The 57,671-nt window shown below is 57.2% G+C and carries 41 protein-coding genes (2 of these 41 running past the window's edge); 24 read left to right on the forward strand and 17 right to left on the reverse strand.

Annotated elements, in window-relative coordinates; genetic code table 11:
* Positions 1 to 55, forward strand: partial view of an MSEP-CTERM sorting domain-containing protein gene (locus BXP70_RS16490; protein ID WP_086595202.1) — the 3' portion only. Its footprint begins 2,804 nt before the window's first position; 55 of the gene's 2,859 nt are visible here — the last part of the coding sequence; its start codon lies beyond the left edge, outside the window; the stop codon is at positions 53 to 55.
* Here BXP70_RS16490 and BXP70_RS16495 read toward each other — a convergent pair.
* Positions 52 to 1,848 carry an ABC transporter ATP-binding protein gene (locus BXP70_RS16495; RefSeq protein WP_086595203.1) on the reverse strand — a complete coding sequence of 599 codons (1,797 nt, stop codon included), beginning with the start codon at positions 1,846 to 1,848 and terminating at the stop codon, positions 52 to 54. The genes BXP70_RS16490 and BXP70_RS16495 overlap by 4 nt on opposite strands.
* 211 nt (positions 1,849 to 2,059) lie before the next feature.
* Between BXP70_RS16495 and BXP70_RS16500 the strand changes: the two genes are divergently transcribed.
* Positions 2,060 to 2,731, forward strand: a complete 672-nt coding sequence (locus BXP70_RS16500; RefSeq protein ID WP_218779807.1) for an outer membrane beta-barrel protein — start codon at positions 2,060 to 2,062, stop codon at positions 2,729 to 2,731.
* Between the two features lie 15 nt (positions 2,732 to 2,746).
* Here the strand turns inward: BXP70_RS16500 and BXP70_RS16505 are convergent, their stop codons facing one another.
* From BXP70_RS16505 to BXP70_RS16515, 3 genes are all read right to left on the reverse strand, one after another.
* Positions 2,747 to 4,240: an efflux transporter outer membrane subunit gene (locus BXP70_RS16505; protein WP_086595205.1), complete on the reverse strand. Its 1,494-nt coding sequence runs from the start codon at positions 4,238 to 4,240 to the stop codon at positions 2,747 to 2,749.
* 191 nt (positions 4,241 to 4,431) lie between these two features.
* Positions 4,432 to 5,652 carry an efflux RND transporter periplasmic adaptor subunit gene (locus BXP70_RS16510; protein WP_086595206.1) on the reverse strand — a complete coding sequence of 407 codons (1,221 nt, stop codon included), beginning with the start codon at positions 5,650 to 5,652 and terminating at the stop codon, positions 4,432 to 4,434.
* Positions 5,653 to 5,749: 97 nt separating this feature from the next.
* Positions 5,750 to 9,106, reverse strand: a complete 3,357-nt coding sequence (locus BXP70_RS16515; protein WP_086595207.1) for an efflux RND transporter permease subunit — start codon at positions 9,104 to 9,106, stop codon at positions 5,750 to 5,752.
* A 383-nt stretch (positions 9,107 to 9,489) separates the two neighbouring features.
* Here BXP70_RS16515 and BXP70_RS16520 point away from each other — a divergent pair, with 383 nt between their 5' ends.
* Together BXP70_RS16520 and BXP70_RS16525 are read left to right on the forward strand one after the other, a co-directional pair.
* Positions 9,490 to 10,446 carry a bifunctional helix-turn-helix transcriptional regulator/GNAT family N-acetyltransferase gene (locus tag BXP70_RS16520; protein WP_086595208.1) on the forward strand — a complete coding sequence of 319 codons (957 nt, stop codon included), beginning with the start codon at positions 9,490 to 9,492 and terminating at the stop codon, positions 10,444 to 10,446.
* Positions 10,447 to 10,456: 10 nt separating this feature from the next.
* A complete protein-coding gene (locus BXP70_RS16525) occupies positions 10,457 to 10,867 on the forward strand; it encodes a DUF2000 domain-containing protein (protein WP_086595209.1) in 411 nt (136 codons plus the stop codon).
* Positions 10,868 to 11,124: 257 nt separating this feature from the next.
* On the opposite strand, the gene BXP70_RS16530 is transcribed toward BXP70_RS16525, so the two are convergent.
* A complete protein-coding gene (locus BXP70_RS16530; protein ID WP_086595210.1) occupies positions 11,125 to 11,424 on the reverse strand; it encodes an anti-sigma factor antagonist in 300 nt (99 codons plus the stop codon).
* 343 nt (positions 11,425 to 11,767) lie between these two features.
* Between BXP70_RS16530 and BXP70_RS16535 the strand changes: the two genes are divergently transcribed.
* A complete protein-coding gene (locus BXP70_RS16535) occupies positions 11,768 to 12,142 on the forward strand; it encodes a spore germination protein GerW family protein (RefSeq protein WP_086595211.1) in 375 nt (124 codons plus the stop codon).
* Between the two features lie 25 nt (positions 12,143 to 12,167).
* Here BXP70_RS16535 and BXP70_RS16540 read toward each other — a convergent pair whose 3' ends face one another.
* The 3 genes from BXP70_RS16540 to BXP70_RS16550 all read right to left on the reverse strand — a co-directional run bounded on the left by BXP70_RS16540 (position 12,168) and on the right by BXP70_RS16550 (position 16,408).
* Positions 12,168 to 13,838 carry an MFS transporter gene (locus BXP70_RS16540; protein WP_086595212.1) on the reverse strand — a complete coding sequence of 557 codons (1,671 nt, stop codon included), beginning with the start codon at positions 13,836 to 13,838 and terminating at the stop codon, positions 12,168 to 12,170.
* A 316-nt stretch (positions 13,839 to 14,154) separates the two neighbouring features.
* On the reverse strand, positions 14,155 to 14,913 hold the full coding sequence (locus BXP70_RS16545; protein WP_086595213.1) for an OBAP family protein: 759 nt from the start codon (positions 14,911 to 14,913) through the stop codon (positions 14,155 to 14,157).
* Positions 14,914 to 15,391: 478 nt separating this feature from the next.
* A complete protein-coding gene (locus BXP70_RS16550) occupies positions 15,392 to 16,408 on the reverse strand; it encodes a chemotaxis protein CheB (protein WP_086595214.1) in 1,017 nt (338 codons plus the stop codon).
* 244 nt (positions 16,409 to 16,652) lie between these two features.
* Here BXP70_RS16550 and BXP70_RS16555 point away from each other — a divergent pair, with 244 nt between their 5' ends.
* The 3 genes from BXP70_RS16555 (at position 16,653) to BXP70_RS16565 (ending at position 22,393) form a co-directional block, all read left to right on the forward strand.
* Complete coding sequence (locus tag BXP70_RS16555) at positions 16,653 to 19,721, forward strand: CheR family methyltransferase (RefSeq protein ID WP_086595215.1); 3,069 nt, start codon at positions 16,653 to 16,655, stop codon at positions 19,719 to 19,721.
* Positions 19,722 to 19,905: 184 nt separating this feature from the next.
* A complete protein-coding gene (locus tag BXP70_RS16560) occupies positions 19,906 to 21,912 on the forward strand; it encodes a sensor histidine kinase (protein ID WP_086595216.1) in 2,007 nt (668 codons plus the stop codon).
* A gap of 94 nt (positions 21,913 to 22,006) precedes the next feature.
* On the forward strand, positions 22,007 to 22,393 hold the full coding sequence (locus BXP70_RS16565) for a GxxExxY protein (protein ID WP_086595217.1): 387 nt from the start codon (positions 22,007 to 22,009) through the stop codon (positions 22,391 to 22,393).
* A gap of 89 nt (positions 22,394 to 22,482) precedes the next feature.
* Here the strand turns inward: BXP70_RS16565 and BXP70_RS16570 are convergent, their stop codons facing one another.
* Entirely contained in the window at positions 22,483 to 24,669 is a 2,187-nt protein-coding gene (locus tag BXP70_RS16570; protein WP_086595218.1) for a hypothetical protein, read from the reverse strand.
* Positions 24,670 to 25,027: 358 nt separating this feature from the next.
* On the opposite strand from BXP70_RS16570, the gene BXP70_RS16575 reads away from it, so the two are divergent.
* Positions 25,028 to 26,809 carry a glycoside hydrolase family 15 protein gene (locus tag BXP70_RS16575; protein ID WP_086595219.1) on the forward strand — a complete coding sequence of 594 codons (1,782 nt, stop codon included), beginning with the start codon at positions 25,028 to 25,030 and terminating at the stop codon, positions 26,807 to 26,809.
* 84 nt (positions 26,810 to 26,893) lie between these two features.
* On the opposite strand, the gene BXP70_RS16580 is transcribed toward BXP70_RS16575, so the two are convergent.
* A complete protein-coding gene (locus BXP70_RS16580; protein WP_086595220.1) occupies positions 26,894 to 29,071 on the reverse strand; it encodes a bifunctional alpha,alpha-trehalose-phosphate synthase (UDP-forming)/trehalose-phosphatase in 2,178 nt (725 codons plus the stop codon).
* 692 nt (positions 29,072 to 29,763) lie between these two features.
* Here BXP70_RS16580 and BXP70_RS16585 point away from each other — a divergent pair.
* Positions 29,764 to 31,539 (forward strand): FG-GAP-like repeat-containing protein, encoded by a 1,776-nt coding sequence (locus BXP70_RS16585; RefSeq protein ID WP_143436539.1) that lies wholly within the window; start codon positions 29,764 to 29,766, stop codon positions 31,537 to 31,539.
* Positions 31,540 to 31,608: 69 nt separating this feature from the next.
* Here the strand turns inward: BXP70_RS16585 and BXP70_RS16590 are convergent, their stop codons facing one another.
* The 3 genes from BXP70_RS16590 to recQ all read right to left on the reverse strand — a co-directional run bounded on the left by BXP70_RS16590 (position 31,609) and on the right by recQ (position 35,936).
* Positions 31,609 to 32,328: a pirin family protein gene (locus BXP70_RS16590; protein WP_086595222.1), complete on the reverse strand. Its 720-nt coding sequence runs from the start codon at positions 32,326 to 32,328 to the stop codon at positions 31,609 to 31,611.
* 180 nt (positions 32,329 to 32,508) lie between these two features.
* Positions 32,509 to 33,312: a LexA family transcriptional regulator gene (locus tag BXP70_RS16595; RefSeq protein ID WP_086595223.1), complete on the reverse strand. Its 804-nt coding sequence runs from the start codon at positions 33,310 to 33,312 to the stop codon at positions 32,509 to 32,511.
* A 389-nt stretch (positions 33,313 to 33,701) separates the two neighbouring features.
* On the reverse strand, positions 33,702 to 35,936 hold the full coding sequence (recQ, locus tag BXP70_RS16600; protein WP_086595224.1) for a DNA helicase RecQ: 2,235 nt from the start codon (positions 35,934 to 35,936) through the stop codon (positions 33,702 to 33,704).
* Positions 35,937 to 36,085: 149 nt separating this feature from the next.
* On the opposite strand from recQ, the gene BXP70_RS16605 reads away from it, so the two are divergent.
* From BXP70_RS16605 to BXP70_RS16620, 4 genes are all read left to right on the forward strand, one after another.
* A complete protein-coding gene (locus tag BXP70_RS16605; RefSeq protein WP_086595225.1) occupies positions 36,086 to 36,436 on the forward strand; it encodes a four-helix bundle copper-binding protein in 351 nt (116 codons plus the stop codon).
* 104 nt (positions 36,437 to 36,540) lie between these two features.
* On the forward strand, positions 36,541 to 37,860 hold the full coding sequence (locus BXP70_RS16610; RefSeq protein ID WP_086595226.1) for a helix-turn-helix domain-containing protein: 1,320 nt from the start codon (positions 36,541 to 36,543) through the stop codon (positions 37,858 to 37,860).
* Positions 37,861 to 37,948: 88 nt separating this feature from the next.
* On the forward strand, positions 37,949 to 38,335 hold the full coding sequence (locus BXP70_RS16615) for a hypothetical protein (protein ID WP_086595227.1): 387 nt from the start codon (positions 37,949 to 37,951) through the stop codon (positions 38,333 to 38,335).
* Positions 38,336 to 38,361: 26 nt separating this feature from the next.
* A complete protein-coding gene (locus BXP70_RS16620) occupies positions 38,362 to 39,087 on the forward strand; it encodes a hypothetical protein (RefSeq protein WP_086595228.1) in 726 nt (241 codons plus the stop codon).
* Here BXP70_RS16620 and BXP70_RS16625 read toward each other — a convergent pair.
* On the reverse strand, positions 39,078 to 40,034 hold the full coding sequence (locus BXP70_RS16625; RefSeq protein WP_086595266.1) for an ADP-ribosylglycohydrolase family protein: 957 nt from the start codon (positions 40,032 to 40,034) through the stop codon (positions 39,078 to 39,080). The two genes, BXP70_RS16620 and BXP70_RS16625, sit on opposite strands and share 10 nt — an antisense overlap.
* A gap of 72 nt (positions 40,035 to 40,106) precedes the next feature.
* Positions 40,107 to 41,303, reverse strand: coding sequence for a THUMP domain-containing class I SAM-dependent RNA methyltransferase (locus tag BXP70_RS16630; RefSeq protein ID WP_086595229.1), 1,197 nt, complete (start codon positions 41,301 to 41,303; stop codon positions 40,107 to 40,109).
* A 222-nt stretch (positions 41,304 to 41,525) separates the two neighbouring features.
* Between BXP70_RS16630 and BXP70_RS16635 the strand changes: the two genes are divergently transcribed.
* The 4 genes from BXP70_RS16635 (at position 41,526) to murB (ending at position 45,941) form a co-directional block, all read left to right on the forward strand.
* Entirely contained in the window at positions 41,526 to 42,263 is a 738-nt protein-coding gene (locus BXP70_RS16635) for a methyltransferase domain-containing protein (RefSeq protein ID WP_086595230.1), read from the forward strand.
* 141 nt (positions 42,264 to 42,404) lie between these two features.
* Positions 42,405 to 43,814 carry a sugar MFS transporter gene (locus BXP70_RS16640; protein WP_086595231.1) on the forward strand — a complete coding sequence of 470 codons (1,410 nt, stop codon included), beginning with the start codon at positions 42,405 to 42,407 and terminating at the stop codon, positions 43,812 to 43,814.
* A gap of 104 nt (positions 43,815 to 43,918) precedes the next feature.
* Positions 43,919 to 44,893, forward strand: coding sequence for a hypothetical protein (locus BXP70_RS16645; protein ID WP_143436540.1), 975 nt, complete (start codon positions 43,919 to 43,921; stop codon positions 44,891 to 44,893).
* Between the two features lie 19 nt (positions 44,894 to 44,912).
* Positions 44,913 to 45,941, forward strand: a complete 1,029-nt coding sequence (gene murB, locus BXP70_RS16650; RefSeq protein ID WP_086595233.1) for a UDP-N-acetylmuramate dehydrogenase — start codon at positions 44,913 to 44,915, stop codon at positions 45,939 to 45,941.
* A gap of 364 nt (positions 45,942 to 46,305) precedes the next feature.
* Here the strand turns inward: murB and BXP70_RS29940 are convergent, their stop codons facing one another.
* Positions 46,306 to 46,461, reverse strand: coding sequence for a hypothetical protein (locus tag BXP70_RS29940; RefSeq protein ID WP_179197719.1), 156 nt, complete (start codon positions 46,459 to 46,461; stop codon positions 46,306 to 46,308).
* An 832-nt stretch (positions 46,462 to 47,293) separates the two neighbouring features.
* On the opposite strand from BXP70_RS29940, the gene BXP70_RS16655 reads away from it, so the two are divergent.
* The 5 genes from BXP70_RS16655 to BXP70_RS16675 all read left to right on the forward strand — a co-directional run bounded on the left by BXP70_RS16655 (position 47,294) and on the right by BXP70_RS16675 (position 55,531).
* On the forward strand, positions 47,294 to 49,024 hold the full coding sequence (locus tag BXP70_RS16655; protein WP_086595267.1) for a ribulokinase: 1,731 nt from the start codon (positions 47,294 to 47,296) through the stop codon (positions 49,022 to 49,024).
* A 3-nt stretch (positions 49,025 to 49,027) separates the two neighbouring features.
* Complete coding sequence (locus BXP70_RS16660) at positions 49,028 to 49,729, forward strand: L-ribulose-5-phosphate 4-epimerase (RefSeq protein ID WP_086595234.1); 702 nt, start codon at positions 49,028 to 49,030, stop codon at positions 49,727 to 49,729.
* Between the two features lie 105 nt (positions 49,730 to 49,834).
* Entirely contained in the window at positions 49,835 to 51,328 is a 1,494-nt protein-coding gene (araA, locus tag BXP70_RS16665; protein ID WP_086595235.1) for an L-arabinose isomerase, read from the forward strand.
* 213 nt (positions 51,329 to 51,541) lie between these two features.
* A complete protein-coding gene (locus tag BXP70_RS16670; protein WP_086595236.1) occupies positions 51,542 to 53,599 on the forward strand; it encodes an alpha-L-arabinofuranosidase C-terminal domain-containing protein in 2,058 nt (685 codons plus the stop codon).
* Between the two features lie 180 nt (positions 53,600 to 53,779).
* A complete protein-coding gene (locus BXP70_RS16675) occupies positions 53,780 to 55,531 on the forward strand; it encodes a family 43 glycosylhydrolase (protein WP_179197720.1) in 1,752 nt (583 codons plus the stop codon).
* A gap of 72 nt (positions 55,532 to 55,603) precedes the next feature.
* On the opposite strand, the gene BXP70_RS16680 is transcribed toward BXP70_RS16675, so the two are convergent.
* Positions 55,604 to 56,590, reverse strand: coding sequence for an arabinan endo-1,5-alpha-L-arabinosidase (locus tag BXP70_RS16680; protein ID WP_086595238.1), 987 nt, complete (start codon positions 56,588 to 56,590; stop codon positions 55,604 to 55,606).
* 410 nt (positions 56,591 to 57,000) lie between these two features.
* Here BXP70_RS16680 and BXP70_RS16685 point away from each other — a divergent pair, with 410 nt between their 5' ends.
* Positions 57,001 to 57,671, forward strand: partial view of a LacI family DNA-binding transcriptional regulator gene (locus BXP70_RS16685; RefSeq protein WP_086595239.1) — the 5' portion only. Its footprint extends 433 nt past the window's final position; 671 of the gene's 1,104 nt are visible here — the first part of the coding sequence; it begins with the start codon at positions 57,001 to 57,003; its stop codon lies beyond the right edge, outside the window.

The following is a 57,671-nucleotide window of genomic DNA, read 5'->3' on the forward strand; positions in this document are numbered from 1 at the left end:
GGGGCTGCTAATGCGGTGGGGCCGCACTAGGTACCGCCTAGGTAAGCCAGTCTAGCTAACGGGTTGCACCAACTGTGGGGCAATGGCAGCGGCGGGCCGCTCGCCGATCTGCTGGCGCCACATGGCGTAGTAGAGCCCTTTCTGCTCCAACAGTTCCTCGTGGCGTCCTTGCTCGGCAATGTGGCCGCGCTCCAGCACGAAGATGCGGTCGGCGTGCAGGATGGTGCTCAGGCGGTGGGCGATGAGGATGGTGACGTGCTGGCGCGAGCCCGATAACTCCCGCACCGTCCGCCCAATTTCTTCTTCCGTGAGCGAGTCGAGGGCCGAAGTGGCTTCGTCGAACACCAGCAGGGTAGGTTTGCGTAGGAGCGCGCGGGCGATGCTCAAACGTTGCTTCTCCCCACCCGATACTTTTACGCCGCCTTCCCCAATGATGGTATCAAGACCTAGGGGGGCGCGGGCCAGGAGCGTATCGGCGGCAGCTTGGTGCAGGGCGCGCAGGCATTCCTCGTCGGTGGCTTGCGGCGCCACGAAGCGCAGGTTTTCACGGATAGTGCCGGCAAAGAGCTGCGTGTCCTGGGTTACGAAGCCGATTTGCTCCCGCAACGTATCGAGGTCTAGTTGAGCCCCGGGGATGCCGTTGTAGAGAATCTGGCCGCTGGCGGGCGGGTAGAGGCCCACCAGGAGCTTAACCAGCGTGGTCTTGCCCGAGCCCGACGGCCCGACGAAGGCAATGGTTTCGCCGAGCTTGGTAGTGAACGTGATGCCGGCCAAGGCGGGCACGCTGGCCGAAAGGTGCTGGAAGCGAACCTGCTCGAAAGCGAGGGTCTGAATCTTATCGATGTGCTGCGGATGTGCGGGCTTTATTTCCTTTGGCGTTTCAAGAATCTGCTGGTAGTTGGCCAGCGAAGCTTCTGTTTCGCGGTACACGTTAATGATGGTACCCATTTCCTGCAACGGCCCGAAGATGGCGAAGGAGTAGATGAAGAACGAGAAGAACTCGCCCACGGAAATAATCTTCTGCACTACCAAGAACAGCAGCATTAGCAGAATGATGTTGCGCATCAGGTTCACGAAGGTGCCCTGCACGAATGACAACGAGCGCAAGTAGCGCACCTTCTTTAGCTCCAGCTTCAGAATCTTGTCGGTGGTGTTGTTCAGGCGGAGCGTTTCCTGCTGGGCTAGGCCTAGGCTTTTAATCAGCTCAATGTTGCGTAGGCTTTCGGTGGTAGAACCTGCTAAGGCCGTGGTTTCGGCTACGATGGTTTTTTGGATAACCTTGATGCGCTTACTCAACACCAAACTCAGCGACCCGAGCAACGGGATGGTCAGGAAGTACACCATCGCAATGGGCCAGTATACGCTGACGGCGTACCAGGTCACGAAGATGATGGCCACCAGCGAAATAAACAGCACGTTGACGAAGCTCTGAATCAGCTTCTCCACATCGGTGCGGACCTTCTGGAGCTTGCCCAGAGTCTCGCCCGAGCGCTGATCCTCAAACACTTGGTAAGGCAATTCTAGCGAGTGGCGCAAGCCATCGGAATACAACTGCGCACCTAGGCGCTGGGTGATGACGTTGGTGTAGTAGTCCTGAAAGTTCTTGGCAATGCGCGACACCATCGCCACACCCATCGCCTTGAGAATCAGGATGCCTGCTCCGGTAGCCAGAAATTGCCAGAAGCTAGGTCGCACGGTGCTGCCTAGGGTCGGCGTGACGTAGCGGTCAATAATTTGCCGCAGAATGTAGGGGTCGAGGAGAGAAAATATCTGGTTGATGGCCGCCAGCAACAAGGCTAGGGCCAACAGGCCCCAGTAGTTGCGGAGGTAGCTGTAGAGAAGTTTCATGAGAGGGAAAGGGCAATACTATAGAGATAAGTGTCGAGCCTAGGTAGAAGTTTTAGCGCGTACTATTTCTCGACAGACAAAAGATATTGTGTCTAACGACCTAGCAACTGAAAGGCGTGTTATAACTTAAAGAGCAGAGTAAATGGAGATTTGTAACGATTTGTATATTAGCCATAAGAAAGTTATTTATATTATTTTAGTTGTATTCTGCATGCGCTTATTCCTTGTTGCTTCTGTACTTGTGCTTCATGCTAGCTTTAGCTCAGCTCAACAAACGCCTATTCCGCGCTTCTACGGGGGGGTACAAGCCTTTGTCAGCAGCTTCCCTATCTTCTATCCTGGTGCTACTAATTCCTATCTAACTTATTCCGGACCAGTTGAGCTACTTGCAGGCTACCGCTTTGCTCCGCGCTGGGCTATGCAAGTCGGTTGGATTGGAACTCGGAAGGTCTATCACGATGGAAACCACTATGTGGATCCCACCACTGGTGGCGATGTAGTGAATATGAGTCGGGAAGACCGCCGCAATACGGCCATTCCAGTGTTAATGCGCTACTCTTTGACGCGCAAGATGGCGCATCGAGTGCAGTTTGACGTGCTAGCTGGAGTGACCCTCGTGCACGCTTCCTATGAGAGGCGCGCCACACGGTTGGTAGATGAGCAACTTGTTTTTGATGATCGTAAAGTCAACAAAGCCACGAATATAGCGCTTTGTATTGGGCCGAGCATCCGCTATTCTTTAGGGTCACATTTAGGATTGATAGCTCATTATGGGCACAATGGAACTCTCAATCCACGTCATAAGGCAGGTTCTCCTATTTTGGCCACTGGCTTCGCCAATACCTTCACAGGAGGGATACACTACCGATTTGGTTATAAGTAAGGGAATAAATACACTTTACTCCCAGCCGCCCCCGAGCGCTTTGATAAGATTAACGGAGTAGCGAAGCTGGTCAGCTTGCGTTTGCACCACGAGGCGAGCCGCCTCCAGGGTCTGGCGGTCGGCATCCACTACCTCGAAGTAGGTGGTAAGGCCGCGGTTGTACCGTTCGCGGGTGAGCAGTCCGGCCAAGCGGGCGGCTCGCAAAGCACGCTGTTGGGCTTCGAGTTGAGCGGCACTTTGCTGCACGTCGGCCAACGAGGTTTCTACCTCCTGAAACGCCGTGAGGGCCGACTGCTGGTAGCTAGCCGTGGCTGTGTTGAAGCGAGCTTCGGCTAGTTGTTGGTTGGAGCGCAAGCGGCCACCGTTGAAAATTGGGATACCGAGCGTGCCCCCTAGGTAGTACGTATAACTCTCATTGAGCCGCGCTATTTCGCTGAACTGGGCGCTCTGCGGACCAATGTAGCCGTTGAGCAGCACGGTGGGCCGGCGCGCTAGGCGGGCCGCGTCGATGCGGGCGTCGGCGGCGGCGAGTTGGCGCTCGGCGCGCTGCAAGTCGGGGCGGCGGGCTAGCAGAGTTGTTGGCACGTTCGTCGGTACGGAAGGAGCGGCTAGCACCGTTGGGCGCGGCGCTACGGTGAAGCTGCTGGCCGGCTGGCCGCACACCGTAGCGAGGGCAGCCACGTAGCCCGCCCGTTGGCGCTGCACTTCTATGCGGCTGGCGTCTACGTTGGCTAGCTCAGTTTCGGCGCGGCGTACGCCAATCTCGTTGTCCACGCCGGCTTTGAAGCGGGACTGCACGAGCTGTAGGTTTTGCACTCGGGCTTCGCGGGTGCTATCGAGCACCCCTAGGTCGGCGTCGAGGCCACGGATGGTGAAATAGTAGCTAGCTGCATCCGTAGTGAGCGTGAGCTGCACCACGCGCACATCGGCTTCGGCTGCTTGCTGGTCCGTTTCGGCGGCGCGCACGTTGCTGCGAATCCGGCCCCACACGTCCACCTCGTAGTTTACGTTGATGGGGATGTAAAACTGCTGTTGGCTGATACCAATCACGGTGGCGTTCGGGAACTGCACCGGTCGCAACGCCGACAAATGGCTCTTGTACACCGAGGGGTTGAGCGTTACTTCGGGCGTGCGGTAGGAAGTAGCATTGCGCACCGTGGCCCGTGCCTCCTCCACCCGCGACACGGCCGCGCGGGCGTTGAAGTTGTTGGCTAATGCCTGCTGCTCCAGTGTGTTTAGGTCGGGGTCGTTGTAGAGCGTCCACCAAGAGGGCGCCTGCGGCGCCTGGTTGAGGGGAGCGGGCGTCGTGGGCACCGGGGTCGGACTGGCTGGCTGCGGCGGAGTCGCAGGGTTTGTAATAGGAGCAGAACTATTGTTTTGCCACTGCGTTGGTGTCGCTACATCAGGCGCTTTGTAGTGCGAGGTAGTAGCGCAACCCGCCAGCCACAGCCAGCCGATACCAAAGCTCAAACGACGAAAGAGAGAACAGGGACTATTCAAAAACTTCATTGCGAAGTGGTGAAAGCTAGGTAAGAGGGAGATAAGGATAGTTGATAATAAGATAGTTGTAATTGCTAGGATAGAAGTAAGACCATCATGCTGCGCTGGCCGAAGCCTCTCGCTTGTGGTCGTTGTAAGAGGAATCAGCCGTCAGCACGCGAGTCTTTGGCAAGCTCAGCATGACGGCCAAGCACGTTCCGTTAATGTCCTGCATCGGCCACCGGCGACGATACGCGCGGACGGTCGGGGTCGTAGGGGCGTTCGGGCGCGGTCGGTTTGGCGGGGCCTTCGGGCTTCTTCGGCGCCTCGGCTACTTTGGTCTGCACGATCTGTCCTTCTTCCAGCGTTTCGGCGGGGTTGATGACCAGCAGTTCGTGGCCTTGTAGGCCTTTCGTTACTTCCAGCTGCGCGCCAAAGTCGCGGCCGGGAACGATGGGTTGGTAGTGCACTTTCTTGTCCTGAATTACCACCACTTGGGGGTTCGTGCCGCCGGGCACCAGCGAGTTAGCCGAGATGATAACGCTAGGAGCCGTGCGAATCAGCTTAAAGCGCACCTGGGCAAACATGCCCGGCAACAGCTTCTGGTCGCGGTTCGGAATCTTTACCTCCGTGCGCATGGTGCGGGTCGAGGTGTTCAGGGCACCCGCCGTGCGCGATACAATGCCTTCGAACTTGCGGTCGGGATACTCAGGTACCAGCACGTCGGTGTGCATCCCCACCTTGATGCTCGGTACGAAGTTCTGCGGCACTTCCACGAAGGCACGGATGGTATCGGTTTGCTCGATCTTGAACAGCTGCGCGCCCTCGGCCGTGTTGGGCGACACCAGCGAGCCGACTTCCACGTTACGCTGCGTCACGATGCCGCTGAACGGGGCCACCACCTGGCGAAAACCCTGCTGGGCAATCAGGCGCTGCACGCCGGCGCGCTGTGCCGCGTACTGGGCCTGGCTTACATCGAGTTCTTGCTTGGAAATAGCGCCGGGCAGCTCCACGCTTTGCAGACGGTTGTAGCTGGTTTGGGCCAGACCTAGGTTGGCGCGGGCCTCCGCAATTTGCTGGTCAAGCTCGGGGGTAGAAATCACCGCCATCAGTTGGCCTCGCCGCACCCGCGTGCCGATGTCGGTGCGCCAGGTTTTTACAAAGCCATTGGCTTGGGCAAACACGAAGGTTTCGCGGTTCGAGCGGGTGTCGGCGGGGAGCTGCACCTGCGTGGTATCCGGCGAGGGATTCGCGGCTTGCACCGTCACGATGGGGGCCGCCGAGGCTTCCGTGCGCGCATCGGCTTTCAGTTCCTTGTCGTGGCGCAAGCGCGGTAGCAGACCTACTAGGAGCAGACCGCCAAAAACGAGAAGCACAAGGAGAATGGTAATCCAAAAACGGCGTTTGCTGCGGGGCGCGTTGTAGTCAGCAGAATTGTCCATAATTCTATTTTCGAGTTTCTCGCGGAGGCTTGTAGAGGGAAGGCGCTGAGGCCTACCGAGGTCGACTTCTGCAAACCCCCGCGAGAAATTAATATTACTAGTGTACGAGCTCAGGCTCGGCAGGCTGCTCTTCAACGGGCCTTTCTTCCTGCTTCTTCAGGTAGCTGAACATGATGGGAACGAAGAACAAGGTAGTCACCGTGGCTAGCATGATACCGCCAATCACGGCGCGGCCGAGCGGGGCGTTTTGTTCGCCACCTTCCCCTAGGCCCAGCGACATCGGCAGCAGACCAATCGTCATGGCCAAAGCCGTCATCAACACGGGGCGCAGACGGGTGTAGCCGGCATCCAGCGCCGCGTCGAGGGGCGACAAAGTAGGCTCTTCCTCGCGGCGCTCGTTGGCGAAAGTCACCAGCAAGATACTGTTGGCCGTCGCCACGCCGATGCACATAATGGCACCCATGAGCGAGGGCACGCTGAAGGTGGTTTGGGTCACAAACAGCATCCACAAAATGCCCGACATAGCGCCCGGCAAGGCAGTGATGATGATGAAGGGGTCGAGCCACGATTGGAAGTTGACCACCATGAGCATGTAAACCAGTACGATAGCGCCAATCAGTCCGATGCCTAGGCCAATAAACGACGTGCGCATGCTGTCTATCTGCCCACGAACTGTAATGGTAGTGCCTTTCGGCAGGTTCTTCTCCGTTTCAGCAATGATCTTGCGAATGTCGGTGCTGACGCTACCTAGGTCGCGGCCTTCCACGCTGGCGTACACATCCAGCACGCGCTGAATGTTGTAGTTACTGGCGACGGCCGTTGTTTTGGTGCGGCGCACCACGGCGAAGTTGCTCAGCAGCTGCGTTGCATTCTGCGTGGCGCTGGTCACGCCAATGTTTTGCAACTCATCCAGCGTACCTAGCTCCCTGGTAGGTGTTTGCACGGCCACGGTGTAGTTCACGCCGTTTTGTGGGTTCAGCCACTGGTTGGGGTTGGTCTGGGTGCTGGAGCTGAGGTTCACGAGCACGTTGTTAGCAATATCGCGCTGCGACAAGCCCGCTTGCTGGGCCCGCAAACGGTCCACATCCAAGCGGATCTGCGGCTGGTCGAAGGCTTGGTACACAAAGGCATCCACCACGCCTTCCACGTCGGCAATCTGCTCTTTCAGCTTGGTGGCAATCTTCTGATTGGCTTCCTTGTTACGGCCCACTACCTGAATATCAATCGGGGCGGGCAGACCGAAGTTCAGGGTCTGATTCACAATGTCGGCGGCTTGGAAGAACACGCTCAGGTCGGGGTGCTCTTTTCTCAACCGGCGACGAATCTCGGTGATGTACTCGGCCGTGGGGCCATGCTCTTCCTTCATCGACACCAGAATCTCGCCGTCACCGGCACCGATAGTGGGGTTGTCGCTCAGAATCAAGTTGATCGGTACTACTGGCAGGCCAATGTTATCGAGCACCAGGTCTAGCTCATCGGCCGGAATAACATCGCGAATTACCTTCTCTACTTGGGCAAAGCGGCGTTCTGTTTCCTCCACCCGCGTGCCCGTAGGAACCCGAATGTGCAAGCGCAGTTGACCCGCGTCAACCTTGGGAAAGAAGTTTTGCCCAATGAACGGGTACAAGCAGCCCGAGCACACAAACAGCACGGCGAAGCACGTCACCACGGTGCGGCGGTGGTGCAGGGACCAAGCGAGGGCACCCCGGTAGCTTTCGCGGAACTTCTCGAAGCCATGGTCGAATGCCTTGTGCACGCGCCAGACCCAGCTACGCTCGATGCCTTCGGAGGCACGGCGCTCGGCGTCGGTGATGGGCAACTCGTCGTCTTCCTCGGGCGATAGGCTGGCGTGCTGCTTCTCGTAATTCTCGCGCAGCAACTGCTCTAAGCGAGCTTCCTGAGTACTTACCGGGTGGTCGTCACGCACTTCCGAGCTAGGTAAGTGGGCGCCGCCTTCCTTGTGGTAAATCGGCAGCTCCTTGCGCAGCAGGTACATTACCATCGTCGGTACCAGCGTCCGGGAGAGCAGGTAAGAAGCTAGCATGGCGAAGATGACGGCCATGGCCAGCGGGGCGAAAATGGACGAGGCCGCACCTGCCAGGAAGAACACCGGCACGAACACAATACAGATAGCCAGCGTGGCTACCAAAGCCGGCGTAGCAATCTGCTGGGCGCCATCGAGGATCGAGCGTTTCAGCCCTTTCTTCATGCCCATGTTGCGGTGAATGTTCTCGATTTCCACCGTCGCGTCGTCTACCAGGATACCTACGGCCAGTGACAGGCCGCTCAGGGTCATAATGTTAAGCGTCTGGCCGAGCAGCTTCATCACAATGATGCTGACCAGAATCGACAGCGGAATCGACAGGGCAATGATGAGCGTAGAACGCCACGAACCAAGGAACAGCAGGATCATCAAGCCTGTAAGAGCCGCCGCAATACATGCCTCCGTGACTACCCCTTTAATAGAGGCCTTCACAAAGAAAGACTGGTCGAACAGCAGCTTGATGTTCAGGCCGGCTGGGGCCGAGGCTTCAATCTTGGGTAGCTGCTGCTTCACCCGATCAATGATGTCGAGCGTACTGGCGGCGCCGGTCTTCAGGATCGGGATGATGGCGGTGCGGCGGCCGTTCTGACGCACGATGTTCTGCTGCACCGCGAAGCCTTCATGTACGAAGGCCACGTCGCGAATGTAGATCGTGCGGCCGTCTACTTGCTTGATGGGCAAGTCGTTGAGGGTGGCAATAGCTTCGGGGCTACTGTTGAGGCGTACGTCGTACTCGCGGCTGCCGATCTTGGCCGAGCCGGCCGGCAGTGTGAGGTTCTGGGACGTAAGGGCATTCACTACGTCGTTGGCCGACAAGCCGCGGCCAGCCAGCGCCTCCGGGTTCAGGTCTACCATGATCTGCTTGGGCTTACCGCCGTTGGGCTGCAATACCGAAGCGCCCTGCACTACCGCGAGACCCGGACGAATGAATGCGTTACCCGCGTCGTATAAGTCCGACTCACCTAAGTTGTTGGAACTCAAGCTGGTTTGTGCAATCGGCACGTTGGAAGCCGAGTAGCGGATGATGAGGGGCGGCGTGATGCCAGGGGGCAACACACGCAGCAGCGTCTGAGTAATAGCGGTGAGCTGAGCCACGCCGGCTTCCACGTTGGTGCCGGGCTGGAAAAACACCTTAATCAAGCCCACACCCTTGAGTGACTGCGACTCGATGTGCTCGATGTTGCTAACGGTGGTGGTGAACGCCCGCTCGTTGATAATGACGATCCGCTGGTTCATTTCCTCCGGGCTGATGCCGGCGTACGTCCACACCACGCCCACCACGGGAATGTTGATTTCCGGAAAAATATCGACCGCCATGTTGCGGATGGTCATGATGCCGCCCAGCAAGATCAGCAAGGACATGACCACGAAAGTATACGGGCGCGAAAGCGCCAATCGAACTATCCACATAAACTAGAAAACAAAAGTGGCTTCGACCAAAGGTCCGCCGCGGCGGATGAGGGAAGTATGAAATAGGGGCCTTCTTGCCACTGGGTAGCAGGGATAAGCGCTAGGTAGTGCTAAAACCTTTCAGTGTATAGACATTCCTCTGCGCAAAAAGGACGCATCCAACGTCGAAAAAAACAGAAGCGTAGGGGCACAGAACTACGAGGAACACTTCTAACTGCTTCGTTTGGCTATTGTTATAGTCGTCATCTGATTTCAAGAAAGAAAGTAGCTAGGTCGGCCGTGAGGCAGCGAGATGTTGACAGCAGTACGGCTCATTTCTAAACCCGGCTGTAAAAATAAGATATAATTGTGTAAGTGCTTACGTAATTATTTAAATTTGTTCTATGAATCTCTTTGATGAACTAGGACCTGCCATATTAGGAAGCCGATTGCGTCGTTTGAACGAGGTGATGACCGGCCAAGCGGCAGAGGTGTACGCCCTCTACCAGGAGGTGCCGTTTGAGCCCCGGTGGTTTCCCGTTTTCTATACGGTGGCCTCACAGCCTGGCTTGCACGTGGGCGACGTAGCCGAGCGGATAGGGCAGACGCACGCCGCCGTGAGTCAAGTAGTGAAAGACCTTGTGAAGCACGAACTGGTAAGCGTGCAGCGCGGAGAAGCAGACCAGCGCCGCAGCATCATTACGCTCGCCGATAAGGGCACGAAGCTATGGCCGATCTTGCAGCAGCAAGTTGCTGATGTGCGACGCGCCAACGAGGCCCTGCTCGCCGAAACTCGCCACAACCTTTTGCTAGCCATAGAAGAAATGGAGTATGCCCTGTCGCGCCAGAGCCTAGCCGCGCGGGCCAAGGCGGTGCGCGATGCCCGCATCGCCGACGAGATCCGGCTGCTGGAGTATCAGCCCCAGTACCAACCCGACTTCAAGCGCCTGAATGTTGAGTGGATTGAGCAGTACTTCCGGGTGGAAGAAGCGGATCTGAAAGCCCTCGACCACCCCAACGAGTATATCTTGCAACGCGGCGGCCATATTCTGCTGGCCGAATACCAGGGCCAGATTGTGGGCACGTGCGCCCTGCTCAAGATGGAGGCCGACACGTACGAGCTAGCCAAGATGGCCGTGTCGCCCACCACGCAGGGGCTCGGCATTGGCTTCCGGCTAGGGCAGGCAGCCATCGACAAGGCCCGAAACCTGGGCGCGAAGCGGCTGTACCTAGAAAGTAACACGAAGCTGACGCCAGCCATCAACCTTTACCACAAGCTAGGTTTCGAGAAAACGGTGGACTGCCTACCATCGCCCTACGAGCGGTGCAACATTCAGATGGAATTACTGCTCACCGCCTAGACTCACCCGCATGTACGACCACAAAATTGCCATTGTGCTGAGCCGCGACTTACTCGACTGGCAGAAGCTCAACGTGACGGCCTTTCTGGCTAGTGCTGTTGCCATTCAGTTTCCCGCTACGCACGGGCAGCCCTTGGTGTCGGCGTCTGGTACGCCCTATCTGCCCTTTCTGAAGCACCCGATTTTGGTGTACGGCGCCAATTCGCCGGCCGAGGTGCGCAGGGCTTTCGAGCGCGCCCGTGAGCGGAACGTGCAGCTAGGAGTGTATCCGCGCACTTTATTTGCCACCAAAAACGAGGAAGAAAACTTGCAAGTAGTAGCTCAGCAGGCCGATGAGGAGCTAGAGCTAGTAGGCATCATTCTGTACGGCGAAAACAAGCAAGTTGATAAAGCGCTGCAAGGCTTGAAGTTTCACCCGTAAGCGGCGCTCTTGGCCCGCCAACACGACAAGCTAGCCAGGGAAGCGAGACTTATATACAGTAGCGTCGGATTCCGTTCTGCGACAAGCTGGCGGCGAACAAGGTCCGCGGGTGCAAAGCCCACGAACTTCTGCACTACGGGCCTAGCTACTTACCTAGGTGGGGCTGCAAGGAACGCAACCGGCGGTCAATCCTGCCAGCACCTAGGCTAGCTTAGGTGCCGGCAAGATTGACCGCCGGAATGCATTTTAGAAACTACCTAGGAAATTAGGAACACTGAGTCGAGCCCAAGCAAGTGCAAGCAGCGCCGCAAGACGGGGTCAACTTTGCGAAGCCAGATGCTGGCGCCGCTTTGGCGCAACAATAGCAGCTGCGACACAACGTGGCTGACGCCTAGGGTCCGTTGGCAGCGTAAGTTGTCGCAGTCGATCAGGAGCTGCGGCCGGGGTTGTTGCGCCAAGGCATGAACTAGCTGCGCAGTTTCTACGGCATCTAGGTCTACGGTGAAAATGGAAACAACAGGTTCTGGTTTTGCTGATGCAGGTAGAAATGCGGACATAAGAATAGTGGTATGATGGGTGCAGCGCGTAAGCAGCACTAGCTGCTTGGTCTATCAAACGCTTAGGCGAGCAGGTTGGGTCCCGATTTTCTACGGGTTTTCAGTCCAGGTAAACCCGTAATTCCTTCTCCGTAATTTCCTCCTAGCTTCTGCCGGCTCTTACTGGGGTGGGGGTGGAGGCACAGCGTGTGGTGCCCATGGCGTGGTATACGTAGCTAGCTCAGTAGCAATAAGAACCAGCGTGTAGCTAATCCTTGTGCTGGCAACTGCCGTAGGGTGAGCTTAGGTTGCCGGCGTGCGCGTGTAGCCGCAGGTTTCTATTTCACTTCGTCTCGCCTTCTTTATGAATACTTCGCCAGATCCGCAGCCGCTGCTCAACCATTTTCTCGATCAGTTTGTACACGCCGCCGGAACGCGCGCCGTCTTTGGCGAGCCTGTGGTGCTGCCCTACGCCACGGTTGTGCCGGTGGCCAAAGTGATTTGGGGCTTGGGCGCCGGATTTGGGGGCGGCGGGCGGGCCCAAGCATCCGGTGAGGCCAGCACCACCGGAAGTGGGGGCGGCTATGGGGGCGGCGCCAAAGCCTACCCGGTCGGTGTCATCGATATTCGCCCGGAGCGGACCCGTTTCCTAAGCACCCCGAGCGCAACGCGCCAAGTGCTGTTGGGAGTTGCCCTGGGCATTGCGCTCACGCAGCTGCTAAAGCTCAGCAGCAAGTAGGTAGCCAGCTTTCCATGCGTACGGGTTACGGCAGGGCTTCCGTCGGGGCATTCAACACGGCGGGTGGGGCCGGGGCGTACGACTGCGCAATTAGGTGGGATACTTTCGGCAGCTCGGCACTGCGATGAAACTTGCGTGCCTGTGCCAGCAGGTCGGCTTCTTCGGTGCCTAGGCCGCGCTCGTGCTGCTCTTCGTGCTCGGCCCACGACTCCACCACGAAGTATTCCATCATCCGCTCTGGGTCGGCTAGGTCGGCGTAGAGGCCCACGCGCATGGCCCCTTCGCGGCGACGGATGCGACCTAGCTGCCGCATAATCGTCGTAAAAGCAGGGCGGTCTTCAGGGGCCACGCGGTAGGTAATGGTTACCAGTACGGGGCCATCTTTCTCGGTGGGCTCGTGCACGATGGTGGGCTCGGCCCAATGCTGGGCAATGGTGAAGTCGAGGTTTTCGCCGTTGCGCAGTGAGAACCGGAACACCAATAGCAGCGTTAGCGCCATCCAGATGGCCGCGCCTAGCAAGGCCGCCGGCAAGCCAAACTCGTCGGCCACGGCACCCCACGTAGCGCTACCCAGCGCCATGCCACCCTGGAACACGAAGATGTACACGCCCAAGATGCGGGCCTGCACCCAGTTGGGTACCACCGTCTGGATGGCCACGTTGAAACTGTTCTGGCTCATCATCCAGGCCGCGCCGCCGATGGTAAGCAGCACATACAGAAGCGGGAGCGGCAACCGCGGCGAAAAAGCTAGCCCTAGGCTGACCAAGGCAAACAGCACCGCCGCCAAATTTACGCGCGAGTCGATGCCGAAGGCGCGGTTGAGGCGCGGCAGCAGCAGGGCCGTGACTACCGCGCCCCCGCCCATGCACGAGAGCAGCGCCGAATATACCCCGCCCCCTAGGTGCAGCATCTTATCAACCACCGGCGAAAGCAGGGCAAACACGATGCTCGCGCCAAACGTGTAGGCGAAGGCGCGCACCAGAATATTCTGCACCGGCGGCGAGAAGCGGGCGTAACGCACACCCCCGCGCAACGCCGCCAAGATCCGCTCCCCATCCAGGCCCGAAAAGCTCAGCCCGTGGTTTTCGCGCTTCCAGGTATACACCATATAGATAGTAGCCAGGAAGGACAACCCGTTCAGCAAGAATGCCAAGCCCGGCGACGTATACGCCACCACCAAGCCGCCCAGTGCCGGGCCCAGGGCGCGGGCCAGGTTGAAGCTGATGCTGTTGAGGGTAATAGCGCCGGGCAGCAAGGGCCGCGGTACCAGCTCGGGGGTGGTGGCCCGCCACACGGGGTTATTGAGGGCGCCGCCCACGTCGAGCAGAAACGTCAGGGAAAGCAGGCCCCACGGCGAAATGTGCCCCAGCAGCGTAACGACCGCCAGCAGCATCGCCACCACGCCCATCCAGGCTTGGGTGAACAGCAAAAACCGGCGCCGGTCGACGAGGTCGGCCAGGGCACCGGCGGGCAGGCTGAGCAGGAAGATCGGCAGGGCCGAAGCCGTTTGCATGAGCGCCACCAGCACCGTGGAGGTGGTCAGGTGGGTCATGAGCCACACGGCACCCACATTCTGCATCCACGTACCGATGTTCGACACGAACGACGCAATCCAGAGCATCCGGAAAAATTTTACCCGGAGCGGCGCCCAGGGCGAAACTGGTGCTTGGGAAGCTAGGGTAGGGGATTCGGGCATGGAGAGAAAGTCAACTTGGAGAAAGCCAGAGGTTGCTTACGTAGCCAAAGGAAAGGAGGTGCTAGGCTTTTGGCAGCACACGAACCAAAGCTAGAAGACTAGCACCTAGCTCCCCTCCTTTTTTCAAGGAGGGGCTGGGGGTGGTTCCTGGTCGTTGAACGACAAACTAGCTCTAGTCTTCTAACCCTAGCCGGACCACTCCCAACCCCTCCTTGGAAAAAGGAGGGGAGCTAGGTGCTAGTCTTCTAACCCTAACCAGACCGCCCACAGCATCTCCTTAAAAAAGCAGGGGAACTGCTGGTTTTGGCTCGCGCTTTTAGTGGCTATGATGCAGCTTGGCCGGTTCGGCGCTATTTACTACTTGCAGCTGGCGCACTTCGCCTTTCTCCCAGGCGTTGGCGCCGGGCAGCACGGGCGGTACTTGGATATCAGCGCGCTGGCGGCGCTTCTCGGCCATCGAGACGTGCAGGCGCCGGTCGCGCTGGCCGACCATGGCCGTGTCGATCTGGCCGTCGGCGGTGAAGCCCGCCATGAGCAGGGGCGTACCGAGCGGCAGCTCTTTGTCGCGGTCGGTGTGCCAGGTGTGGAAGGTTTTGCCGTAGGTGGAAGCTAGCTGCTCCATCAGCTCGTGCTCGGCTACATCGGGGAGGCCGGGGGCCACCAGCTCGCCCGATTTTACCTCGTAGGAGTGGCTGTGCCAGAGCTTCTTCTCCTCGGCGGGCAGCTTTTCAAACAGCCGCCGCGAAATGATGTATTCAATGCCCATGATCTTGGCATCCTTGCTGTTGCCATCGTAAATCACCGACTGGATGACGTCTTCGTTGAGCTTGGCGCCGAAGTGGTGCGCCTCCATCTGCCCCGACATGTCGCCGTTGTAGAAGTGGAAGCCGTCGAGGTAAATGTCGAGCTGGCGTAGGGGTTCTTTGCCTTGCAGCACATCGGCGCCTACTTCTAATATTTTTGTTTTTGCCGACTTTTCGGCGCCGGGCGGGGTCACCGGCGATTTGGTGTTTTGGTCGCCGCAGGCGGCTAGCAGGCCGAGGGCCGACAGCAGAAGGTAGGAGGGTACACGCATCAGATAAAGAAAGTAAGTAGATCAGGTGAGGCCTAGGTCTACCTACTCGCAAAGCACGCGACGCGTTCTGGTTCAGCTTGCACGCCGGGCCCCCGCCCGCCGCGCACAGAGGGGTTCCTCGCAGGCGGAGCTCTTAGGTCTTTAGCAGGTTTTCAACAGGCTTTGGGTGCTGGGGCCGGCTGCTTCTTGCCAAACAAAAAAGCCGCTGGCTTCCCTTGAAGCCGAAGGAAAGCAGCCTCCCAGAGTAGCTAGCGGCCGGAGTTGCCGATTAGAAATTTACTCCTGATTAAAAAAGCCCCGAACGATCTGGTGGGCATGCTGCACCCCGCGAAGCAGCTCTCTCGCCTCGTTGTGGACCGTAGTGTTTGCCACTGCAGGAAAAATGCTGCGCGGGGTGCAGCATACGGCCTTTCCTGCGGCTCGGGCAGCAACGAGCTGTAGCACGAAAACCTAGGTCGTAACCGAGGGCGGCTAGCTGCTACCGTTCGTGTTCCGTTGTTGGGCCCGCGGCGCCGTTTACGTCTTTGCCGTTGAGCAAAAACTCGCGCAGCCGATTGATGTGGGCTTTGATCTCGTTCACGCGCTCCTCCTGCTGCACGCTCCACAGGCCTTGGCCGCGACTAGCCATGCTAGTGAGCAGGTTTTTGCGCTCTTCCATCATGCGCAGGGCCACCCACAGGGTTTCTTCCAGCGAATCCTGGGTGCGGTTCAGCAACGACTCGGCGGTGTAGGAGTGGCCCGTGTGGCAACGGTAGCGCAACACATGGCCTTGGTCTACTTGCCACAGGGAGCCGCCGCAGTCGGGGCAGGAGATGGGCACCTGATGGCCTAGCTTGCGTACATCGTCTACTGATCCCACTACTCGTTCCGCAATAGCGGCCTCCATTTTTAAGTCCTCAGGAACGTTGCTTTCAGGAGAAATTTCTTGCTCTACTAGCTCTTGGAGCAAGTAGCCCATGCGGCTCAGGGGCACGACATAGTCGATGGGGACGCTGCGCAAGGCGCTTTCGGGCATGCTCGGGAATTCGGCTTCGCCGGGGTCTTGCACCACCGTGAGGCCGCCGCACCGCCGAATAAAATCGAGGCCGGCCGTGCCATCGTGGAGCATGCCGGTGAGCACCACCCCAATGGCGCCGGCGCCGTACTCAACGGCCGCCGACCGAAACAGGGCGTCGATGGAGGGCCGGAAGTTGTTTTCGTGCGGGCCTTTGGTGATGAGTAGGTGGTGCTCCTTGACCAGCAAGTGCCGGTCGGGCTGGCAGAAATACACGTGGCCCGGCCGGATGTGCGCGCCGTGCTGGGCCACTTCGCAAATGAGGTTGGTGCTATCGTTCAGCCGGTCAACCAAAAAATCCGACGACGAATTGGGGGCTAGGTGCTGCACCACCAAGACGGCCGCGGGCAACGTGGCCGGTAGCTGCGCGAGCAACTCGACCAGGGCCGGCATGCCACCCGCCGAAGTGCCAATAACAATAAGGAAAGAGCTGTGCGTCAACGCTACAGATACGAAAAGTGAGAAATAAGAAAAAATAGCAGCATAAATTACGGGCTTCGCGGTATTTGTGCTGCCTGTCGAGCTAGGTTTTTTGCGAAAAAATAAGGCGCTGAAACTAAAGCACCCGCTGGTTAATTTTACGTAATCCTATGTACGGCGCAAATCCTGCGTAATTTTTCATACCCCTCATACCCCTCATACCCCTCAGCGACTTGCCGCGGGCCGAGCGGTACCGCAATTCTTCATGTCTGATTTTCCTTCTACGTCGTTGGCCGACGACGAGTATGCTCCTGATCAGGAAGCCATTACGGTCGATAAAAGTGTTGGCGACCTAGCTGTCGGGCCGGCGGGTCCGCGCGTGTCACGCGTGCAGGGCTCCGACGACAAGTTTCCTATTGTGGCGATAGGAGGCTCGGCGGGCTCGGTGGTGGCGCTGGAGCAGTTTTTTGCCAAAATACCCGTCAACTGCGGCATGGCCTTCGTGGTGGTTACGCACCAGCTACCCACCCGGGATGGCGAGCTCGCAATGGTGCTGCAGCAGTTTACCTCCCTGCCGGTGGTGCAAGCCGAGGATGGCATGACCGTGCGCGTCAACTACGTGTACGTGATTCCGCCCAGCCAGGAAATGAGCTTGCTCAACGGCCGGCTCCTGCTGTTTTCGCCCACCCAAACAACGGCCCGGCGCTTGCCCATCGACTACTTTCTGCAAAGCCTCGCCCGCGATGCCCGCGACCGGGCCATCAGCATTATCTTCTCCGGCACCGGCTCCGACGGCACCCTAGGGCTGAAGATGGTGATGGAAAACTACGGGATGGTGATGGTGCAGTCGCCTAACACGGCGCAGTACGATGCCATGCCGCGCGCGGCCATCGCTACCGAGTTTGTGGACTATGTGCTGGCGCCCGAAGAAATGCCGCAGGTGCTGCTGGAGTACGTGGAAAGGCCGCTGCTGGCGCGCCCCTCGCGCGCGGAAGCCGAGTCGCAGGAAAAACCGGCCCACGCCCTCGACAAGATTCTGGCCCTGATCCGGGCGCAGACAAACCACGACTTCTCCCTCTACAAGCGCAACACGGTGCTCCGGCGCATTGAGCGGCGCATGAATTCGCACCAGATCAAGACCTTCCCGAGCTATGTGCGCTACCTGCAAGAAAACCCGCAGGAAGTGGAGCAGTTGTTTCGGGAGCTGCTCATCGGGGTAACCAAGTTTTTCCGCGACGCGGAAGCGTTTGAGAGCCTTAAAGCCCACCTGACCCCGTTGCTGCGGCAGAAGCCCAACGATACGGTGCTGCGGGTGTGGTCGCCTGGCTGCTCCACGGGCGAGGAGGCTTACTCGCTGGCCATGTGCCTACTGGAGTGTCTCGATGAGGTGGACGCCAGCAAGTACCTGAAGGTGCAAATCTTCGCCACCGACATCCACGCCGAAAGCATCGACTTTGCCCGCGTCGGCATCTACCCCGAAAACATCACGGCGGATGTAAACCCGGAGCGCCTTCGCCGCTTCTTTCATCGCCACGAAGGGCAGTATCAGATCCGCAAGGAAGTGCGCGATATGGTAGTGTTTGCCGTGCACAACATCAACCGCGACGCGCCCTTCACCAAGCTCGACCTGCTGTGCTGCCGCAACCTGCTGATTTACTTTAGCACGGAGCTGCAAAAGAGCCTGCTGCCTATTTTTCATTATGCCCTCAATCCGAACGGGCTGCTGTTCCTGGGGCCGTCCGAAAACCTGAGCGGCTTTCAGGAGCTGTTCACGCCGCTGGATATTCGGTGGAAAATCTCGCGCCGCCTCGAAACCATTGCGCCCCTCACACGGCTCGTGAACTTCCCGTTTTCGATGTCGCGGCAGCAAACGCCCCTCGCCCTGCCCATGGGCAGCGGCGGCATGGCCGCCCCCCTGCTGAGCCTAGGTCGGCGTAGCGATACTGGCGTCCTGAGCGCCTTGGTGCAGCGCATGCTGCTGGCGCAGTACGCCCCGCCCGCCGTCGTGATTAATGCCAAGGGCGACATTCTGTACGTGAACGGCCGCACGGGCAAGTACCTGGAGCCCGCCCCCGGCCCCAGCGGCATGAACATCTACGACATGGCCCGCGACGAGCTGAACTTCGAGCTGAACACGGCCATTCACAAAGCCACCCAGCAGCAAGAGTCGGTGCAGGTAGACAACGTGCGGGTGAAAACCGAAAGCGGCTACCAGCTGCTGCGCCTGCGCGTGAAGTACTTGCAGGAGCCCGAGCAGCTGCTGGGGATGCTGCTGGTCGCGTTTGAAGACATGCCCACCCCGCGCAAGGTGCGCCAGGGCAAAGCCGAAGCGCCCGGCTCCGACCTGAGCCGTGACGCGGTGGTGGCGGCCCTCGATAAGGAGCTGCAATACACCAAGAACCGCCTCCAGATGACCATTGAGGAAATGGAAAGCAGCCTGGAGGAGTTGAAGAGTACCAACGAAGAGCTGCAATCGGCCAACGAGGAGCTGCAAAGCACCAACGAGGAGGCCATGACCAACAAGGAGGAGCTGCAAAGCCTGAACGAGGAGCTGCTGACCCTGAACATGCAGTACGAAAGCAAGACGGAGGAGCTAGCCCAGGCGGCCAACGACATGCGCAACCTGCTCGATTCCACCGAAATTGCCATCGTCTTCCTGGATAATGACATGATCATCAAGCGGTTTACGCCGCGGGTGGCGCGCATCATCAACCTGTTGCCCTCCGATATTGGCCGCCCCATCACGCACTTCGCCCCCAACATGCGCTACGAGCACCTGGTGGAAGACGTACGCCTGGTGCTCGACCGCCTGACCACGGTGGAAACCATGATCCAGACCACCACGGGCGAGTGGTATGCCATGCGCATTCTGCCCTACCGCACCCTCGACAACTACATCAACGGGGCCGTTATCACCTTCACCGACATTACCAGCCTCAAGCGCCTGGAAGAGCAGCAGCGCACCGACACCACCAACTTCGTGGCCTACGAAGTGGAAAACTCCCTGGGCATGCTGCTGGCCATCAACCGCAACGTGAAGGTGCTGGCGATAAGCCCGGCCTTTGCCAACACCTTTCAGCTCGACGCCAACGCGGTGAAGGGAACGTCGTTGCTGAAGCTCAACAGTGGTGCCTGGAACCAGCCGGCGCTGCGCGACCATATGCTGGAGCTCTTGGCTGGCGAAGTGGAGCGCTTCGACAACGTGACCATCGAAGCGCGTTTCGAGGAGCTAGGTCGCCGCGTTACGTTTGCGTCCCGGCGCGTGGTGCGGCGCCAAGACCAGACCGATTATATCGTGCTGGAAGTGACCGCCATGGAGGAGGTACAACGGTAAAAACCAACCGGGCCGCCGCTGCGGCTAGCTAGCTTTCCTTCTTTGCGGAAAGGGGGCCAGCTGGCCGCAGCGGCGGTTTTTCTTTTTGTTGGCACAAATATTCCTTCTTTGTTGAGGTTGACGTATAGAGGAATAATGCCGAACTAGCCCCGTCAGAGAACGAAAAAAGCAAGCAGGGTAAGCCATGGCTGAATCTGACGATACTGCACTGCAGAACCATAACCAGAATGCCGAGGACTCCCTGAAGCAGCTGCGGCAGCGAGCGGAGCGGCGGCGCGAGCTAGCTACCCAATCCACGAGCAACCGTACATCCGAGGAAATCTCCCAGGTGCTGCAAGAGCTGCAAACGCACCAGATCGAGCTGGAAATGCAGTACGAGGAGCTGCTGCAAGTCCAGAGCGAAGCCCAAACAGCCCGGATCCAATACGAAGACCTGTACGAGTTTGCGCCCATTGGCTACCTGCTGCTCACGTCGGCGGGCGTTATTCAGCAACTCAACCTCGCCGTGACCCAACTCCTGCGCACGGTGCGCCAGCGGTTGCAGAAGCGCCGTTTTCTGTTGTTTATCACTCCAAACTACCGCGACAAGTTCCTGACTTTCTGGGGTGAGGTGCAGCGGAGCGAGCACCGGCAGGTGTGCGAGCTAGAGCTGCAACCCGAAGTAGGAGAGCCCATTTTCGTGCGGCTGGAGGGCATCAGCCTGACCCTGCCGCTGAGCCAAGCCCCGCTGTGCCGTTTGGCCATCATCGATATTACGCAGCAGCACAAAACTACCCAGGCGCTGATAGCCAGCGAGGCTAGGTTCCGGATGCTGTTTGAGCAGAGCAGCGACGCCGTGGTGCTGCTCCAAAACGACCGCTACATCGACTGCAACGCGGCGGCGCTGCGGCTGCTAGGTACCCGGCATAAAAGCGACCTGGTGGGGCACAGCTTTTTGGACAACACCCCCGAGCGGCAACCCAATGGCCAACGTACGCACGAGCTGTTCCGGGAGGCGGTAGAGCAAGCAGTCGTAGCAGGCTCTAAGCGCTACGAAGTAAGCATGTACCGCTTCACGGGCGAGAAAATCTGGATGGAGGCTGTTCTGACGCCCATCCGGCTGGATACGCAGCCCCTGATTCACATCGTATGGCGCGACATCAGCGAGCACAAGCGCGACGTGGAGCGCCTGCGCCAGAGCGAGGCCCAGCTTAGCGCCGCGCTGCGGGCGGGTGGGCTAGGGGTGTGGCGCTGGACCCTGGCGACCGATGCCCTGGAGCTCGACGAGCGGGCCCAGCTGCTCTTCCAGACGCCCCCCACCAAGCACCCCACCTTCGACCTGATCCGGGCCGTGGTGCACCCCGACGACCTCGCCTGGGTGGGGGAGAAGCTCGCTGACATCTTGGCCCACCACCAAGAGTTTGGCTTTCAGCACCGGCTGCTTTTGCCCGATGGCACGGTGCGCTACGTAGACGCCAGCGGCCAAGTGGAGCGCGATGCGCAGCGGCAAGCCGTACGGATCATTGGCCTGGTGCACGATGTGACGGAGCGCGTGCGCCTCGCCGAGGAAACCACGCGCCTGCGCCTACAGCAGCAGCAGGAGGTGCTATCTGCCATTCTGAATACCCAGGAAGAAGAGCGCCGGCGCATTGCGGAGGCCTTGCACAATGGCGTGGGGCAGCTGCTGTACGCCACAAAGCTCAACCTGGAAAACCTAACCGTCAAAAGCTCGGAGCAGCGGAGCGTGGTGATGGAACTGCTCGACGAAGCCATCAGAGCGACGCGTACCATTTCCTTCGAGCTAACCCCAAGAATACTGGAGGACTTTGGGCTGGAAGTCGGGCTGCAGGAGTTCTGCAAGCGCATCCCCAAGCGGAATCTCCACGTGCACATGCAGCTGCACGGCCTGGCGCAGCCGCGCCCCCGCCTACTCGACGTGGCCATTTATCGCATTGTGCAGGAGCTGCTCAACAACGTGATCAAGCACGCCCAGGCGCAGGAGGCGTTTGTGCACGTGGTGCACGAAAACGGCCAGGTGGTTATTTCGGTGGAAGATGATGGCGTCGGTTTTGATTCCAACGCAAGTAGTGCCGTTTCAAAGGGAATTGGGCTGGCCGGCATCCGACAGCGCGTCGACTTACTCGGGGGCACCCTCGCCATCGACTCGCGCCCCGGCCGCGGCACCATCGTCACGATAGAGCTAGCCCTCTGAACCACGGATTCAGCGGATTTTTCGGATTCCACGGATTTTGTGGACGAATATTTGAATTTTAAAGAGTGGCGCCGCTTTAGCGGCGCCACTCTTTATGCTAGTAGATACTCGATATAATGAAGTAACCCGCTGCGTTATTGGTTGTGCCATGCAAGTTCACCGCGCATTAGGCACCGGTTTTCAGGAGGTGATATACCAGCGCAGCTTGGCAGTGGAAATGCAGGAAGCTAGGTTGCCGTTTATCCGTGAAGTTGAGAGGCCGATCTTCTACAAAGGGGTGGAAGTAGGAAGTCGGCGCGTTGATTTCCTAGTAGCTGAGAATGTGCTTGTGGAGCTAAAAGCTATAAGTGAGTTAAATCACGCACACTACGCTCAAGTAATCAACTACTTGGAAGCATACCGACTAGAAGTAGGCTTATTAATCAACTTCGGTGAAACAAGCTTAAAGTACAAACGCTTCCTCAAGAACCAACCTAGGTGATCGTTTGCCGCCAAAGGCGAAAGCAAAAAGCTGCGCTCGTCCACAAAATCCGTGAAATCCGAAGAATCCGTCGAATCCGTGGTTCTGGGCTACAGGCGAATCCCGATGCCCGGCCCGAAGAGGAAGAAGGGCGCGCGCTTGTTCATGAGGTAGCCGCCACCTAGGTACAGCGGAAACGTGAGCTTGGCATCGGAGCGGGTGGGGTACACCGAGCCCAGCACCACGATGCCTAGGTCGCGGCCGACGTTGCCGTCCTGGCTGAGGTTGAACGCGTTGAGGGCCACAAAGCCTGCCCCCACTTTGTAGGGGCGCAGCTTATTGATTTTGGTAGGGTGATAGAAGCTAAGCTGCGCCAGTGTAGCCAGCGAGATACCGCCAAAGGAAGTAAAGCTCGACTCGCCCTTGTATTTGGTGAGCAAGCCGCCCGGAAAGCTGATGTCGATGTCGAACTTCACCCGGCGCTGAAGCACCAGCTCCAGCTTCTGCGTGAAACCGGGTTCCTGATACTGGGCCTGGTTGTGGCGCACCGTCACAATGATGGTGCTCCAGTCGTCGAGGGCGTAGGTTTTGCGGGCCGAAAGCAAGTTGTTGAGGCTGATATTGCCCACTTGGCACTGCTTATCTTGGTAGAAAGCCGCCCGCACCGAGCTTTCATCTGGGCACACCACAATGTTGTCGACGGTGCGCATCTCAATCAGCTCACCCTTCGCGTTTTGCGTGCGAATGTCGAAGCTCAGGTACTGCTTGCCGTAGAGCTGCTTGTCGGAGTCGATGCCGGCCGTGTTGAAGCTAAACACCACGTCGCTGATGGTGCGAGCGTAGAGCACCGGGCCGTTGAGGCGCGTAACCGGCCGCGGCGATTCACCGAACGTCACGCTCACAAAATCGAGCGGGTGCGGGCGCTGAAACTCGCGCACCGCTAGGCTCTGGCCCGTGGGCTGCCCGCCGTTATAGATGGTAATGCGCCGCTTGTCGATGGTGATGGGCACCTGAATACGGTACACGGCCGCCGCGTCGGTGCGGATGCTGGAGTCGGAGGGAATCACCTGCACATCCTCGAAGTGAAACCGCGCCCGCGCCAGCGACTCACCCTCCAGGCGCACGTCCACCGTTTCGCCGGGGCTCACGCTGGTGTTGGTGCTCCAGTCGCTGCCCCGGTGCCGCACGCTCACCGTTTTGATGGCCGTTTGGGGCGCGATGGTGAAGTTGGTGATGTACTTGGGCTGGTCGTTCTCCTTAATATATAAGTAGCTGTCGGTGAGGCGGTGGGTGTTATAAACGCGCACCCAGCACAGCACCCGGTCGTTGGTCAGGTACTGGCGCGTGAAGATTTCAGCAATGAGGGCGCCCCCGGCTTCTTCTTGTTCCTCAACGCGGTAGGTGCGCTTCAGCTCGAAGCTGCGGCCATTATCGAGAATGATTTCTACGCCCCGGCGGCGCGCATTCTCGTCGATGGTTACCTCCTTCTTGTCTACGTTGAGGAAGCGCAGGCGCGAGGCTTTCACGTTGAACTCCTGGCGCAGCGGCGGCAGGGCGTAGCTCAGGCGGCGGTTGTTGTCGGTGAGGAAAGGGCGTTCCGTTTGGGGGCGGGCCGTGAGCACGCGGCTACCTAGGCTGTTGGGCAACACGTGCAGGCGAAGCTGCCCTTTTTCCTGCGTAATGCGGTAGTCGATATCCTGGCCGCGCGTCCACTCGGGGGCGGTGCGCACGTTGATGGGGTTGTTGCTGCGCAGCTCAAATACCTTTTCCTCGCCAATGTACAGGTCGGGGTCGTTCACGCGCAGCTCCACGGTGGTGCGCGTGATTGGCAGCAGACTCACCGACTGCGTACGCAGGCTCTTGCTGGCCGTGTCGCTGGCCTGGGTGAAGGTGAGCTGTAGAAACCGAGCTCCAGTCAGCTCCTTAAAGCGAATCTTGGCGCGGTAGTAACTATTATCAACGGCCGTCACGGAATCAACAAGCTGGAAGTCGGCCGAGCGAACCAGGCGCAGCGGCTTGTCGGCCTGAAACACCGTCGGGTAAATTTGCAGCTCCGCCGTTTCGTCTTCCTTTTGGTAGTAGAAGTACAAATTGGGCTCGCCCTGCACAGTAATGGTGTTCTGGCTCAGGGTGTAGCGCGTGGTGTCGAGGCGCAAGGCTAGGTCGCGCAGCAGGGGCCGAGGTAACTGCGTCTGGGTGGAAAAGGAAGTTTGCGCGTTGGCGGGAAGGAAAGCAACTAGGAGGAGCAGCGAAACGACAGCGCCAACGGCGCCGCGAATACCCAAGAAAAAACGCACTGGCGGTTCAGGTCAGAGAGTGGAGAAAAGCATTAGTGCGCAAAGGTAAAACGCCTTGCCTTTGTACAACAATGGGAAAAACTAGGCTTTTGCCCGCAAGGAGCGCGCCAACTTGGAAAAAAATGGCGTTGCGCGCCAGAAGCTAGGTGCCCGGAGCCCATCAGACCAAGCCCCGCGCGGAAGCATGCAGGCCCGGCTACCGCGCCGTGGCCGGGCAACTGTGCTTGCGTAAAAAGGTTTTCCGGCGCCGGGGCAAACCCTGCTTAATGCTTAGCGCGCAGGGAATAAAGGCAACCCAACCGGCGCCGATGCGGTACTAGGCTGAATAGGCTTTTGGCCCCAGATTATACTCTCTTCTATGACAAAGCATACCTACGACCTAGGTCTGATCGGCAACTGCGCCTACCTCGCCCTCATCCGCAAAGACACGTCGGTGGCGTGGCTGTGCTGGCCGCGCTTCGATAGCAGCTTCATCTTCGGCGACTTGCTCGATAGCAAAAAGGGCGGCGAGTTCAGCGTTCGGCCCGCCGAAAAGCAGTTCACGTCGAGCCAGTACTACGTGGAAAATACCAACGTGCTGTGCACCGAAATCGAAGACATAAACGGGCGCTACCGCGTCACCGACTTCGCCCCGCGCTTCTCGCAGTACGACCGGTACTACAAGCCCCTGATGATTGTCCGGAAGATCGAGCCGCTGTCGGGCATGCCGCGGGTGCAGGTGACCTGCAACCCCGTCGGCGAGTACGGCAGCCTACAGCTCAGTCGCCGCCGCAGCTCTAACCACATCGCCTACCTAGGTTTGGACGAAGAAATTCGCCTCACCACCGACATTCCGCTCACCTACATCATCGACCAGGAGTGCTTCGTGCTGAATGAGACCAAGTACCTCGTGCTGACGTACGGCGCGCCGCTGGAAGCTTCGCTGGGAAAAACCGTTGAGCAGTTTTTGCGCAATACCCTGCAATACTGGCAAACCTGGGTGAAGAGTACCAGCATCAGCAACTTCTACCAGGACCAGGTAATCCGCTCGGCCCTTGCCCTGAAGCTACACCAGTACGAAGACACCGGCGCCATCATTGCGGCGACCACCACCAGCTTGCCCGAGGCGCCCGGCAGCACCCGCAACTGGGACTACCGCTACTGCTGGATGCGCGACACGTATTATATCCTGACGGCCTTCAACAACATCGGCCACTTTGAGGAGGTGGAACGTTACTTCCAGTACATCGCCAACATCTCGACCAAGGTGCAGGACAAATACCAGCCCCTCTACGGTATTGGCGGCACAAGCAAACTGGTGGAGCAGGAGCTGGACCTAGAAGGCTACCTAGGCAACAAGCCCGTGCGCATCGGCAACGATGCCTATACCCACATCCAGAACGACGTGTACGGGCAGGTGCTGGTGGCGCTGCTGCCGCTCTACGTTGACCGCCGGTTCCGCGATGATGAGCGGGTGAACTCCTCACGCATGATGTACGAGGCGCTGCGCATGATCAAGGAAACCATGAACATGCCCGACGCGGGCCTGTGGGAGTTCCGGCACATTGCCCAGTACCATTGCTACACGTACCTGTTCCACTGGGCGGGTGCGCACGCAGCGTGCAAAGTGGCTAGCTACCTCCAAAACAAGGACATGGAGAAGCTGGCAAAAGAACTCATGCGCGAAGCCGCCGAGAAAATAGAAGCTTGCTACGACCCGGCGCAAGGGGCGTACACCAACGCCATCGGCTCGCCCCACCTCGATGCCAGCGGCTTGCAACTCATCCTGATGGGCTACCTCGATCCTACGTCTGAGCGGGCCAAGACGCACGTTGAGGCGTTGGAAAAAGCGTTGAAGACCCCCGAAGGCCTTTTCTACCGCTACCGTCACCCCGACGACTTCGGCACCCCCGAAACGACCTTCCTGATCTGCTCTTTCTGGTACGTGGAAGCCCTGGCCGTGATTGGTCGCCTAGAGGATGCGAAGCGGGAGTTTGAAAAGCTCATCACCTACACCAACCACCTAGGTCTGCTCTCGGAGGATGTAGACGCCAAAACGGGTAGCCAGTGGGGCAACTTCCCCCAAGCCTATAGCCACGTGGGCTTGATGAACGCCGCATACCGGATTTCCAAGAAGCTAGACCGCCCGAACTTCCTGTAACATCCCAAAACCTAGGGCAGACAAAAAGGGCGACGGTGCATAACCGTCGCCCTTTTTGTCTGCCCTAGGTTTTCTAGGAAAGGCTTACAGCAGCGCCCGCAACGTGCGGCGCACCTCATTGGTAGTGCTCAGATGATACAGCGCCAACGAGCGGCCCGTGCCCCCGACTTTCACCGTGAAGGCGTCTTCGGGCATGGCGCGGAAGGTATCTTCATCGGTACGGTCATCACCCATGGCCAGGATGAAGTTTGCCTCGGGGTAGTTTGCCAACCACCGGGCAGCGGCTACGCCTTTATTAACGCCGGTACTTTTTACCTCGACCACCTTGTTGCCTTCCATCACTTGCAAGTCGTTGTTGGTAGCCAAGAAGTTGAGGTGCGAAATCAACTCGCGGGCGCGCACGGCGGCTAGCTCGGCATCGGCGCGGCGGTAGTGCCACACCAGCGAGTAGTCTTTCTCCTCGATAAAGGAACCCGCCGTCCGGCTGACGTGCATGGCCAGGATAGGACGAATTTCCAGTTTCCAGTCGCTGCGCAGGGCCTGCGCCATCGTCCATTCCTCATCCCGGCTCTTGTACCACACGCCGTGCTCGGCAATGAAGTCGAGCGGCAGGTGGCCAAGCCATTCCTGCAAAGTGCTGCGGTCGCGCCCGCTGATGATAACCACCCGGTTGTTCTCGTCGGCGCTCAGGGCCCGTAGCAACTGGAGCAGGTCTTCGTCGGGACGAGCTTTCTGCGGGTTTTTGGTGAAAGGAGCTAGGGTGCCATCATAGTCCAGGAACAACAGGCGTTGCTTGGCTTTTCTGTACTTCTCCACCATCTCATGCAGCACTTCCGCATCAAGCTTGGTAGTGGCCAGCGTTTGCTGCTTGATTTTGCTGTAAGTGAGGCGGTCCATGAAGAGCTGAACCCAATGGTGCACGTTGTATTGCTGCACCAGCGCCTGCATGCTCGCCATGCGCTGCCGCTGCTCTTGCTCCGGCATGATCAAGGCCTCGTGCATGGCCTCCGCTACCTGCGGCATGTCACTGGGGTTGATGATAATAGCATCGGAAAGCTCGCGCGCCGCACCCGCCCGCTCGCTCAGGATCAGAACGCCCGGCCGGTCGCCTTTGCAAGCCACGAATTCTTTCGCTACCAGGTTCATGCCGTCGCGCATGGGCGTCACGAGGGCTACTTCGGCTAGGCGGTACAGCCCAGCTAGGTCTTCAATCGGGAAGGAGCGGTAGAAGTACTGCACCGGGTTCCACGACAGGGTGCGGTAGGTGCTGGTGATGCGGCCCACCAGCTCATCGATTTCTTCCTTCAGCTCCTTATACTTCTCTACTTGGTCGCGGGAAGGTACCACTAGCATAAACAGGGTTACCTGCTCGCGCCACTCGGGGTAGCGCTGGAGCATCAACTCGTAGGCAAGCAAACGCTGGGCAATGCCCTTCGTGTAATCAAGCCGGTCGATGGATAGAATGACGCGCACGTTGCCGAGGGCTTCCCGGTAGGTCTGCTCGCTTTGAATAGCGGCCTGCGAGGCTGCTAGCTCCGCATACTTATCATAGTCGATGCCCATCGGGAAAGCGTCCACCAGCACACTGCGGGTCCCGGCTTCGATCATCCCGTTTTGGCTGGAGTAGCCAAGTAGCTGCGACACCGCACTCAGGAAGTGGCGCATGTAGCCGTAGGTGTGGAAGCCGATTAGATCGGCACCTAGCATGCCTTTCAGTAGCTGCTCGCGCCATGGCATCGCCCGGATGATTTCGTGCGAGGGAAACGGGATGTGCAGGAAAAAGCCGATGCTGCTGTCGGGCCGCGCTTTGCGCACCATCTCGGGCAGGAGCAGGAGCTGGTAGTCGTGCACCCAAATGGTGTCTTCGGGGCCAGCTTCCTGAAGCACGGCCTCGCAGAATTTCTCGTTGACGGCCACGTACGCCTCCCACTGCTGCTGATCAAAGACGGCGTATTGGCTGAAGTAGTGGAAGGTAGGCCACAGCGTCTCGTTGCTAAACCCCTCGTAGAAATCCCGGATTTCCGTTTCCGTCAGGAACACAGGACGCATGCTATCGGCTTGTAGCTGGTCTATCACGTGCTGCTGTTCGGCTGGCTCTTCTACCACAAGGCCAGGCCAGCCAATCCAGATATTTCCATCGGCACGATAAATAGAGCCCAACCCTGTTGCCAATCCTCCTTCGCTCGGTGTGAAATCTAATCCTCCCTCGGTGCGATGAGCCTTTGTAGGCAAGCGGTTGGAAACAATAATCGTTCGAGACATAGATGCTAAAGTTTGTTTTCAGTCCATCTACATACGGTAAGAATGGCCTTTTTGCCGAAAGTATTTGCTAGGTAGCCTCGCTCACAGCTCCAAACGCCACGTTAGCGCCCAGCATCAATGCCTCAGAGAAAGGGTACTACAAGAAAGCTAGGGCCTAGAGAATAGGTTGCAAACCTAGGTAGGCGATGAAGCAAGAACGACCAAGTAGAGTATTCCCAGAATCGGTAGGACAGAGCGCCGCAGATGCCCTAGCGTTACTGCGTTGATACGCCTGCTTCCCACGGTAGTAGTAAACGGAGAGCTTGCACTCTATTTAGAACGCATTAAAATAAATTAATAGAAGTAATTATTGAAAAAGTTAGAAAAATACGGTTTTGCACTCTTCGCCCACGCCGGGAGCATTACTTCTGGATAGGAACCAGGTAAGTATAAGTTGTTCTTTACTGATAAACGCGATAAAAGCTTACTGGCACTTGTTCAGGCAGATATATGTTTTCTAGTAATATTTAAGGATTAAATAAAACATATTTATAAATACTACCGTATATTTACTATGTTCTACGGTGTGGCTGGTTCGAGTTTTGAAGCAGACGCGGTTTCGCCCCCTATCTACGCTGCTACCCACCCAAAAAGCGGACAGTCAGAAGCCTAAGGAAACTTGGTTTCTGCTCTGCGCCGCAACTCACGTGTCTATGATATTATTTACTCTTACCCCATCTGGCCAGACTCGCGTGTCCGCGCAGAAGATGGTACGTACTCTAGGTCTTGCTAACCTTTGCCTCCTATTCGGGGTAGGAACCGTTCTTGCCCAAGCCCCCACGCTTAGCAGTGTGTCGCCTGCCCGTAATGCTCGGGCTGTGTCGGTCACGACGGCCATCACGGCAACTTTCAGCCAAGCTTTGCGCCCGCTTGGAAGTCAACAAGGGCCCATTCTGCAAGCTTTCAGCAGCCAAGCTAGCCGGGCCAAAAGCAGTATCACCTGCACAGGCAATACGCTCAAATACACGCCTAGCAGTAGCTTTAAGCCCGGCGAAACTATTTTTGCTACTATCACCACAGCCGCGCAGAGCAGCAGCGGGGAGCACCTAGCTGCCCCACAGGTATTCCAGTTTACTACGGCTACCAGCCCCAGCACAGGTACCTTCGGCGGTGGCTCCGACCCGGTGGTGGGCGACAACGCGACCAGCGTGACCCTGGGGGACCTAGATGGCGATGGGGACCTCGACATGCTGACGGCCAACTACAACACCGACGGTACAGTGAGCGTGCGCCTCAACGACGGCCGGGGTAACTTCACTGGCAAGCAGGAAGTGAAAGTTGGCTACGGCCCCTACCAAGTGGTTCTCAGCGACGTAGATAATGACGGCGACTTAGATTTGCTCACGGCCAATGCCAATACCGTTGTTAGTACCGTGAGCGTGCGTCTGAACAACGGCAAAGGAACCTTCGGCGGCGCACAGGAAGTCAAGACCGGTGAAAACCCGCACGCCCTCGCGCTGGCCGACGTAGACGGGGATGGTGACCTCGATTTATTGGTAGCCAACTACGTAGACAGTAGCAGCAACTACACGAGCAGTACTGTGAGCGTCCGCCTCAACAATGGCACCGGTGAATTTGCTTCTCAGGGGCAAGAGGTAATGGTAGGCACGCGCCCCATGGGGGTAGCAGCCGGCGACCTAGACAACGATGGGGATATTGATTTTGTGACGGTTAACTCCAACATCACGACGGCCAGCGTGCGCCTGAACAACGGCAGAGGCATATTTGGCGGTGGCCAGGAGGTAAACGTAGGCGTGAGTCCGCACGCAGTTAAGCTCGGCGACATCGACGGCGACGGCGACCTGGACTTGGTAACGGGCGACTTGAACACGAACACAGTTAGCATCCGCTTCAACAACGGTTCTGGCTCATTTAGCGACGGGCAGACCGTTACACTTAGTACGGGAGCTCGCAGCATCGCGCTGGGCGACGTGGATGGTGACGGTGACTTAGATTTGCTCGCGGCTACTTACACGGGCAACAAAGTGGAGGTGCATATGAACAATGGCACTGGGGCTTTCACCAACAAGCAGGAAGTGAGTGTGGGCGAGGGCCCCTACAGCCTAGCCCTCGGCGACGTAGATGGTGACGGCGACCTAGATTTTGCTACGGTAAACAACACGAGCAAAACGGTGAGCGTCCGGCTGAACCAGAACGACAATAAAAGGCTGGCCGAAGAAGTAAGCATCTATCCAAATCCGGCGCACCTAAAAGCCCAGATGATCCTACCCGCCCGTCTTGGTAACCAAGCGCTGCACATGCGTATTATCAACGTGGTAGGCCAGACCATGATTGAGCGCGACCTGACGGTTGAGCAATTGATGATGCCTTCGGGCTTGGTGCTCAAAAGCCTAGCTAACGGCGTATACTATGTTTGCCTCGATACCAGCGAAGGCCGCGTAATCAAGCGCGTAGTGGTGGAGAAGTAAGCTGCTCGTACGCCAACAAAAAAGCCGGTCAGACGACCAGCTTTTTTGTTGATGCAATACTCTGTAGGGTTAGTAGTTAGCTTCGCTAGCCGGCAAATCGATCAAGACAAATTGGGCGTCTTTTGTGGCCCGAATCTCCACTACGTGTTCGTCTGTCATGCGGGCTTGGTCGTTGATACCTAGCTCCGTACCATTAACGAAGATGATGCCTTGTTTTACGTAGATAAAAGTATTCCGAATAGGAAAAGTCTGGAACAGGATTTCTTTATCGGCACCTAGGTTCGCCCAGTACACGGCGCTGTTAGAATTCATGTACACGACGTCTTCCAGTACTTTTTGACCCGTCACGAGCGGCACGAGCTCGTTTTTGGTGCTGAGAAAATCGACGTCTTTCTGTTCGTAGCTCGGGCTAAGGCCTTTCTGGTTGGAAATAAACCAGAGCTGGTAAATGTGCAGCGCGGCATCAGTGCGGTTGAACTCGGAGTGTGCGATGCCGGTACCAGCGGTCATGCGCTGCACTTCACCTTTCTTGATAACGGTTTTGTTGCCCATTGTGTCCTCGTGGGTTACTTCGCCATCCAGCACCAGCGTCACGATTTCCATTTCCGAATGCGGATGTTGGGGAAAGCCTGATTGTGGGGCAATGCTGTCATCGTTGAATACGCGCAACGGGCCGAAATGAAGATTATCGGGGTCGTAGTAATCGGCGAAGCTGAACAGGAAGTAGCTGCTGAGCCACTGCACGGGCGCTGCATGGTGGCGGTCGGTAGCAGGAATGTACTTAAGCATAGGGGTCGGAATTGAGGTTAAAGGGAGTAACCCTGCTTCTGCATACGCGGCCGGGCAAGTGGAAGTTAGCTAGGATCTGTTACTTAAGCGCCCACTGAGCCCTTGAGCGCAAAAGAAAACCGGTCTGAAGACAGCTGTTGTCTTCAGACCGGTTAAGGCAAAAGTGCAATACGAAAGGGGTTACGCCTTTTTCAGCGTGGTCATTTGCTGCTGAAGATCCAACACAATGCTGGCCAATCGGTTCAGGGAAAGGTCGGCGATGGGGAAAGTGCTGCTGATGTACGCTTTGGCTTCCCAAATCTCTACGACGTCCTGCACGTCAATCTCGTAGGGCGAGTACACGGGGTTGTCGGAGTGCAGGCTGAGCGTGGCGGCGTTCTTGAGGCGGTTGTACACGCGCTTGAACACGATACCTTCTTTAGCGCTCACTACAATGCAAGGCGTGCCATCCTTGAGCGTCAGCCAATCGTCCACGTAGCGGCCCACGATAACGGTACCAGAGGCAATCGGTAGCATGGAATCACCGGAGATTTCGAAGGCGCGGTAAGTGCCTCCAGTGCCGAGCATGGGCAGGCGGAACTTTGGCAGCTCCTCGATGAACTCAGGGTCGGCGTAACCATTGAGGTAACCGGCGCTGGCTTTGAGCGGCACTAGCTCGATGTTTTCGTTCTGCTCCTTATCGACTGTAAGAGCCAATACGCGCAGATTGCCAGCAGGGCGGGGCGGCTCCGGCGTAGTGTTTACGGGCTCCAAATGACGGATAGCCGTCTTGGCTTTGCCCTTTTTGCTGAAGTCAGTCGTCACCAACGCGTCCAGCGTAATGCCGAACAAGCGGGCCATATTGACGAGCGTAGTAAGTTTGGGCTCGGCGCGGCCTTCTTCGTAAGCGCCTACTAATGAACGCTTAATGCCTAGCTTCTCAGCCATTTGGGCTTGCGTCAGGCTGAGCTCACGCCGCCAGTATTTAAGGTTAGTATTGATCATCACGCAAAGAGCCGGGGAAAGGCTTCCTATTCAAGTACATATCGGCTCGTGAATTTAGTAACATCTTTGCGGTATTACTAATTCAATTAGCTTAAAGTTTTGCTAAATTTTTTATTGAGGTTAATCTTATCGTTTAGCTGTAGGCTCAGCGCTGACTGAACTGATTCGCTGCGTTGGGTTATAGTGTGCAGGCTAATGCAAACGTTGTTTTTCGCGGCGGTTTACAGTGTTTTAAAGCCGGTTTTCCCATCTCATTCTCCAAGCTAGGACGGCTGCCATAGCGCATTACAGCCTGAAGCCTGCGCTTCGCATATCTTGAATGACTCGTGCTAGGCATCCGTCGTTCAGGGATATGCGAAACGCAGGCTTCGCGCTGCAGTGCAGAAAGGTTATTCGCCGCGCAGCTTCTTCTGGTAGTGCAAGGCTAGGCGCAGTTTGAAATAATCGTATTTCTCGCGTAGGTGGTCGAACAGGTCGCGGAGTAGGGGCGAGCCACCTAGCTGCCCGATAGCGGTCTGAATTTCAGCAAACTCGTCCATCGTTAAGAACTCTTCCAGCCGAATCGGGAAGCCCTTGGCGTAAAGCGTTTCGATGTGGGCGCGGATGGTGCCGGGGCTGAGGTTGCGGCGCTCCGCAATAGCGTCCACATTCAGGCCCACACGGTGCAGCTGCAAAGTCGTTTCGTGGGTGTCGCCTACGTCCTTCTTGCGGGCGGGGCGAGCCGCAGGAGCTTCTTCAACTTCTTCGGCGTCGTCTGCTTCCATGGCATCGGCGGGGTTGGGGGCACCACCATAGGCTAGTATTTCCTTGATAAATACCTCGCCGTAGTTCTCAAATTTCTTCATGCCTACACCCGAAATAGCTAGCATGGCCACACGGGAGATGGGGCGCTCAGCGGCCATTTCCTGCAAGGTGGTGTCCGTGAAGATGACGTACGGTGGTACGTTCTGCTCGTCGGCAATGCGCTTGCGAAGCTGACGGAGCTTGTCGAACAGAGCCGTAGTAGCATCCACTGGCTTGGAAGCTTGGGCAGCGGCTTTCTTGCTGGCGCGGGTCGGCTTCTCGGCTTTCTCGGCGGGCTGAAACTTCTTCAGGGCTAGGGTGCGCTGGCCCTGCAGAACCTCCCGACCTAGGTCGGTGAGCTTCAGTGCGTAGCCTTCTTCGTAGGCAATGTAGAGCAGCCCATCGTTGAGCATTTGGTGGATGTAGCTGTACCAGTCCAAATAGGGGAGGTCGGCGCCGGCCCCGTAGGTTTTGATTTGGTCGTAGCCGCCCGTGAGCACAGCCTGGTTACGCATGCCGCGCAGCACGTCGATGAGCAGGCCAATGCTAGCCCGTTCGCGCATGCGCACCACCGCTGATAGCGCCTTTTGGGCGAGCAGCGAGCCGTCAAAAGTGGTGGGTGGGTTGCGGCAGATGTCGCAGTTGCCGCAGTCCTGGGGCAGTACCTCGCCGAAGTAGTTGAGCAAGATCTTGCGGCGGCAGCCGGCCGCTTCCGCAAACTGCTGCATGCGCTCCAGCTTGGTGAGGTTGAGCTGCGTGAGGCTAGGGTTGTCCTTGGTGAGCATGTCGCGCAGGCTCATCACGTCGCCGAAGTTGTAGAACAGCATCGCCGTAGCCGGTGCCCCATCGCGGCCCGCCCGCCCGATTTCCTGGTAATACCCCTCGATGTTCTTGGGCAGGTTGTAGTGAATCACCCAGCGTACGTTGCTCTTGTCGATGCCCATACCAAAGGCGATGGTGGCCACAATCGCCTGCAAGTCATCTTTCAGGAAAGCTTCCTGCACGGCGCCGCGCTGGTTGGGCGTCATGCCGGCGTGGTAGTGGCCAGCGCGAATGCCCTTAGCTTTCAGCTTCTCAGCCATCGTTTCGCACTGCTTGCGCGAGAGGCAGTACACGATGCCGGCCTCGTCGGGATGGCGCTCCACAAACTCCACGATGCTGCCCACGCGGTCTTGGCCGGGGCGCACGATGAGGTTTAGGTTGGGCCGGTCGAAGCTGGAAAGGAATACCCTAGGTTCGTTCAGGCGCAGCTGCTGCTGGATATCACGCTGGGTGAGGCGGTCGGCCGTGGCGGTGAGGGCGATAATAGGAATCTGCGGAAACTGCTCGCGCAGCAGCTTCAGCTGGGTATATTCGGGCCGAAAGTCGTGGCCCCACGAGGAAATACAGTGGGCCTCGTCGATGGCAAACATGCTGATGCGCAGGCGGCGCAGAAACTGCAGAAAGCCTTCCGATAAGAGCTTCTCGGGGCTGACGTACAGCAGCTTCAAGTAGCCGTTGAGGCAGTCGGAGGCAATGCTGGTCTGCTCGCCCTGACCCACGCTGCTGTTAATATAGGCGGCCGAAACGCCGTTTGCTTTCAGCGCTTCTACCTGGTCTTTCATCAGGGCAATCAGCGGCGATACGACCACGCACACGCCCTCCTGCACAATGGCCGGCACCTGAAAGCAAACCGACTTGCCGCCGCCCGTCGGCATGAGCACTACCGTGTCGCGCCCACCTAAGATGGACTCAATAATATCGGCCTGCATGGGCCGAAAAGAGTCATAACCGTAGTATTGCTTCAGGACGCGGCGGGCCGAGTCGAGGGTAGGAGCTAGGGGTTCGGGCGCAAATAACATTCGGTAAAAATACGGCGATTAGCGGGGACTTCCGAAGGTTAATAAACCACAAGGCGGCATAAATCGTGCACAACTGCCGCGTAATCCTGCACCTGCTTACGGTTGAGTCCTGACGTATAAAAGGAAACATTTTTAATCTACACTACAGGATGAATCAGTCTGCAACCATTGCCAACCTGCAAGCCAACCAAACCATTCTTGATGCCCTAGCTCGCTGCATTGCCGCCTGCGAAATGTGCGCCGCCGCTTGCCTGCACGAGAACAACCCCCAAATGATGGTGCCCTGTATCGAGCTAGATCGGGACTGCGCCGACATCTGTCGCCTTACGTCTGCGTTTATTGCCCGTGGCTCCCAGCACGCGCCGCACGTCATCAAGGAGTGCATTGAAATCTGCCAGAAGTGCGCCGACGAGTGCGGCCAGCACCAGCACGACCACTGCCAATACTGCGCCGACGCCTGCCGCAAGTGCGCCGACGCTTGCCAGCAATTTGCAGCCTAGGTAGCCGCGAAGGAGACAGATTCATTCCCCAGGACGGACCGTTGTTAGGTGTTCAGGGAAACGAAAGGTAGCAATGTCTATTTGCACGGACGTAGCTTTGTGGTATGCCTTTCATTTTCAGCGTCTACAGTGTGTTGCTGCTGCCTTGCTTTGTGCAGGGAGTGGTAGTGAGCGTAGTGCTGCTCACGCGCGGCCGGCAGCATGGCACGCCGGCCGATGGTTGGCTAGCCTTGCTCTTGCTGCTCAACGTGGCGCGGGTGGCGCAGTGGATGCTCGGGTTTGCCGGCTGGTACGATTCGCACGATGCGTTTAGCACCTTCATGTTTTACTTTCCGTTCAGCAACTGGCTGGCAGTTGGGCCGGCGCTGTATTTCTACTTTCGCAGCCTCACGAACCAGGAGTTTCACTTCTCGCGGCGCGACTGGTGGCATTTCGTCCCGGCCTTGCTGTACCTAGGTTGGCGGCTGCTGCTATTCGGCTACGATATAGGCTGGGAATACACCGTGCTGGGTCAACCATTGCGTGGGCATTTCGATACGAAGGGCACACTGGCGATTTGGCTCCAAACGACTCCGTTTCGCTTCTGGCCCGAGGTGCTTGGCTACGCGTCCATCGTTTGGTACGCCGTGCTGACCTTGCGTGATTACCAGCCCTATCGGCAGTACATCAACGATAACTTCTCGGATACGGAGCACATTCGCTTTGTGTGGCTGCGCAATGTGGTGGTAGCCGTGCTGATGGGCGTGGCGGTCACGCTGGCATTCGAGGTGGTAAACGCAACCGTGCTCCCGCTTAATTATGTCCAAGCGTGGTACGAATACCTGTTCACGGGCATTCTGATTTATTTTCTGAGCATCGCCGGGCTGCTCGCCAATCATCGCCTGACGGCACCGCTTCACTTTTCGCCCGCGCCCGCAGCAACAGAGGCGCACCCGCCGGAGGTAGCCGCCGCAGCGGTGAAAGCGGAACCTAACTCCCCCATGCCGCTTGCATTGCCAGCGGACGCCACGCTAGGGTCGAGCGAAACCCTAGCGGCCGTTCTGACGCAAGCCGAACCCGCAAGTGCTGCCGAAGCCGACCCGGAGCTACGGCGCTGGACGGAGCGCCTGCTTAAGCACATGGACGCGGCGCGCCCTTATCTGGCTCCTGAACTGACCTTGAAAGAACTAGCTGCGCAACTGCGGACAAATACCTCCTGGTTGTCGCGGGTCATTAACACCGGATGCGGGCAGAACTTCAACGACTTTGTGAACGAGTACCGCGTGCGGGAAGCTGAGCAGAAGCTAGGCGACCCCCAACTGCGGCACTATACGCTGCTGGCCGTGGCGCTGGAATCGGGCTTCAACTCCAAGTCAACGTTCAACCGCGTGTTTCGCAAGCTGCGCGGCACTACACCTAGCGAGGCCGCTCGGCGCAATGTATAAGTTGGGACGTCCTAGGTCGTAAATCGGGGCGCAAGGCGAAACGGGTGGCCCTTCCTTTGGCTACTGTTTCACCCTAGCTTCCTTTACGATGACAACTGTAATTCGTGCCCGCCTGCTAACGAGCCTGTTAGGTGTGCTGCTTCTGGTAGCCACCGCCTGCTGGGCCCGCAGTATCCATTCCGATTTATTCATTGAGCCGGGCAAGCAGTTTGTGCTCGGCGGCGGGCAACGTGGCTCCTTCAAAGTCGCCGCGCACAACAAGGGCTCCGAGGCAGTGGTCGTGAAAGAACGGCCCAAAGGCGGTGGCATTTTCGGGAAGGCCACGCTGGCGCCCGGTCAGCACGCTACCCTGAGCTTTGGCGCCGGTTCCTCGGCCGTACTGCTGAACCCCACCGTCCAGCAAGCCCACCTCGACCTGCGCATCACTGGCGACACAAAGCTGCGCATGGATTACGAACCCACCGCCTCCCGCTAAGCCTAGGTTTCATTAGCTACTTCACTATGCAAAAGCTACTGCTTGCTTCCACACCCGGGCCATTGGCTCGTGACCTGATTTATTCTCTTTTTCGTGTGCACCTCAGGTTGTCGATTGCCGTTGGGGCCGCTTGGTCGAAGCTGACCAACCTGACCACGACCACCGAGTGGCTTAAGCCGCTGGCGCGCTCAAGCAAACTGGGCGCCCCAAATTGGTTCGTGCAGCAAGTTGCTACCCTAGGAGCCGTAGCTGCCTTAAGCTGCCTGACGCTACCATACGCCCAGGCGCAGGGCACAGCCGAGCCAAGTACGGTGACCAGGGCCGATCTTAAGCCGCTGCTTCGCGCCGACTGGCAGGGTGCACTTACCTACCGAGACTACCAAAATCAGCAACTCGTCACGCTCGCTACGCAGCTAAGCGCGACCGAAACCACCCCGCAAGTCGTGACGCTCAACTACGTGTACCGTGAGCCTAATGGCAAGCAAGTGAGAGGCGCCGACCAGCTACGCCTCCAAGCCAACGGTACGCAAATCGAGTGGGACGGCCTGCTGATGCGGGTGCAGCAAAAGCGGCTGTTGCCACGCCGCGTCGTGCAACTAGTGCTGGTCGGGGAGGGGACCGATAACAACCAGCGGGCTACCGTGCGGCGCACCGTGTTGTTGGCGGCCCGGCAGTACTCGGTACGCAAGGAAGTGCGTTTTCAAGGCGATACTACCTTTTTGCTGCGCCACGAATACCAGTTTCAGCGCTGAACAACGAGGGCCAGTCGATGGCTAAGATCCTCAATGTCAGACCGGCGTACTAACACCTGCAACCACTCCGCCGGAATAGCTGCTTCGCCATAAGACAGCCCGGCGAGGCCACCGGCTACGGCACCAGTAGTATCGGTGTCATCACCTAGGTTGACGGCCGCCAGCACCGTTTCCGCGTACGTCTCGTGGCGCAACAGACACCAGAGCGCGGCTTCCAACGTGTGCAGCACGTAGCCACTGCTATTGATAGCTGTTTGAGGCACATCAGCCAGTCGGCCGCTTAGGACAAGTTCAAATTTGTCCGCTTCATGAGCTGGGATCTGCAACTCGTAAAGCTTGCTAGGCGCTTCCTGGCACAATCGCTCGTAGGCGTTGGCAGGGGAAAGACCTGCTTGTAGGTGCGCTGCTATTTCCAAATACAGCAGGCAAGCCACAGCCGAGCGGATGTGCCCGTGCGTCAGAGCTGAGACCTCCTGAATCAGTTGAAAACGAACTTGTAGCAGCGCATCTGGCTGGGAGAAAGCTAGGGGCAAAATGCGCATCAGGGCGCCATTGCCGTTGCTATACTCATCGGTGCGGCCCGCTGCAAGTACATCGGGCGCGGCTTTTAAGCGCTGAATGGCTTCGCGGGTCGTGATGCCCACGTCGAACATCACGCCGTGGGCGGTCCAGTAGCCGTGGTCGTACCAATTGATAAAGCGACGACTCAGATCACTTAGGTCGTAGCCGTGGCACAGGCTTTCCGCCAGGCAAAACGTAAGCGAAGCATCATCCGACCACGTGCCGGCCGGCTGGTTGTGCGTACCATACGCCCGCATCGTGACAACCGGGTCGAGCTTGCGCCGGGCGCGGCTCTCAAATTCCACAGGAACCCCTAGGGCATCCCCAACCGCTAACCCTAGCAACGAAGCGCGAATTTGGGCTTCCACAGTATGATAAGTAGACATAAAGGTGTGGCCTACGAGCAAGTGATTATAAGGATAGAATCAATTGTGTAGAAGCTGATTAGCGCTAAATGATCAAGCTTGATTTGCGTCTGTCTTGGGCTTTCGTGTGCCTTGGTACAGCTCGTACTTCAGCAACCGGCAATCAATCGGCCCATTGTAAAGTGGAATGCGGCGCGAGGTCTTCAAGCCAATGCGTTTGGCGGCCTCCAAGTTGCCGGTAAAAATATAAGCGTCGTAGCCCTGAAAGCCACCTTTCAGCGTGTCGCCGATGATTTTGTACAGCGCGGCCATTTCCGCTTCCTCCCCAATTCGCTCGCCGTAGGGCGGGTTCATGATGACGATGCCGGGCGCCTCTTTGGCCGGCGCCTTAGCGTCTTTCACGTCGCGCACCGAGAGGCGAATGAAGTCTTCTAGATCCGCCGCGGCCACGTTCTGGCGGGCTAGGTTGATGAATTCGCCCGAAAGGTCGGAGCCACTTAGGTAGGCTTGCGGCTCTTCCAACCTAGCTTGGCGCGCATCGAGCTGCACCGAATCCCAGAGTGCTTGGTCGAAATCAGGCCAATTCTCAAAGCCAAACTTGCCCTGGTGGTACAGGCCCGGGGCAATGTGCTGGGCGATAAGCGCGGCCTCGGTGAGCAGCGTACCGGAGCCACACATCGGGTCGATGAGGGTTTTGCGGCCATCCCAGCCCGTGAGCAGGAGCAAGCCCGCGGCCAGCACCTCGTTTAGTGGCGCCACGTTGGTGCCCTGGCGGTAGCCGCGCCGGTGCAGCGAGTCGCCGGCCGCGTCGAGGCTCAGCGTCACCTCATTTTCCAGCATGTGCAGGTGCAGGCGGATGTCGGGGTTCCTCACGTCCACGCTCGGGCGCTGACCCGTGCGGTCACGAAACTGATCCACAATGGCATCTTTGGTGAGCTGGGCCACAAACAACGAGTGCTCGAAGCTCGACTTATTTACCACGGCCGTAATGGCAAACGTCTGGTCCGGACGAATGTATTGCTGCCAATCTATGCGGCTCACTTCGCGGTAAAGCGCTTTTTCGTCACGCGCATAGAAACCGGCGAACGGCTTAAGAATGCGCATGGCCGTGCGGCACCACAGCACGGCTTCGTAGAGTAACTGCTTGTTGCCGCTGAACTCGACGGCCCGCTGCCCCACCCGGTCGATGGTGGCCCCAAGCTGCTGTAGCTCATGGGCTAGTACTTCTTCCAGCCCAAACTGGGTAGTGGCAGTCATGTAAAAGGAGGCAGAGCGGCGGTTATCAGCCATCGAGCAAAAGGGTAAGTGAGCGCGCAAAGGTCGGCAATGTTGAGCGGCCAATAGCTATTTGCTGCCCCAAAACACCGGTTTCCGGGAAGGAGCGCCTATCTTGCCTGGGTGTGCTGTGGGTAGCAGCTGCTCAGGCGAGCGGAGTACTCGCGCCTGCATACCGCTACAAGCTACTGGAGCGGCAGCGAACTAACTACTCGTGCTGATAATAGCAACGTATCTATGTACACTACAATAAAGCAGGCAGTAAAAACGGTAGTTACGAAGCAGGCTTTATTTAAATACGAGCCGTTTTTTAGATTCTTGCTTTATCAGCTATACAAAGGCACTACGTATCAATGCGTGGTGTGCGCTAAAAAATCACAAAGGTTTATAGCGTTGGGAGATGATAAGCTATGCGCGTATTGCGGTAGTTTGGCACGGGACAGACGATTGTGGAGTATTATTTCTGGCCAGTTTATTAAGGCGGGAACAAGCATTTTGGATTTCTCGCCCTCCAGAAGTTTATACAGAATACTGAAACAGAATACCACCATAACGTATGCCAGTACTGATCTTTCGGGTGATTTTATTTCTGATTTTCAGTATGATATAACGCAGATCGACGAGGGAAACGAGCGTTACGACCTGATCCTGTGCTACCATATTCTGGAGCATATCGAGCAGGATATGGTAGCCATGCAGGAATTGTACAGAGTCCTGAAAAAGGGAGGATCCTGTATTGTGCAGACGCCTTTTAAAGAGGGTGACATTTACGAAAATTATTCAATTAAAACGGAAAAGGCTAGGTTGCTGCATTTCGGCCAGGAAGATCATGTGCGTATTTATTCAGTAAATGGTCTTGTTAGCAGATTAACGCAATGTGGATTTAACGTTGAACTCAGAGAATATACGGAAGCAGCTGATAATTATTTTGGCTTCAAGCCAAATGAAAAAGTTTTGATATGCATGAAAGAATGAATCAAGCGCTAATTAGAAAAGGGCAACCCTAGGTACCCTTAATTGGTTGCGCTGATTTATACACTGCTGATGCGCCAGCCAATAGGCTAAAATTTGTAACATTACTCGTGCGGCCACACGGCCGCATCTTTCATCGTCTGCATGGCTGCTCCTACTTCTCCTTCCTCAACGGTTGCTACTACCAGCGCCGAAACGACACGCGGCTACTTCGTGCCTATGGCCGCCATGACGGCCTTGTTCTTCTTATTTGGGTCCGTCACGAACTTCAACGACGTGCTGATGCCCTACCTCAAAGACGTGTGTCAGCTCACGGATTTGCAGTCTTCGTTGGTGCAATCGGCGTTTTTTGGGGCGTACTTTCTGATGTCGTTGCCGGCGGGGCGTATCTTGGAAAAAGTGGGGTATAAGCGCGGGATCGTGCTCGGCCTGTTGGTCATGGCGGGCGGGGCCCTGCTCTTTGTACCGGCAGCTAACTCGCGCACGTTCAGTTTGTTTCTGACCGCGCTGGGGTTGCTAGGGGCGGGCGTGACGCTGCTTCAGGTAGCTGCCAATCCGTACGTAGCCGTGCTCGGCTCCGCCCGGCAAGCGGCTAGCCGGGTGAGTATTGTGGGCGTGGCCAACAACCTGGGGGGTACCATCTCACCCTTGCTCGGGGGCATGCTGCTGTTTGGCGGCTCGGCCGTACTAAAAGCCCGTTTGGCTGCCCTGCCCTTGGAGCGGCGCCTCACGGAAGAAGCCGCGCTGGTTAAGACCCCTTACCTAGGGTTGGCGGTGTTCCTGGCGGTGTTAGCCAGCATTTTCTTTCTGCTGCGCCTGCCTGATATCGAGAGCATCCCGGCCGATGATAGCGCGCCGGCCGACATGCCAGCTACCGGACAGGGGCGCCGGTCGGCCCTCGATTTTCGCCATTTGGTGCTCGGTATTGGAGCTATTTTTCTGTACGTAGGCGTTGAGGTGGGCCTGGGTTCTTTCCTGATCCGCTACGGTGAATCGCAGGGTATCAGCCAGCTCAGCGACTTCACGCAAGCGTTGGTACGTGGCCTGAATGTCGCCACCAATGCCTTTGCTATTCTCTTTGGCCAGTCGCCCGCGCCCATCGACACCACGGTTGGGTTCACCAAAGCCGTAGGGGCGGTGCTGGTGTCGTCGTACTGGTTCGGCTCCATGGTCGGGCGTATCGTGGGCATTCCGCTCTTGCGCCGCTTCAACGACCGGCTGCTGCTGACGGGAGTGTGCGCAGCGGGAGCAGCCCTAGTGCTGGCCTCCGTCTTCTCGCACGGCGAAGCTGCGCTGTGGATGGTGGTGCTTTGTGGCTTCTGCAATTCTATTATGTGGCCGGTTCTCTTCCCGTTGGCTATTAAGGGCCTAGGTATTTTCACCAAACAAGGCTCCTCTTATCTGATTATGGCCATCGTGGGGGGCGCTATCATTCCGCCGCTCATGGGCTGGGTGGCTACGCATGGCGGGGGCTTGCGCGTGGCATTTATGCTGCCGGCGCTTTGTTATGCCTACTTGCTGTACTACGCCGTGAGCGGATACCGGGTGCGGTAGGTATGGCAAGTCATTGCTGTTGGTTTATCGTGTTGTGGCTGAGCATAGGCCTAGCCTATGCTCAGCCTGAACCGCCCGAACTGAAAATAAAACAGCACTACTTTGTGCTATTAAACGATCCGGAGTTTCCAGTGCACGAGGTGAAGGCGCGGAAGCAAGTCGGCGATAAACCCTACTTTCTGGATATCATAAATATCCAGGTGCCCAGGAAACAGGTGCAAGCCTACCGAGCACTCACGGCTCACTCAGCTCATTCCATCGACATGATGCGGGTTCGGCTGAATGACGAGCTTCTGTTATCTATGGCCGTTCTGCCCTTTCACTGGCGGCGCACCCCCGCGCAAAACCTAGGTCAAGTACAGTGGATACCCATTGAGTTAGATACGATTCCGAAGAGTAAACTCCTATCTGTAGCGCAACTGAGTAGCTACTACTATCACGCGCTGCTTAAGTACTGGCGAGAGGATATGCCTGATTTTACTCCTTTTACTCGCCTGCCCAATGTATCTCCTATCGTCCAGCGAAACGGCCGCTACTGGACTACAACCAACGAAGTAATAACAGAATGCTTTCTGGTCTGTAACCGGCCTACTTGGTATCCTACCCAAGGCGACGTAGTGACGATCAACACCGGAGCGCGGCCGTTTTCCAAGCAGGATTGCATGGAGGAAGAAAGAAAATTCGAGCAGTATCATACCGCTGAACCGAGAGGCGCACTGCTCGGCGGCGCTTTGGGTCAAAAGCTTATTCTCGGTGAAAAGAAAAACGGGGAGTTTACCTTTTGGTCGTTTCCACCTATTTTATCTGAACCCTACTGTAGTTGGCTAGGTGCCGTTGAGTTTCGGTACAAACCAGGTGTTGGTCTCATTGCCGCTGACTATTCAGAATGTTTAGAATTGCCGGTAAGCAACGTACTTCTCCCTAATGAGATAAGAGGGTTCGGCGACCGGCTTGGTCCTAGGGTGCTCTTTGAGCCTTTCGAGATTGATGGGCTACCAGTAGCGCCACCAACTTTACCTGCGCCAGCAATTCCGAAAAGTAAAGCCGCCTCACCCAAACGGCTACCTTTGCGGCGTTAGTCGATGATCATCTTCCTGTATGCCTGTTTCTCTTGAATCCAACGTTTCTCTCCGTGCCTATAACACCTTCGGCATTGATGCCAAAGCGCGCCTTTTTGCCCGCTTTGCCAGTGTCGAGCAGCTGCGGGCACTACTGGTCTTGCCTGAAGTGCAACAGGCCGAGAAGCTCATCCTAGGGGGAGGTAGCAACCTGCTCTTTACCAAAGATTTTGATGGGGTTGTTCTGAAAAATGAGATCCGGGAGCTGGAAGTAATCAGCCATGACGATGTCAGTAATACCGCCCTGGTGCGGGCTGGGGCTGGCGAGTCGTGGCACGGCTTGGTGGAATATGCGCTCAGCCAAAACCTGAGCGGCATTGAGAATCTGTCGTTGATACCGGGGACTGTGGGCGCCGCGCCGCTACAAAATATTGGCGCCTACGGCGCTGAGCTGCAAGATACTTTTGAACACCTCGAAGCAGTAGAGATGAGCACAGGCCATCTGCGCATGTTTACGCGTGCCGAATGCGGCTTTGGTTACCGGGAAAGCGTGTTTAAAAACACACTCAAGAACCAGTACATCGTGACGGCGGTAGTGCTGCGCCTGCACCGGCAGCACCAACTCAACGTGAGCTACGGCGCCATCCGTACCACCTTGGAAGAAATGGGCTTGGAAACAGAGCCGACGCCAGCCGACGTGAGCGAAGCCATTATGCGGATCCGCCGCAGCAAGCTACCCGACCCCGCCGAAATAGGCAATGCCGGCAGCTTCTTTAAAAATCCGGAGCTTTCGCAGGCCAAGTATGATGCTCTTAAAGCCGAATACCCTGACCTGCCGGGTTATCCCGTGCCGGGAGGCGTGAAAGTGCCTGCTGCGTGGCTCATTGAGCGGGGCGGCTGGAAGGGCGTCCGCCGCGGCGCCCACGGCGTGCACGACCGGCAGGCCCTAGTTCTGGTAAATCATGGTGGGGCACAAGGCGCCGATATTCAGATGCTAGCGCAAGAGATTATCACCTCTGTACGCGCAAAATTCGGCGTGGAGCTGCATCCTGAAGTGAACATCATGTAAGCGCAAGTATCCTGTCGATAGAATTTCGCCAGGAACCTAGGTTTTCTTCGCTAGCTACAAAAGCTGCTTCCGGCTGAGCATGAAAAAAGCACGCACGGCAGCGCCACAAACAAGCCTCTAGGAGTACGCAGACGCTTTTCGTTGACTTTAATTAACCTAAATATATTTATTTTTAAATATAGGCACGCGTTTTGAATGTAGCATATCCAAAGGCACTTCTCCAGGTGCCGTGGTATGGTAAGTAAAAGCCCCGGATCTTTGATCGGGGCTTTTCTGCTATATAAAGAACCTAGAAAACTGGCTGCACAATGCCAGGCACGCTCTACAAAAGAGGAGCAAACAGGCAACCAATGAGTTTTGTAACTTATCGAACGCGGCTCGGAGTTGGCTCCTGGGTACGAGTTCGTGGGTCGTGCTCTACGCTGTGGGTAACTGGCTTTTCCTCGCTGCCAGCGCGCGGAGTAGTGCACGCTTGCATGGCAAGCGTGGTAAGAAGCAGAAGCAGTAAGCGTTGTAGCATGGTTGATTGTAAGATGAGGGTATGGGCAGTAGGACCTCACCTATCGTGCCACCTTGCCCACGAATAAGAAGTGAGTAGGTTTTGTTACAAAACGATAAAGTGCGATGCTAACTGCCCCCATTTGAGCAGTGCAGCAAAAAAGAGTAGGCAAAACGGCTTACAGGGCTGCCAGGAAGGTAGGGTACCTCCCCACGTTTCTATTGGCTAGTTGCGCCAGTAGAGACTGTGAGCCAGATAAAGTGCCATTACGCCCGAGATAAGCTTGACGGCAGTGTAGCCCTGCACAATCAAAAAAGGAATAACTAGGCTACAAACACGCCTTGCCTATAAAGTGCCCGCAATATAGTGGAGCTTAGCAATAGACCTAGGCACTTATTCTCATTTACTACAATTTCGGTATCAACCCTGCGCTTAAAAAGAACCTTGACTACAGACAGCGAGAAGCTAAGTAGCTCCCGCCGACAGCCATCCTAGGTTGCAAGTCAGAACGGCTGTTTTGTCTGGGGAGGAGGTGGCGATACGTTTTCAACGACCTAACTCAACGAAGTTGAAAGGTTTTAATAGATTGTCTGTCATGTACTTATATATAATTATGTAGACTCTTTTACTCAATCGATTGTGTAATTTGATTGGAGTTTCTACTTTTCGCTTCTTGTTTACCTAACATGGGATAAGCTTCACCCAGGTGCAGGCGCCGCAGACGCTGAAAAGTAGTGTTGGCTAGCCTTTTCTGTTGCTCTACTCTAAAACACTTCTTCGACTTGTGTCGTCGGCATTGCAACTGCTTCAAAATCAATTATTCAATCAAAACACAGCCAAAGCCAATTTGGGCATGCAAAACACAGATTCAACGGCGGCCGGCACGGACGCCTATGTAATTGGGGTCGATTACGGCACCGATTCCGTCCGCTCCCTGCTCGTTAACGCCCGCACGGGGGAGGAAGTGGCTCAGGCCGTGCACTACTACCAGCGCTGGAAAACCTTGCAGTACTGCAACCCCATCCACAACCAGTTCCGCCAGCACCCCCTCGACTACATCGAGGGGCTGGAAGCGACGGTGCGCAAAGTAGCGCAGTCGGTACCGGCGGAGCAGATCGTGGGCCTCGCTGTCGACACCACCGGCTCGACGCCCGGCCCGGTGAACGAGAAAGGGGTAGCCCTAGCCCTCACGCCCGGCTTCGAGGAAAACCCGAACGCCATGTTCGTGCTTTGGAAAGACCACACGGCGCTGGAAGAGGCGGCTGAGGTCAACCTGAAAGCCCGCACCTGGGGCGGGGAGGATTTCACGAAGTTCGAAGGTGGTATCTACTCCTCGGAGTGGTTTTGGGCGAAGATCATGCACATCGTGCGCGAGGATGAGGCCGTAGCCCAAGCCGCGCACTCGTGGATGGAACACTGCGACTGGATGACGCTGCTGCTCACGGGCGGCGACCTAGCTCATTTCAAGCGGAGCCGTTGCGCCGCTGGTCACAAGGCTATGTGGCACGAGAGCTGGGGCGGGTTGCCTATTGAAGAGTTCATCGTACACTTAGAGCCGAAGCTAGCTGAACTGCGCGGCCGCCTTTACCAAGAAACCTACACCGCCGACGAGGCCGCTGGCAACCTTTCCGAAGAGTGGGCCCAGCGCCTAGGTCTGACTACCAACACCGTGGTGGCCGTGGGCAGCTTCGATGCGCACGCAGGCGCCGTGGCTGGCGAAATCGAGGCCTACTCGATGGTGAAAGTAATGGGTACTTCGACTTGCGACATCGTAGTGGCGCCTTCCGACGAGGTAGGAGGGAAGCTGGTGCAAGGCATCTGCGGCCAAGTAGATGGCTCTGTCATTCCGGGCATGCTCGGTCTGGAAGCTGGGCAGTCGGCCTTTGGCGACTTGCTAGCTTGGTTCCGCCAGATGCTGGAGTGGCCCTTACAGAACGTGCTGTCGTCGTCTTCGGTGATTACGCCGGAGCAACAAGCGGCCTTGCGCGAGGAAATGAGCAGCAAGCTGATTGTGGAGCTGACCAAAGCCGCCGCGCAGGTGAACCCCGAAGAATCGGCCGTGCTAGCCCTCGACTGGGTGAACGGCCGCCGCACGCCGGACGCCAACCAAGGCTTGAAAGGCGCCATCATGAACCTGACCATGGGCACCAGCGCCCCGCAGATTTTCCGGGCCTTGGTAGAAGCCATCTGCTACGGTTCGAAGCAAATCGTGGAGCGTTTTGAGGAGGAAGGTATTCCGATCAAGCAGGTGATTGGCATCGGCGGCGTGGCCAAGAAGTCGGACTTCGTGATGCAGACCCTAGCCGACGTGCTCAACCGCCCGATCAAAATTGCGGTGTCGGAGCAGGCACCAGCGCTTGGCGCCGCCATGTACGCGGCCGTGGCCGCCGGCGTGCAGCCCGACGTGCTGACCGCCCAAAAAGCCATGGGCAGCGGCTTTGCCAAAACCTACGAGCCCAACCCCGCCAGCGTGGCCGATTACCAAGCCCGCTACGAGCAATACCAGGCCTTCGGCCGCTTCGTGGAAGATATCACGCTGCGCGAGGGCGAAGTTGCCGAAACTACCTTAGTTGACGAAGTATAACGCATGAGTCAGTACCAAGATCTAAAGCAGGCCTGCTACGAGGCCAATATGCAGTTGCCGAAGCTAGGCCTCGTGCTGTTCACCTTCGGGAATGCCAGCGTCGTTGACCGCCAGCACGGCGTATTTGCCATCAAGCCCAGCGGCGTGCCTTACGATACGCTGCGCCCCGAGGACATCGTCATCGTTGACTTCGCCAACAAAATTGTGGAGGGCACCAAACGGCCTTCCTCGGATACCAAGACGCACGCGGTGCTGTTTAGCCACTGGGAGCACATCGGCGGCATCGTGCACACGCACAGCACCTACGCCACGGCGTGGGCGCAGGCCCAACTCGATATTCCGATCCTAGGTACCACGCACGCCGACCACCTCACCGCCGACATCCCGTGCGCGCCGCCCATGGACGACAACATGATTGCCGGCGACTACGAGCATCAAACGGGTTGGCAGATCATGAATGAGTTTCAGCGCCGCGGTATTTCGCCGGAGGAAGTGGAGATGGTGCTGCTCAGCAACCACGCCCCCTTCACCTGGGGCAAAACCGTGGAAAAGGCCGTGTACAACAGCGCCGTGCTGGAAGAAGTAGCCCGCATGGCCTACCTCAGCTGCACGCTCCGCCCCGATGTGCCGCGCCTGAAAGACGCCTTGATTCGCAAGCATTACGAGCGCAAACACGGCGTCAATTCCTACTACGGTCAGAGCTAGGTTAGCTAGGTTTTTGAAAAATAAGAACGTCCTGCTGAGCTTGCCGAACCGAAGGAAGGCGCAAGCCAAGCAGGACACAACCCTCTTTACATCACCCATTCACCCATGATTGACATTTCGCAGTACGAAGCTTGGTTCATCACCGGCACCCAGCACCTTTACGGCCCCGAAACGCTGAAAGAAGTAGCCCAACACTCGCAGCAAATTGCGGAAGCGCTGGACAGCAAGCTGCCGATCAAGATTGTATACAAGCCCATCCTGACTGGCCCCGATGAAATCTATAAGCTGATTCAGGAAGCCAACACCACTGCAAACTGCGTGGGCCTGATTGCCTGGATGCACACCTTCTCGCCGGCTAAGATGTGGATCAACGGCTTGAAGATTCTGCAAAAGCCGATGGCCCACCTGCACACGCAGTTCAACCGCGACATTCCGTGGGGCACCATCGACATGGACTTCATGAACACGAACCAATCGGCGCACGGCGACCGGGAGTTTGGGTTCATCGGCACGCGTATGCGCCTGAACCGCAAGGTAGTAGTGGGCCATTGGGAAGATGGCGCGGTGCAAGATCAACTGAGCGTGTGGGCCCGCGCGGCGTGCGCCTGGGCCGATTGGCAGGGCGCTAGGTTTGTCCGCTTCGGCGACAACATGCGCTACGTAGCCGTAACTGAAGGCGACAAAGTAGAAGCCGAAATCAAGTTTGGCTACTCCGTGAATACCTACGGAATCGGCGACTTGGTAGCCGTGGTAAACGCTATTCCAGAGGAGCAAGTAGACGCGCTTGTTGCGGAATATGAGCAGCAGTACGAGCTAGCCGACACGCTGCAAGCAGCTGGTAGTCAGCGCGAATCGTTGCGCGATGCGGCCCGCATCGAGGCCGGCATGCGCAAGTTCTTGCAAGACACGGGCGCCAAAGGCTTTACGGATACCTTCGAAGACCTGCACGGCATGGTGCAGCTGCCCGGCATTGCCACGCAGCGCCTGATGGCCGAAGGCTACGGCTTCGGCGGCGAAGGCGACTGGAAAACGTCGGCCCTGGTGCGCGCCATGAAAGTGATGGGTGCGGGCCTGCCCGGCGGCAACTCCTTCATGGAAGATTACACCTACCACTTTGCGCCCGGCAACAACCAAGTGCTCGGTTCGCACATGCTCGAAATCTGCCCCTCGATTGCCGAAGGCAAAGTGCGCGCGGAAATTCACCCCCTAGGTATCGGCGGCAAAGCCGACCCAGTGCGTCTGGTGTTCAACTGCCCCGCCGGCCCCGCGCTGAACGCCACGCTTATCGACATGGGCAACCGTTTCCGCATGATTGTGAACGAAGTAGAAGCCGTTGCTCCTGAGCAAGATCTGCCGAACCTGCCCGTAGCCCGCGTGCTGTGGAAAGTGAAGCCCGACCTAGCTACCGGCGCAGCTGCCTGGATCTTGGCCGGCGGTGCCCACCATACCGGTTACAGCCAGAACCTGACCACCGAGTACCTCGAAGACTTCGCCGAAATGGCCGGTATCGAGTTCGTGGTAATCGACGGCGACACGAAGCTGCGCACGTTCAAAAACGAGCTGCGCGCTAACGAAGCCGCTTTCGGTGGCCGCTACTAAGCGGAAAGCTAGCTTGAAGGTTCAACAAAGACCGTCATGCTGAGCTTGTCGAAGCATCTCTACTGCAATAGTAATCCAGCATGTGAGAACGAAGCGGTAGAGATGCTTCAGCAAGCTTAGCATGACGGTCTTTTGTCTTTTACCTATTTTCTGCCTGCGTTCTGTAACGCTCAGTCCCACAAGAATTCCCGCTCTTTAACCTGCTCTTGCCCTATGATAAAACGTTCGTCTCCTTACTCGTCATTTTTGCCGTTGGGGCTAGCTATCAGTAGTCTGGTAGCCAACCCGGCAGCAGCCCAAACCGGCACGCCTACCACCGTGACGGTGCAGGTAAACAAGCCCGGCGCGGCGGTGCCCAAGTCGATGTTCGGCTTGTTTTTCGAGGATATTAACTTTGGTGCCGACGGAGGGCTTTACCCGGAACTGGTGAAGAACAAGTCGTTTGAAACAGATGACCACCTTATTGGCTGGAAAGCCATCAGAGGTGGCGCCGCTCTCTCGGAGTACACCATCCTAGGTCAGCAGCCTCTGAGTGCTACCAATAACCATTACCTACGCCTCACGGCCAAAGCGAGTAGCCCCGATGCCGGCTTTATCAACGAAGGCTTCCGGGGCATGGGCGTGAAGCAAAATGCCGAATATAACTTCTCCGTGTACGCTCGGCGTGGGGCTGGCAACGTGAGCGGCTTGCGCGTGATTCTGGAAGACGAGAAAGGCCAGGCGCTAGCCCAAGCCCAAGTTTCGGGCCTGACGGGGGAGTGGAAGCAGTACACGGCTGTGCTGAAGCCCTCCGCTACCAGCAGCAAAGCCCACTTGAAAGTGGTGATGGACGGTGCCGGCACGGCTGACCTCGATGTGGTATCGGTGTTCCCGAAGGACACCTGGCAGAACCGCCCCAACGGCTTGCGCACCGACTTGGTGCAGCTCCTGAAGGATATGAAACCCGGTTTCCTGCGCTTCCCCGGTGGCTGTATCGTGGAGGGCCGGACCTTGGATCAGCGCTACCAGTGGAAGAAAACCATTGGCGCGGTGAATGACCGCGAGTCGCTGATCAACCGCTGGAACACCGAGTTTACCCACCGCTACACGCCCGATTACTACCAGTCGTTTGGCCTAGGTTTCTTCGAGTACTTTCAGCTCTCTGAAGACATTGGCGCCGAGCCGTTGCCCATCCTGAACATCGGCATGGCGTGCCAGTTCAATTCGGCCGAGCTAGCTCCGCTCAGCGCAACCACTCCCAAGGGCGGTCCGAATGCCAGTGCTGATACGCATGTGCACAGCGCCGACGAAATCACCTTGGAAACATTTATTCAGGATGCCTTGGATCTGGTGGAATTTGCCAACGGCCCCGCCACGAGCACCTGGGGTGCTAAGCGGGTTGCGATGGGCCACCCAGCACCCTTCAACCTCAAGATGATTGGGGCGGGTAATGAGCAATGGGGCCCTCAGTATTATGAGCGGTACGAGCTGTTTGCCAAAGCCGTCAAAGCGAAATACCCCAATATCAAGCTGGTTTCCAGCGCGGGTCCTGACCCAGGCGATGAACGCTTCAAAGCTGCCACCACTCGGTTCCGGGAGCTTGGTGCCGACTTTATCGATGAGCACTACTACGCCAAGCCCGAGTGGTTCCGCCAGAACGTAGGTCGCTACGACAACTACCCGCGCACTGGGCCGAAAATTTTTGCGGGAGAGTATGCCGCCCAAAGCGTAGCAATTGCTAGCCCCCGCAACAAAAACACTTGGGATTGCGCCATCTCGGAAGCCGCCTTCATGACGGGCCTAGAGCGCAACGCCGACGTAGTAGAAATGGCGTCGTACGCCCCGCTCTTCGCCAACGTAGATGCCTGGCAATGGACGCCCAACCTTATCTGGATGGACAACCTGCGCTCCTACGGCACGCCGAATTACTACGTGCAGAAGCTGTTCAGTGTAAACAAAGGCACGACCATGCTGCCCGTAACGAACAAAAACGGCGAGGATAACCTCTTTACTAGCGCCGTCGCCGACAAAACCACCAACGAAATTGTGGTAAAGCTGGTGAACTACTCAACCTCGGCCCGGCCCGTAAAAATCAACCTGGCTGGAGTGAAGAAGGTAGGCCAAACCGTAAAGGCTACGGTGATGGCCAGCGATGATTTGCAGGCCGAAAACAGCCTTGACAAACCGATGTACCTAGCTCCCAAAGAAGAAACCTTCAAAGTCTCTTCACCAACAATGAGTTACACGCTAGCCCCTAACTCCTTCACGGTGCTGCGTATTCCGAACAAATAAAAGCAAGCGTACAAGCTAGCTAGGTTAATGGGCTGGGAGAAGATAAGAACGTCTTTTTCCAGCCCATTTTGTATTCGCCTCCTCGGTAAGCTCCTACACGAGTCGTCCAATCTTACTTCCACACTTCTTTGCCAGTACGCATTTCCATGTTCCTTCTCTTACCACCAAATCCCATCCTACATGAAAATTATTACCCTTTCCGCCAAGCTTCACCGCTTGGCTATTACTGGCAAGGCAGCGCTCTTACCACAGGTTGAGTGGCTAGGTTTCGCCTACCGCCGAGTGGTAGTGTCCTTCTTTTTACTTTGCTCCCTTGCTGTTCAGCACGCTTACGCATTGCAAGGTGCCAACGGCGCACACGACCCAAGTACTATTGTGAAGAGTGGCAACACTTACTGGATCTTCACGACTGGCGACGGGGTATACGGGATGTACTCCACCGACCTGATTAGCTGGACGCCGGCGCCGCGCCCAGTTTTCGCTCTCGGTACTTGGCCGAGCTGGATCAACGCGAAGGTACCGGGCTTCGCGGGCAACTTCTGGGCGCCGGAGTGCAAGTTTATGAACGGGAAATATTACCTGTATTATTCATGCTCCACGTTCGGTTCTAAGGTATCGGCTATTGGCCTAGCTACCAACGTGACACTGGACCCAACCAGCCCCAACTACAAGTGGGAAGACCAGGGCGAAGTGGTGTCGACCAATGCCAGCAGCGCCGTCAACGCCATCGACCCAGCACTTATCGAAGATGCCAGCGGCAACCTGTGGCTCACGTATGGCTCCTTCTTTGGTGGCATTCGAATGACCCAGCTGGATAAAATAACCGGCAAGCCGACAGACCTAGCTACCCAATATGCCTTGGCTAACGGCGGGGTGGAAGCGCCTTACGTGATTCGTAACGGCAATTATTACTACCTGTTCATCAACCGCGGCGCTTGCTGCCAAGGGATAAATAGTACTTACAACATCCAGATTGGGCGCTCTACCAGCCCCACGGGCCCGTACGTGGATAAGAATGGTATGAACCTGAACAATGGTGGTGGCACGACCCTACTGGCTACGGCTGGGCATTATATTGGGCCGGGCCAAGTGGGCATTTACCAGGAAAATGGCATAACCTACGTCAGCCATCATTATTACGAAGGCTTCGAAAACGGAGCGCCTAAGCTGAGCCTAGCCTCATTACAGTGGGACGCGGCGCAGTGGCCCGTGCTCACCCGCGACTGGGTGGCCGCGGGGCGTTACGAAATCACAAGCAGCAACAGCGGCAAAGTGTGGGATGCCTGGGGTTGTACCGGCGTGGCCGGGCAGGCCATTGCCCAGGGCAATAGAGCAGGCCTAGCCTGTCAGCAATGGGATTTTGCCCCGCTCGGCAACGGGGAGTACAAAATTACTAACGCCCTCGGGGGCCTAGCGGCCGAAGTGGCGAGCTGCTCGCCCTACCTAGCTGCTAGGTTGCAGCTGAATGCGTACAGCGGCCTGCTGTGTCAGCAGTTCAAGGTCGAGCGAGCCAGCAACGGGGCGCTGGTGTTGTCGTCGGTGAATGGCAACCGGGTCGTGGAAGTGCCCGGCGCTTCCCAAAACGCCGGGGTGCAGCTAGGTTTGTGGGACTACAACGGCTGTACCTGCCAGCGCTGGACACTTAGCACCCCCATCGTGACGGCCAACATGGCGCAAAGGCTGCCGGAACTAGCCATTTATCCTAGCCCCGTTACGCAGGGCAAGTTTACGGTCGACCTAGGTCACTTGAAGCCCACTGGCCAGGTGCGCGTTGAAGTACTGAATGCTCAAGGGCAGCGAGTTTCTCAACAACTGTTCGGCCCGCAGGAGAAGCTGGAAGTTGCTATTGATAAGCCTCTAGCCGCTGGCGTATACCTGGTGCGCCTGCAAAGCAACAGCGGCCTGCTGACCAAAAAAATCATCGTGGAGTAAAGCGTCGCTGCACTACGTAAAAAAGCCGCTCTGCAAATTTGCAGAGCGGCTTTTTTACGTTCTAAGTAGGGCTTACAATTGCACCTGCGGCCAGCCTTGGGCATCCCAACCTAGCTTCTCTTGGCGCAGCTTTGGCTTGCCCTGGTCGGCGGCGTCATAGGCGTGGAAGATGAGGTAGTCAGTGTTATCGAAGGTATACACGGAGTTATGACCTAGGCCATACCACTTGTCGTCGCCGGCTAGCACTTGCGTGCCGCCGCCCTGCTCCAGCGGCTTGCCTTCGCGGTCGACGTAGGGGCCGGCAACTTCCTTGGAGCGGCCCACCATGATTTTGTAGGTGCTTTTGGGGCCGCGGCAGCAGTAATCAAACGACACAAACAGGTAGTAGTAACCGTTCTTGCGGAAAATGAACGGGCCTTCAATGGCGCCGTCGCCGGGCAAAGAATCCGTTAGTTTCGGGTCGCGAGGACGGCTGGCGATGGTACGCCAGTGCTGGGGCTCGGCGGGAGCGGTGAGGTCGGGGCGGAGCTGCACGAGCTTGATGCCCTCCCAGAAGGAGCCGAACGACATCCAGGGGGTGCCCGCCTGGTCACGAATCAGGTTGGGGTCGATGGCATTCCACATGTCCCGGCCCGGTACCGACTGCACCACCTTGCCGTGGTCAACCCACTTAAAATCGGGCGAGCTAGAGTCCAGGGTTTTGTTGGTAGCGAGGCCAATGCACGAGGTGTTCTTGCCGAATGCCGATACGGAGTAAAACAATGAGTAAACGCCATTATGCAGGGAAATATCGGGCGCCCAGATGTGGTTGCCACGAAAGCCCGGCACGGCTTGCACGGCCCAGGCTGGGGCCGTGGCAAACACCGGCTTCTCCGCCTTCCAGTTTTTCTGGTCTTTCGACGACCACACGGCGATGCCCCGCCCAGTGCAGAACATATAATACGTGCCGTTCTGCCGAATCATGACTGGGTCGTGGGCCGGAATAAGCGAGGTCGTGTTCTGGGCCAATGCCGGAAAGCTGAGCAGTAGCAACACGAAAAAGAACAATTTCTGCCTCATTGTAAAAATTTACATAAACGATTGTGTGAGCCGTTGCCAAGTAAGATTTCTTCGCCAATTTCTGCGCTATGCAGGTAAATCAGCGGTTTCGTAAGATCTAACTGGCGTTTATACTTCCAATTTATTAAGTTAACCCGCTTTCGGTTGAGAGTAGCCATAAAATACAATGTTGGACGGAGGCGAGTTTGGGATAATTGATTGTGTAGCAGCTTCTAAGCGTGTAGCTTCCATTCGAGTCGATAAACCAGCCTAGGTACTAGTAGCCGCGTAAACAGCAACAGCGTAGAAGGGGAGCAGTGGCTTGCTTTCTTCTTGTTATTGCCCCGCACAAACATTTGATAAGCGCTAATCCATATCGGCATAATCCTTTTAGCGCACTCGCGCTAACCGCTTACGAGTAGTATACCCCCATGGCTTCACGAACGAAAAAAGACAAGGAAATAGTAAGTAGCCCCGTTTCTATGGCCGACTTGGCCAGGGAGCTAGGTGTGTCGATGACGACCATTTCCCGCGCTTTAAGTGACCATCACAGCATTGGCCCGGCCACGAAGCTAAAGGTGCAAAAGCTGGCCAAAAAGCTGAATTACCAACCCAACCACCTGGCGGCAGCTTTGCGCAAGGGCAAGAGTAAATTGCTGGGCGTTGTGGTGCCCTACATCGAGGGGCGGTTTTTCCCTTCCGTCGTTCACGGCATCGAAACTGTAGCGCGCAAGGCCGGCTACAGCGTGGTGATGTGCCAGTCGAACGAAGATGCGGCGCAAGAGCGTCATAATATTGATACGCTGCTAAATGCCCAGGTAGCAGGCATTTTAGTGTCATTGGCGCGTACTACCAACGATTTTCGTCACTTCGATAAGGTGCGTCGGCGCGGTATTCCACTCGTGTTCTTCGACCGGGTGATGACGGGGGATGACGTAAACGCCGTCGTGCTCAACGACCGGGCCGGGGCCTACCAATCCACGCGGCATCTGCTGGAGCAAGGGTGCCGGCGCATTGCTCACTTTACGGGCCCTCAGCATCTTAATATTTACCAAACCCGTCGCCAAGGCTACCTCGACGCCCTACAGAGCTACAGTATTGC

It is taken from the genome of Hymenobacter crusticola, assembly GCF_002154225.1.
Classification (GTDB): domain Bacteria; phylum Bacteroidota; class Bacteroidia; order Cytophagales; family Hymenobacteraceae; genus Hymenobacter; species Hymenobacter crusticola.

Excerpts from the sequence above, each read along its gene's own strand:
- BXP70_RS16495 (WP_086595203.1), bottom strand. The coding sequence starts at position 1,848 with ATGAAACTTCTCTACAGCTACCTCCGCAACTACTGGGGCCTGTTGGCC.
- BXP70_RS16500 (WP_218779807.1), top strand. The coding sequence starts at position 2,060 with ATGCGCTTATTCCTTGTTGCTTCTGTACTTGTGCTTCATGCTAGCTTT.
- BXP70_RS16505 (WP_086595205.1), bottom strand. The coding sequence starts at position 4,240 with ATGAAGTTTTTGAATAGTCCCTGTTCTCTCTTTCGTCGTTTGAGCTTT.
- BXP70_RS16510 (WP_086595206.1), bottom strand. The coding sequence starts at position 5,652 with ATGGACAATTCTGCTGACTACAACGCGCCCCGCAGCAAACGCCGTTTT.
- BXP70_RS16515 (WP_086595207.1), bottom strand. The coding sequence starts at position 9,106 with ATGTGGATAGTTCGATTGGCGCTTTCGCGCCCGTATACTTTCGTGGTC.
- BXP70_RS16520 (WP_086595208.1), top strand. The coding sequence starts at position 9,490 with ATGAATCTCTTTGATGAACTAGGACCTGCCATATTAGGAAGCCGATTG.
- BXP70_RS16525 (WP_086595209.1), top strand. The coding sequence starts at position 10,457 with ATGTACGACCACAAAATTGCCATTGTGCTGAGCCGCGACTTACTCGAC.
- BXP70_RS16530 (WP_086595210.1), bottom strand. The coding sequence starts at position 11,424 with ATGTCCGCATTTCTACCTGCATCAGCAAAACCAGAACCTGTTGTTTCC.
- BXP70_RS16535 (WP_086595211.1), top strand. The coding sequence starts at position 11,768 with ATGAATACTTCGCCAGATCCGCAGCCGCTGCTCAACCATTTTCTCGAT.
- BXP70_RS16540 (WP_086595212.1), bottom strand. The coding sequence starts at position 13,838 with ATGCCCGAATCCCCTACCCTAGCTTCCCAAGCACCAGTTTCGCCCTGG.
- BXP70_RS16545 (WP_086595213.1), bottom strand. The coding sequence starts at position 14,913 with ATGCGTGTACCCTCCTACCTTCTGCTGTCGGCCCTCGGCCTGCTAGCC.
- BXP70_RS16555 (WP_086595215.1), top strand. The coding sequence starts at position 16,653 with ATGTCTGATTTTCCTTCTACGTCGTTGGCCGACGACGAGTATGCTCCT.
- BXP70_RS16560 (WP_086595216.1), top strand. The coding sequence starts at position 19,906 with ATGGCTGAATCTGACGATACTGCACTGCAGAACCATAACCAGAATGCC.
- BXP70_RS16565 (WP_086595217.1), top strand. The coding sequence starts at position 22,007 with ATGCTAGTAGATACTCGATATAATGAAGTAACCCGCTGCGTTATTGGT.
- BXP70_RS16575 (WP_086595219.1), top strand. The coding sequence starts at position 25,028 with ATGACAAAGCATACCTACGACCTAGGTCTGATCGGCAACTGCGCCTAC.
- BXP70_RS16580 (WP_086595220.1), bottom strand. The coding sequence starts at position 29,071 with ATGTCTCGAACGATTATTGTTTCCAACCGCTTGCCTACAAAGGCTCAT.
- BXP70_RS16585 (WP_143436539.1), top strand. The coding sequence starts at position 29,764 with ATGATATTATTTACTCTTACCCCATCTGGCCAGACTCGCGTGTCCGCG.
- BXP70_RS16590 (WP_086595222.1), bottom strand. The coding sequence starts at position 32,328 with ATGCTTAAGTACATTCCTGCTACCGACCGCCACCATGCAGCGCCCGTG.
- BXP70_RS16595 (WP_086595223.1), bottom strand. The coding sequence starts at position 33,312 with ATGATCAATACTAACCTTAAATACTGGCGGCGTGAGCTCAGCCTGACG.
- recQ (WP_086595224.1), bottom strand. The coding sequence starts at position 35,936 with ATGTTATTTGCGCCCGAACCCCTAGCTCCTACCCTCGACTCGGCCCGC.
- BXP70_RS16605 (WP_086595225.1), top strand. The coding sequence starts at position 36,086 with ATGAATCAGTCTGCAACCATTGCCAACCTGCAAGCCAACCAAACCATT.
- BXP70_RS16610 (WP_086595226.1), top strand. The coding sequence starts at position 36,541 with ATGCCTTTCATTTTCAGCGTCTACAGTGTGTTGCTGCTGCCTTGCTTT.
- BXP70_RS16615 (WP_086595227.1), top strand. The coding sequence starts at position 37,949 with ATGACAACTGTAATTCGTGCCCGCCTGCTAACGAGCCTGTTAGGTGTG.
- BXP70_RS16620 (WP_086595228.1), top strand. The coding sequence starts at position 38,362 with ATGCAAAAGCTACTGCTTGCTTCCACACCCGGGCCATTGGCTCGTGAC.
- BXP70_RS16625 (WP_086595266.1), bottom strand. The coding sequence starts at position 40,034 with ATGTCTACTTATCATACTGTGGAAGCCCAAATTCGCGCTTCGTTGCTA.
- BXP70_RS16630 (WP_086595229.1), bottom strand. The coding sequence starts at position 41,303 with ATGGCTGATAACCGCCGCTCTGCCTCCTTTTACATGACTGCCACTACC.
- BXP70_RS16635 (WP_086595230.1), top strand. The coding sequence starts at position 41,526 with ATGTACACTACAATAAAGCAGGCAGTAAAAACGGTAGTTACGAAGCAG.
- BXP70_RS16640 (WP_086595231.1), top strand. The coding sequence starts at position 42,405 with ATGGCTGCTCCTACTTCTCCTTCCTCAACGGTTGCTACTACCAGCGCC.
- murB (WP_086595233.1), top strand. The coding sequence starts at position 44,913 with ATGCCTGTTTCTCTTGAATCCAACGTTTCTCTCCGTGCCTATAACACC.
- BXP70_RS29940 (WP_179197719.1), bottom strand. The coding sequence starts at position 46,461 with ATGCTACAACGCTTACTGCTTCTGCTTCTTACCACGCTTGCCATGCAA.
- BXP70_RS16655 (WP_086595267.1), top strand. The coding sequence starts at position 47,294 with ATGCAAAACACAGATTCAACGGCGGCCGGCACGGACGCCTATGTAATT.
- BXP70_RS16660 (WP_086595234.1), top strand. The coding sequence starts at position 49,028 with ATGAGTCAGTACCAAGATCTAAAGCAGGCCTGCTACGAGGCCAATATG.
- araA (WP_086595235.1), top strand. The coding sequence starts at position 49,835 with ATGATTGACATTTCGCAGTACGAAGCTTGGTTCATCACCGGCACCCAG.
- BXP70_RS16670 (WP_086595236.1), top strand. The coding sequence starts at position 51,542 with ATGATAAAACGTTCGTCTCCTTACTCGTCATTTTTGCCGTTGGGGCTA.
- BXP70_RS16675 (WP_179197720.1), top strand. The coding sequence starts at position 53,780 with ATGAAAATTATTACCCTTTCCGCCAAGCTTCACCGCTTGGCTATTACT.
- BXP70_RS16680 (WP_086595238.1), bottom strand. The coding sequence starts at position 56,590 with ATGAGGCAGAAATTGTTCTTTTTCGTGTTGCTACTGCTCAGCTTTCCG.